General features: G+C 73.2%; 50 protein-coding genes and 3 pseudogenes. 29 read left to right on the forward strand and 24 right to left on the reverse strand.

Going from position 1 to position 56,458, the window contains the following annotated elements:
* Positions 1-135: 135 nt before the first annotated feature.
* Both ACIBBH_RS30595 and ACIBBH_RS30600 read right to left on the reverse strand, forming a co-directional pair.
* A complete protein-coding gene (locus ACIBBH_RS30595) occupies positions 136-1,125 on the reverse strand; it encodes an aldo/keto reductase (RefSeq protein WP_399410139.1) in 990 nt (329 codons plus the stop codon).
* A gap of 88 nt (positions 1,126-1,213) precedes the next feature.
* Positions 1,214-2,083, reverse strand: coding sequence for a LysR substrate-binding domain-containing protein (locus tag ACIBBH_RS30600; protein ID WP_399410141.1), 870 nt, complete (start codon positions 2,081-2,083; stop codon positions 1,214-1,216).
* Positions 2,084-2,217: 134 nt separating this feature from the next.
* On the opposite strand from ACIBBH_RS30600, the gene ACIBBH_RS30605 reads away from it, so the two are divergent.
* Positions 2,218-3,132, forward strand: coding sequence for an MBL fold metallo-hydrolase (locus ACIBBH_RS30605; protein WP_399410142.1), 915 nt, complete (start codon positions 2,218-2,220; stop codon positions 3,130-3,132).
* A gap of 129 nt (positions 3,133-3,261) precedes the next feature.
* Complete coding sequence (locus ACIBBH_RS30610) at positions 3,262-3,534, forward strand: hypothetical protein (protein WP_399410144.1); 273 nt, start codon at positions 3,262-3,264, stop codon at positions 3,532-3,534.
* A 57-nt stretch (positions 3,535-3,591) separates the two neighbouring features.
* Here the strand turns inward: ACIBBH_RS30610 and ACIBBH_RS30615 are convergent, their stop codons facing one another.
* Positions 3,592-3,780: a hypothetical protein gene (locus ACIBBH_RS30615; RefSeq protein WP_399410146.1), complete on the reverse strand. Its 189-nt coding sequence runs from the start codon at positions 3,778-3,780 to the stop codon at positions 3,592-3,594.
* Between the two features lie 213 nt (positions 3,781-3,993).
* On the opposite strand from ACIBBH_RS30615, the gene ACIBBH_RS30620 reads away from it, so the two are divergent.
* Positions 3,994-5,133, forward strand: a complete 1,140-nt coding sequence (locus ACIBBH_RS30620) for a glutathione-independent formaldehyde dehydrogenase (RefSeq protein ID WP_399410148.1) — start codon at positions 3,994-3,996, stop codon at positions 5,131-5,133.
* Between the two features lie 97 nt (positions 5,134-5,230).
* On the opposite strand, the gene ACIBBH_RS30625 is transcribed toward ACIBBH_RS30620, so the two are convergent.
* Positions 5,231-5,362, reverse strand: a complete 132-nt coding sequence (locus ACIBBH_RS30625; protein WP_399410150.1) for a hypothetical protein — start codon at positions 5,360-5,362, stop codon at positions 5,231-5,233.
* A 43-nt stretch (positions 5,363-5,405) separates the two neighbouring features.
* A complete protein-coding gene (locus tag ACIBBH_RS30630) occupies positions 5,406-5,876 on the reverse strand; it encodes a hypothetical protein (protein ID WP_399410152.1) in 471 nt (156 codons plus the stop codon).
* 210 nt (positions 5,877-6,086) lie between these two features.
* Between ACIBBH_RS30630 and ACIBBH_RS30635 the strand changes: the two genes are divergently transcribed.
* The gene (locus tag ACIBBH_RS30635; RefSeq protein ID WP_399410154.1) at positions 6,087-6,923 is read left to right on the forward strand and encodes a chitosanase; all 837 of its coding nucleotides are present in this window, start codon (positions 6,087-6,089) and stop codon (positions 6,921-6,923) included.
* Positions 6,924-7,241: 318 nt separating this feature from the next.
* On the opposite strand, the gene ACIBBH_RS30640 is transcribed toward ACIBBH_RS30635, so the two are convergent.
* Entirely contained in the window at positions 7,242-8,126 is an 885-nt protein-coding gene (locus ACIBBH_RS30640; RefSeq protein WP_399410156.1) for an NmrA/HSCARG family protein, read from the reverse strand.
* Between the two features lie 210 nt (positions 8,127-8,336).
* Complete coding sequence (locus ACIBBH_RS30645) at positions 8,337-8,513, reverse strand: hypothetical protein (protein ID WP_399410158.1); 177 nt, start codon at positions 8,511-8,513, stop codon at positions 8,337-8,339.
* A gap of 317 nt (positions 8,514-8,830) precedes the next feature.
* Between ACIBBH_RS30645 and ACIBBH_RS30650 the strand changes: the two genes are divergently transcribed.
* Entirely contained in the window at positions 8,831-12,205 is a 3,375-nt protein-coding gene (locus ACIBBH_RS30650) for a pyruvate carboxylase (protein ID WP_399410359.1), read from the forward strand.
* A gap of 92 nt (positions 12,206-12,297) precedes the next feature.
* Here ACIBBH_RS30650 and ACIBBH_RS30655 read toward each other — a convergent pair whose 3' ends face one another.
* The 4 genes from ACIBBH_RS30655 to ACIBBH_RS30670 all read right to left on the reverse strand — a co-directional run bounded on the left by ACIBBH_RS30655 (position 12,298) and on the right by ACIBBH_RS30670 (position 15,065).
* Complete coding sequence (locus tag ACIBBH_RS30655) at positions 12,298-12,429, reverse strand: hypothetical protein (protein ID WP_399410160.1); 132 nt, start codon at positions 12,427-12,429, stop codon at positions 12,298-12,300.
* 181 nt (positions 12,430-12,610) lie between these two features.
* On the reverse strand, positions 12,611-13,483 hold the full coding sequence (locus ACIBBH_RS30660; protein WP_399410162.1) for a patatin-like phospholipase family protein: 873 nt from the start codon (positions 13,481-13,483) through the stop codon (positions 12,611-12,613).
* 42 nt (positions 13,484-13,525) lie between these two features.
* Positions 13,526-14,746: an alpha/beta hydrolase family protein gene (locus ACIBBH_RS30665; protein WP_399410164.1), complete on the reverse strand. Its 1,221-nt coding sequence runs from the start codon at positions 14,744-14,746 to the stop codon at positions 13,526-13,528.
* Between the two features lie 124 nt (positions 14,747-14,870).
* Positions 14,871-15,065: an antitoxin gene (locus ACIBBH_RS30670; RefSeq protein ID WP_399410166.1), complete on the reverse strand. Its 195-nt coding sequence runs from the start codon at positions 15,063-15,065 to the stop codon at positions 14,871-14,873.
* Between the two features lie 129 nt (positions 15,066-15,194).
* Here ACIBBH_RS30670 and ACIBBH_RS30675 point away from each other — a divergent pair.
* Positions 15,195-15,551: pseudogene (locus tag ACIBBH_RS30675) on the forward strand (MgtC/SapB family protein); the annotation flags it as partial.
* A gap of 119 nt (positions 15,552-15,670) precedes the next feature.
* Here the strand turns inward: ACIBBH_RS30675 and ACIBBH_RS30680 are convergent.
* The 3 genes from ACIBBH_RS30680 to ACIBBH_RS30690 form a co-directional block, all read right to left on the reverse strand.
* Positions 15,671-17,785 carry a SpoIIE family protein phosphatase gene (locus tag ACIBBH_RS30680; RefSeq protein ID WP_399410167.1) on the reverse strand — a complete coding sequence of 705 codons (2,115 nt, stop codon included), beginning with the start codon at positions 17,783-17,785 and terminating at the stop codon, positions 15,671-15,673.
* 129 nt (positions 17,786-17,914) lie between these two features.
* Complete coding sequence (locus tag ACIBBH_RS30685) at positions 17,915-19,129, reverse strand: serine/threonine-protein kinase (protein WP_399410361.1); 1,215 nt, start codon at positions 19,127-19,129, stop codon at positions 17,915-17,917.
* 271 nt (positions 19,130-19,400) lie between these two features.
* Positions 19,401-20,585, reverse strand: coding sequence for a permease (locus ACIBBH_RS30690; protein WP_399410363.1), 1,185 nt, complete (start codon positions 20,583-20,585; stop codon positions 19,401-19,403).
* Between the two features lie 961 nt (positions 20,586-21,546).
* On the opposite strand from ACIBBH_RS30690, the gene ACIBBH_RS30695 reads away from it, so the two are divergent.
* From ACIBBH_RS30695 to ACIBBH_RS30710, 4 genes are all read left to right on the forward strand, one after another.
* Positions 21,547-22,212: an SDR family NAD(P)-dependent oxidoreductase gene (locus ACIBBH_RS30695; protein ID WP_399410169.1), complete on the forward strand. Its 666-nt coding sequence runs from the start codon at positions 21,547-21,549 to the stop codon at positions 22,210-22,212.
* 286 nt (positions 22,213-22,498) lie between these two features.
* A complete protein-coding gene (locus tag ACIBBH_RS30700; protein WP_399410171.1) occupies positions 22,499-23,275 on the forward strand; it encodes a restriction endonuclease in 777 nt (258 codons plus the stop codon).
* A 120-nt stretch (positions 23,276-23,395) separates the two neighbouring features.
* Positions 23,396-24,880, forward strand: coding sequence for a PP2C family protein-serine/threonine phosphatase (locus tag ACIBBH_RS30705; protein ID WP_399410173.1), 1,485 nt, complete (start codon positions 23,396-23,398; stop codon positions 24,878-24,880).
* 7 nt (positions 24,881-24,887) lie between these two features.
* Positions 24,888-25,253, forward strand: coding sequence for an STAS domain-containing protein (locus tag ACIBBH_RS30710; RefSeq protein ID WP_399410175.1), 366 nt, complete (start codon positions 24,888-24,890; stop codon positions 25,251-25,253).
* Between the two features lie 142 nt (positions 25,254-25,395).
* On the opposite strand, the gene ACIBBH_RS30715 is transcribed toward ACIBBH_RS30710, so the two are convergent.
* Positions 25,396-25,569, reverse strand: a complete 174-nt coding sequence (locus ACIBBH_RS30715; RefSeq protein WP_399410177.1) for a CsbD family protein — start codon at positions 25,567-25,569, stop codon at positions 25,396-25,398.
* 215 nt (positions 25,570-25,784) lie between these two features.
* On the opposite strand from ACIBBH_RS30715, the gene ACIBBH_RS30720 reads away from it, so the two are divergent.
* The 5 genes from ACIBBH_RS30720 to ACIBBH_RS30740 all read left to right on the forward strand — a co-directional run bounded on the left by ACIBBH_RS30720 (position 25,785) and on the right by ACIBBH_RS30740 (position 31,548).
* Positions 25,785-26,171, forward strand: a complete 387-nt coding sequence (locus ACIBBH_RS30720; RefSeq protein WP_399410179.1) for a hypothetical protein — start codon at positions 25,785-25,787, stop codon at positions 26,169-26,171.
* Positions 26,172-26,194: 23 nt separating this feature from the next.
* Positions 26,195-30,661 (forward strand): HAD-IC family P-type ATPase, encoded by a 4,467-nt coding sequence (locus ACIBBH_RS30725; RefSeq protein ID WP_399410181.1) that lies wholly within the window; start codon positions 26,195-26,197, stop codon positions 30,659-30,661.
* A gap of 47 nt (positions 30,662-30,708) precedes the next feature.
* Positions 30,709-30,975: a hypothetical protein gene (locus ACIBBH_RS30730; protein ID WP_399410183.1), complete on the forward strand. Its 267-nt coding sequence runs from the start codon at positions 30,709-30,711 to the stop codon at positions 30,973-30,975.
* 101 nt (positions 30,976-31,076) lie between these two features.
* Positions 31,077-31,271 (forward strand): DUF3553 domain-containing protein, encoded by a 195-nt coding sequence (locus ACIBBH_RS30735; RefSeq protein WP_399410185.1) that lies wholly within the window; start codon positions 31,077-31,079, stop codon positions 31,269-31,271.
* Between the two features lie 64 nt (positions 31,272-31,335).
* Positions 31,336-31,548 (forward strand): hypothetical protein, encoded by a 213-nt coding sequence (locus ACIBBH_RS30740; RefSeq protein WP_399410186.1) that lies wholly within the window; start codon positions 31,336-31,338, stop codon positions 31,546-31,548.
* A 50-nt stretch (positions 31,549-31,598) separates the two neighbouring features.
* Here ACIBBH_RS30740 and ACIBBH_RS30745 read toward each other — a convergent pair whose 3' ends face one another.
* Positions 31,599-32,783 carry an amidohydrolase gene (locus tag ACIBBH_RS30745; protein ID WP_399410188.1) on the reverse strand — a complete coding sequence of 395 codons (1,185 nt, stop codon included), beginning with the start codon at positions 32,781-32,783 and terminating at the stop codon, positions 31,599-31,601.
* A gap of 170 nt (positions 32,784-32,953) precedes the next feature.
* Between ACIBBH_RS30745 and ACIBBH_RS30750 the strand changes: the two genes are divergently transcribed.
* Together ACIBBH_RS30750 and ACIBBH_RS30755 are read left to right on the forward strand one after the other, a co-directional pair.
* The gene (locus tag ACIBBH_RS30750; protein WP_399410190.1) at positions 32,954-34,417 is read left to right on the forward strand and encodes an aminotransferase class I/II-fold pyridoxal phosphate-dependent enzyme; all 1,464 of its coding nucleotides are present in this window, start codon (positions 32,954-32,956) and stop codon (positions 34,415-34,417) included.
* 168 nt (positions 34,418-34,585) lie between these two features.
* The gene (locus ACIBBH_RS30755) at positions 34,586-35,506 is read left to right on the forward strand and encodes an SGNH/GDSL hydrolase family protein (RefSeq protein WP_399410192.1); all 921 of its coding nucleotides are present in this window, start codon (positions 34,586-34,588) and stop codon (positions 35,504-35,506) included.
* Positions 35,507-35,551: 45 nt separating this feature from the next.
* Here ACIBBH_RS30755 and ACIBBH_RS30760 read toward each other — a convergent pair whose 3' ends face one another.
* Positions 35,552-36,751, reverse strand: a complete 1,200-nt coding sequence (locus ACIBBH_RS30760; RefSeq protein WP_399410194.1) for an acyltransferase family protein — start codon at positions 36,749-36,751, stop codon at positions 35,552-35,554.
* A 201-nt stretch (positions 36,752-36,952) separates the two neighbouring features.
* Here ACIBBH_RS30760 and rpmG point away from each other — a divergent pair, with 201 nt between their 5' ends.
* Entirely contained in the window at positions 36,953-37,117 is a 165-nt protein-coding gene (rpmG, locus tag ACIBBH_RS30765) for a 50S ribosomal protein L33 (protein WP_399410196.1), read from the forward strand.
* Positions 37,118-37,179: 62 nt separating this feature from the next.
* The gene (locus ACIBBH_RS30770; protein ID WP_399410198.1) at positions 37,180-37,302 is read left to right on the forward strand and encodes a 50S ribosomal protein L36; all 123 of its coding nucleotides are present in this window, start codon (positions 37,180-37,182) and stop codon (positions 37,300-37,302) included.
* A gap of 98 nt (positions 37,303-37,400) precedes the next feature.
* Here ACIBBH_RS30770 and ACIBBH_RS30775 read toward each other — a convergent pair whose 3' ends face one another.
* Positions 37,401-37,976: a hypothetical protein gene (locus ACIBBH_RS30775; protein ID WP_399410200.1), complete on the reverse strand. Its 576-nt coding sequence runs from the start codon at positions 37,974-37,976 to the stop codon at positions 37,401-37,403.
* Between the two features lie 226 nt (positions 37,977-38,202).
* Between ACIBBH_RS30775 and ACIBBH_RS30780 the strand changes: the two genes are divergently transcribed.
* The 5 genes from ACIBBH_RS30780 (at position 38,203) to ACIBBH_RS30800 (ending at position 45,524) form a co-directional block, all read left to right on the forward strand.
* The gene (locus tag ACIBBH_RS30780) at positions 38,203-38,643 is read left to right on the forward strand and encodes a pyridoxamine 5'-phosphate oxidase family protein (protein ID WP_399410202.1); all 441 of its coding nucleotides are present in this window, start codon (positions 38,203-38,205) and stop codon (positions 38,641-38,643) included.
* Positions 38,644-38,780: 137 nt separating this feature from the next.
* Positions 38,781-41,165, forward strand: a complete 2,385-nt coding sequence (locus ACIBBH_RS30785; protein ID WP_399410204.1) for a phosphoketolase — start codon at positions 38,781-38,783, stop codon at positions 41,163-41,165.
* 499 nt (positions 41,166-41,664) lie between these two features.
* A complete protein-coding gene (locus ACIBBH_RS30790; RefSeq protein ID WP_399410206.1) occupies positions 41,665-42,354 on the forward strand; it encodes a response regulator in 690 nt (229 codons plus the stop codon).
* A gap of 411 nt (positions 42,355-42,765) precedes the next feature.
* Entirely contained in the window at positions 42,766-44,508 is a 1,743-nt protein-coding gene (locus ACIBBH_RS30795) for a GAF domain-containing protein (RefSeq protein ID WP_399410207.1), read from the forward strand.
* A 107-nt stretch (positions 44,509-44,615) separates the two neighbouring features.
* Positions 44,616-45,524, forward strand: coding sequence for a universal stress protein (locus tag ACIBBH_RS30800; RefSeq protein ID WP_399410209.1), 909 nt, complete (start codon positions 44,616-44,618; stop codon positions 45,522-45,524).
* A gap of 29 nt (positions 45,525-45,553) precedes the next feature.
* On the opposite strand, the gene ACIBBH_RS30805 is transcribed toward ACIBBH_RS30800, so the two are convergent.
* The 4 genes and pseudogenes from ACIBBH_RS30805 to ACIBBH_RS30820 form a co-directional block, all read right to left on the reverse strand.
* Positions 45,554-45,805, reverse strand: coding sequence for a hypothetical protein (locus tag ACIBBH_RS30805; RefSeq protein WP_399410211.1), 252 nt, complete (start codon positions 45,803-45,805; stop codon positions 45,554-45,556).
* Positions 45,806-46,263: 458 nt separating this feature from the next.
* Positions 46,264-46,605: an HPP family protein gene (locus ACIBBH_RS30810; protein WP_399410213.1), complete on the reverse strand. Its 342-nt coding sequence runs from the start codon at positions 46,603-46,605 to the stop codon at positions 46,264-46,266.
* A gap of 55 nt (positions 46,606-46,660) precedes the next feature.
* Positions 46,661-46,750, reverse strand: a pseudogene (locus ACIBBH_RS30815) (hypothetical protein); the annotation flags it as partial.
* Positions 46,751-46,845: 95 nt separating this feature from the next.
* Complete coding sequence (locus tag ACIBBH_RS30820) at positions 46,846-47,235, reverse strand: hypothetical protein (protein WP_399410215.1); 390 nt, start codon at positions 47,233-47,235, stop codon at positions 46,846-46,848.
* Between the two features lie 103 nt (positions 47,236-47,338).
* Here ACIBBH_RS30820 and ACIBBH_RS30825 point away from each other — a divergent pair, with 103 nt between their 5' ends.
* The 5 genes and pseudogenes from ACIBBH_RS30825 (at position 47,339) to ACIBBH_RS30845 (ending at position 54,639) form a co-directional block, all read left to right on the forward strand.
* Complete coding sequence (locus ACIBBH_RS30825) at positions 47,339-48,517, forward strand: universal stress protein (RefSeq protein ID WP_399410217.1); 1,179 nt, start codon at positions 47,339-47,341, stop codon at positions 48,515-48,517.
* A 51-nt stretch (positions 48,518-48,568) separates the two neighbouring features.
* Positions 48,569-49,408 (forward strand): carbamate kinase, encoded by an 840-nt coding sequence (locus ACIBBH_RS30830; RefSeq protein ID WP_399410218.1) that lies wholly within the window; start codon positions 48,569-48,571, stop codon positions 49,406-49,408.
* A gap of 229 nt (positions 49,409-49,637) precedes the next feature.
* Positions 49,638-49,977 (forward strand): annotated as a pseudogene (locus tag ACIBBH_RS30835) (pyruvate formate lyase family protein); the annotation flags it as partial.
* A gap of 117 nt (positions 49,978-50,094) precedes the next feature.
* Positions 50,095-52,533, forward strand: coding sequence for a SpoIIE family protein phosphatase (locus tag ACIBBH_RS30840; RefSeq protein ID WP_399410219.1), 2,439 nt, complete (start codon positions 50,095-50,097; stop codon positions 52,531-52,533).
* Positions 52,534-52,572: 39 nt separating this feature from the next.
* Entirely contained in the window at positions 52,573-54,639 is a 2,067-nt protein-coding gene (locus ACIBBH_RS30845) for a SpoIIE family protein phosphatase (protein ID WP_399410220.1), read from the forward strand.
* Here the strand turns inward: ACIBBH_RS30845 and ACIBBH_RS30850 are convergent.
* Positions 54,636-55,049 carry an SRPBCC family protein gene (locus tag ACIBBH_RS30850; RefSeq protein ID WP_399410222.1) on the reverse strand — a complete coding sequence of 138 codons (414 nt, stop codon included), beginning with the start codon at positions 55,047-55,049 and terminating at the stop codon, positions 54,636-54,638. The two genes, ACIBBH_RS30845 and ACIBBH_RS30850, sit on opposite strands and share 4 nt — an antisense overlap.
* 76 nt (positions 55,050-55,125) lie before the next feature.
* Positions 55,126-56,301 (reverse strand): AI-2E family transporter, encoded by a 1,176-nt coding sequence (locus tag ACIBBH_RS30855; protein WP_399410224.1) that lies wholly within the window; start codon positions 56,299-56,301, stop codon positions 55,126-55,128.
* Positions 56,302-56,458 lie beyond the last annotated feature (157 nt).

Below are 56,458 nucleotides of genomic sequence, written 5' to 3' on the forward strand. Positions count from 1 at the left end.
CAAGGGCAGCGTCGGGCACAAGGCAGCCGTGATCACCACCATCACCCTGACCAGCCACCGGACCACGACCGAACCGCCCTAACTTCCCGGTCTTGCCCTAAAGGGGCCGACCCGGTCGGCCCCCTCGGACGGGTCCTACAGGTTCACCGCCCGCATGCCGGCCTCGTCGTAGCGCTCCCCGGCGGGCTCGGGCAGTTCGGCGTCGATGCGCGCCAGGTCGTCCTTGGTCAGCTCGACGTCGATCGCGGCGGCGTTCTGCTCGAGGTAGCTGCGGCGCTTGGTGCCCGGGATCGGTACCAGGTCCTCGCCCTGCGCCAGCACCCAGGCGATCGCCAGCTGCGCCGGTGTGACGCCCTTCTCGGCGGCGATCTCCTTCACCTTCTCCGCGAGCCTGCGGTTCACCTCCAGGTTCTCGCCGGTGAGGCGGGGGACGGTGCGGCGCCAGTCGTTCTTGTCGAGGTCGTCCGGCGAGGAGAACCGGCCCGCCAGGAAGCCGCGGCCCAGGGGCGAGTACGGGACGAAACCGATGCCGAGCTCCCGGCATGTCGGCAGGACCTCCGCCTCCGGGTCGCGCGTCCACAGCGAGTACTCGGTCTGGACGGCGGTGATCGGGTGCACGGCGTTCGCGCGGCGCAGCGTCTCCGGCCCCGCCTCGCTCAGGCCGAGGTGCCGCACCTTGCCCTCCGCGACCAGCTCCGCCATGGCGCCGACGGTCTCCTCGATGGGCACGTTCGGGTCGACGCGGTGCTGGTAGTACAGGTCGATGTAGTCGGTGCCGAGCCGCTTGAGCGAGCCGTGGACCGAGCTGCGGACGTGCTCGGCGGAGCCGTCCTGCCGCCCCACCGTGCTCATGTCGCCCGGGACGGCGTCGTCCATGCGGTAGTTGAACTTGGTGGCGATCACGTATTCGTCGCGATGGCCCTTGATCGCCTGGCCCACGAGCGTCTCGTTCGTGAGCGGGCCGTAGACCTGCGCGGTGTCGAGGAAGTTGATGCCCAGCTCGAGGGCGCGTCGGATGGTCTGGACGCCCTCGTCCTGGTCGGCGGAGCCGTAGAAGGCGGACATGCCCATGCAGCCGAGGCCGATGGCAGACACCTCAAGGTCCCGCAGCCTGCGCTGCTTCATGTGAATCCCAGCCTTTCCTGCGGATGGATCGTTGCTCTGCCAAGGACGCTAGAACTTGGAGCGCACTCGAAGTCAAGCGCCGCAGCCGTCACTGGCCGAGGAGGGCCGTGGTGATCCGTACGAAGGAGCGGACGAGCGGGGTCGTCCGGTCGCTGTTCCAGGCGATGACCAGGTCGCTGGGCGGCGCCCCGGTCACGGGCACCGCGGTGAGACCGGCGGGCAGATGAGCGGGGAGCGGCGTGAGCCCCACGGTGCCGTCCCACAGCACGGACTGGACGCACTCGTGGACGGTGCGGATGACGGGGCCGTCCCCGACGCCGGTCTCCGGTACCCCGAGCCCGCAGGGGTCGGTCCAAAAAGCCCGCCACACGGGATCGGTGCCGTCGGGGAACCGGAACCACCGGCGGCCGGCCAGGTCGTCCCCGCGCAACCGCTCGCGTGCGGCCAGGGGATCGTCGGTGCGCAGGATCACGCCGACCGGGTCCGAGCGCAGTACGCGCGTGGTGATGCCCGCGTCGTCGAAGGGCGCCCGGGTCAGGGCCACGTCCACCAGGCCGGCCCGCAGCCCGGCGGCCGGGTCGGTCAGGTCGGCCTCGCGGATGCGGACCCGCACGGTGGGGTGGCGCTCCCGGTAGGCGGCCGACAGCCGCGCGCCCATCTGCTGCGCGCTGTCGGCCAGCGTGCCGACGGTCAGGGTGGGCGTGGCGGAGGCGACGCGGAGGCGTGCCTGGTCGGCCTGCGCCAGCAGGGTGCGCGCCTCGTCGTAGAGCTGTTCCCCGGACGGGGTGAGGGTCACTCCGGTCGGCGACCGCCGCAGCAGTTCGCAGCCGAGGTCGGTCTCCAGCTGCCTGATGGCCCGGCTCAGCGGCGGCTGTGTCATGTGCAGCCGCGCGGCGGCCCTGCCGAAGTGGAGTTCCTCGGCGACGGCCACGAAGTAGCGCAGGGTGCGTAGCTCCATCGGCCGCCACGATACCCGCCGGGTATCGGGGGTGCGGGATCGGACTTGGACGCCCCGGGGCGTGGGGCGGTGCACTGGGCCGAGCGGCAGTTCGCCGACCAAGCCCGTACCGAAGCCCGTACCGAGGAGTCGCAGTGACCCACCCAGCGATACCGGACCCCGTCGTCGACGTGACCGGCGCCGAGGAACTCGCCGAGGACGTCCTGGTGCTTCCCAACCGGGGAGGCGAACTGGTGCCGAACATAGGCGTCATCGGCGGACGGCACTCCGTCCTGGTCGTCGACACCGGCCTGGGCACCGCCAACGCGGAGGCGGTGCTCACCTTCGCCGCCGAGCACGCCAGGGGGCGGCAGTTGTACCTGACGACCACTCACTTCCACCCTGAGCACGCGTTCGGGGCGCAGGTCTTCAGCGGGCGGGCGACCTACCTGGTCAACCGGGCCCAGGCCGAGGACCTGAAGGTGAAGGGGCCGGGCTACCTGGAGATGTTCCGGGGCCTCGGCGAGTCCGTCGCCCGTCGGCTCAAGGGGGTGGAGCTGGTCGAGCCCGACGTCGTCTACGACCGGTCGTACGTCCTCGACCTCGGCGACCGGGTGGTCCGGCTGGAGGCCACCGGCCGCGCGCACAGCAGGGGCGACCAGGTGGTGCGGGTGCCGGACGCGGACGTGCTGTTCACCGGAGACCTCGTGGAGGCCGGACAGTTCGCCATCTTCCCCTGGTTCCCGCCGCACGACACCGACGTGTCGGGCCTGCGCTGGCTCGCGGTGATGGAGCACCTGGCCGCCCGGCCGACCCGGGTGGTGGTACCCGGGCACGGGGAGGTCGGCGGACCGCGGCTGCTGGCCGGCGCACGCGACTATCTGCGGCTGCTGCGGGACGAGACCTGGCTGCGCCGGGACGCCGCGATGAGCGAGCGCACGATCGCCGAGGAGGTCTCGGCTCTGATGGCCGAACGGTACCCGCAGTGGGCCGGCCGGGAATGGATCGAGAAGGGCGTCGGGTGCCTGTGCGCGGAGCACGGCGGACCCGCGCCGACGGCCGTGGCCTGACCATCCCTCTTCGGAAGCCGCACGCTCCCCTTCGAGGAGGCCGGTGGCCATCTGGCCCGGGTCTTCACGGCCGGCCTCGGCTGGTCCGCCGAACGGCGCGACCGGGCGGCCGAGATCATCCTGGTCCACATGCGGGACGACGTGCCGCCCGAGGTGGACCTGGAGAGCCGCCTGTTGCAGCAGGTGGGCACGACCGCGTACGTGTCCGGCGGAGGAGTGGACGCGTTCGGCCCAGCGCTCACCGAAGCCCTGGTCGCCGCGTATCCCCGCCGGAGGTTCGCCGCATCCTTCGTCTCCCTCTTCCGCGACCAGGCGGAGCGGAAGCACGGATGCGCGGCGGCGGAGCTGGTGGCGGGGGACTGGGCGGAGCGCACTCCGGCTCATCCGCCGGAGCGGATCTGACAGGGTTCACGGCAGGTCGCGCGGTACGGCGGTCGCCGCCGGGTGTCACGCCCCGGATCAGGTGTCGGAGGCTTCCTCCGGGTTGGTGTCCGCGAATTCCCACCAGGCGAGCGGCAGCCAGTCCCCGTCGACGAAGCCGTCGACGGAGCCTCCGGTACCGCGTATGGCCACCCGGGTCCCTTCCGGATAGGTCTTGCCGGACAGGCCGGATACCGGGACGAGGAGCGTGCCGAGACGTCGCGACAAGGTTCTGGGTCCTTCCGAAGTGGCGCGAACTGGACTTTGCAGTCTCTAGATGCAAATCGTCTCATCATGTACCAGCCTGGAGTATGAGCCAAGACACAGAAGACCGGTAGAGCTGCAGGGTTGGGCCCTTGATCCCGACGGATGCAGCGGGTCCCCCGGCGCCGCCGTTTCCCTCTGTGAGCGAACAACCACACCTAGTGGAGGTGCTCGACAATGAGGGCCGTTGTGTACAAGGGACCGTTCGAAGTAGCCATCGAGCAAGTGGAGGATCCCAGGATCCAGCACCCGAACGACGTGATCGTCCGCGTCACGTCCACCGCGATCTGCGGGTCGGACCTGCACATGTACGAGGGCCGCACGGCCGCCGAGCCGGGGATCGTCTTCGGGCACGAGAACCTCGGTGTCATCGAGGAGGCCGGGGAAGGTGTGACGTCACTCAGCCGTGGCGACCGGGTCGTCATGCCCTTCAATGTGGCCTGCGGTTTCTGCAAGAACTGCACGGCGGGGTTCACGGGCTTCTGCCTGACGGTGAACCCGGGCTTCGCCGGCGGTGCGTACGGCTATGTGGCCATGGGTCCCTACGTCGGGGGCCAGGCCGAGTACGTACGCGTGCCGTACGCCGACTTCAACTGCCTGAAGCTCCCGGAGGGCACCGAGCAGGAAACCGACTTCGTCCTTCTCGCGGACATCTTCCCCACCGGCTACCACGGCAACGAGCTCGCCGACGTACGCCCCGGTGAGAGCGTCGCCGTGTACGGCGGTGGTCCGGTCGGTCTGATGGCCGCCTATTCCGCGATGCTGCGCGGCGCGAGCAAGGTGTTCGTGGTCGACCGGGTGGCGGAGCGGTTGCAGAAGGCCGAGGAGATCGGCGCCGTACCGATCAACTTCACCGAGGGCAACCCGGTGGAGCAGATCCGGGAGCAGACCGATGGCCAGGGCACGGACAAGGGCATCGACGCCGTGGGCTACCAGGCCCAGGCCCGCGGCGAGGATCGCGAGGAGCCGGCGACCGTACTGAACTCGCTCGTCGAGACGGTGCGGCCGACAGGTGCCCTGGGTGTGCCGGGCCTGTATGTCCCGCGCGACCCCGGCGGACCGGACGAGCAGGCCAAGCAGGGCATGCTGGTGGTCGGCATCGGGCGTCTCTTCGAGAAGGGACTGCGCATGGGCACCGGTCAGTGCAACGTCAAGCGCTACAACCGTCAGCTGCGTGATCTGATCATCGAGGGCCGTGCCAAGCCCAGCTTCGTCGTCTCCCACGAGCTGCCGCTCGACCAGGCGCCGTCGGCGTACGAGAAGTTCGACAAGCGGACCGAGGGCTACACCAAGGTCGTCCTCCACCCCCACGCGTGAGGAAGCCGCCTGTCCCGATTCACACGGCGGGTGTCCGCGCCGGCTGCGGCCGGCCGGCACCCGCCGTCGCCATCGCGACGCCGCGCGCGCAGGACTGTCACACGCCGAGAGCCGGCTGTCCGCCGGCAGCGTCTTCGTCCGCGTCCGTGACCGGCCCGAGCAGGCCGTCGACGACATCGCGGAGCGGCCGGCAGCTGATCACCACCTCCGAGGAGCTGTACGTCGTCACGCGGGCGCACGCCGGGCAGCGCTGACCCGCGCCGGCCGCGCGGTCAGTCCCACAGGGGGTACGTCACGACGCGCGTGAACCCCTCCGGCCTGGCGCCGGCGTACGTGAGGCGCATCCGGGTGTAGTGCTGCAGACGCGGATTCTTCTTCCAGGGCCGCGCGCGGTCGAGTCGCACGGTGACCGCGTAGGAGTGGAAGGTGCCCGCCGCGCAGTACGGCTTGCAGTCGTTCACCGAGTTCAGGCCCTTGGCCGTCGCCGACGTCGGACCCCACTGTGTCCAACGCAGCGCGGTGAGGCGGCTGTTGCCGTCGCCGCAGGCCAGGATGAAGTCTGCCGGGTGTACGTCCGGATGCCACAGGCAGTCGACGAGCACCGGCTCGGGCCGCTGTGCCGCCGCCCGCTGGGCGGAGGCGGGAGCCGGCGCGGGGGCGGTGGCGGAGGCCGGAGTCATCGCGGCCCCGAGCAGCGCGCCCGCCCAGAGGGTGATGGCTGTCCACACAACTGGTCCGCGCATCGTGACTCCGCCCGCTCGAGATCGGCTCTGTATCGACGCTACGACCGTCCCCGGGGATGCACCACTCGCGCCCTGTACTACCGTCTTCGTGTCATCCTACGAACTTCGTGCACAACGGGTTACCGCACCCACCGCTGATTGATAGGAAACTTTCCTATCAAGAGGCGGGCACCGACCGACTCGCCACCCCCCACCCTCACTGGAGCCTCCGTGTCGCACCCCGACCGTGAAACAGCCCCCGCACCCCTCTCCCGCCGGACCGTCGTCGGCCTGATCGGCGCAGTGGCGTCCGGGGCGCTGGTCAGTGCCCCGCGCGCCGCGGCCACGTCGGCTGCCGCCCCGGGTCTCGACGATCCGGCGAAGAAGGAAATCGCCATGAAGCTGGTGTCGAGCGCGGAGAACTCCTCGCTCGACTGGAAGGCCCAGTACAAGTACATAGAGGACATCGGCGACGGCCGCGGTTACACCGCCGGCATCATCGGCTTCTGCTCCGGCACCGGCGACATGCTCGACCTCGTACAGCTCTACACCGACCGCAAGCCCGGCAACGTCCTCGCCCACTACCTCCCGGCGCTGCGCAGCGTCGACGGCACCGACTCGCACGACGGCCTCGACCCGAATTTCCCCCGGGACTGGCGCAGGGCCGCCCAGGACACGGCGTTCCAGCAGGCGCAGAACGACGAACGCGACCGCGTCTACTTCAACCCCGCGGCCAAGCAGGGCAAGGCGGACGGGCTGCGCGCGCTCGGCCAGTTCACGTACTACGACGCCATCGTCATGCACGGCGACGGCGACGACCCCACCAGCTTCCGCAACATCCGCAAGCGGGCCCTGCGCAGCGCCAAGCCGCCGGCCCAGGGCGGCGACGAGACGACGTACCTCAACGCCTTCCTGGACGCCCGGGTGTGGGCCATGAAGCAGGAGGAGGCCCACAGTGACACCAGCCGCGTCGACACCGAACAGCGTGTCTTCCTGCGCAAGGGAAACCTCGACCTGCACCCGCCGCTGGACTGGAAGGTGTACGGCGACAGCTACCACATCGGCTGACGCCGTCGGCTGCCGGGGAATTCCGGGGCGGTAACCACGAACCGGTCCCCGTCGTCCGGCCGGGGTTGGCGCCGCCCCTGGCTGGACGACGTGTCCGGCCCCCGGGAACATCCCGGTGAACTCCAGAACACCAGGGCATGCGACGGCCGCCGGCCGGGTCATGTATGCTCGGTCTCGAGCCGGCCGCCACAACTCGCGGCGACTGGTTGTGCGTTGGTGGTCCAAGGAAAGACGTCCCGCTTCCTGCGGGGAGATGCAGGTGCAAGGCCTGCCCGGCGCTCGGATGTGAGCCCCATTCCGCTTCGTGCGGGGTGGGGCTCACTCGTGCGTGCCGGACGGCGAGGACAGGAGCGCGGACCAGTCCTGGCCGGCGGCCCATTCGGCGAAGGTGTGCCAGCCGACTTCCGGGTAGTCGCGGCGCAGACCGGCGACGTCGACATCGAGGCCGACGGTGGTGAAGTACTCGAACATGGCGGCCAGGTCGGCGGAGTGGGCCCGGACGTAGGACAGCGGCACCTCCTCGGCCACGACCGGACGGCCGGTCGCGCCCGCGAGGATGTCGGCCATCTGGCCGGGAGTGCGCTCATCGGAGGCGATGTCGATACGCCGCCCGGCGAACTCGTCGCGCCGCTGGAGGACGAGCGCGGCGAAGGCGCCGATGTCGGCGGCGGGGATGAGAGTGAGCGAGCGGTCGGCGGGCATCGGCCAGGCGAAGGCGCCGCCGCGCAGCCCGTCGAGGGTCCAGCCCGTGGCGTAGTTGTCCATGAACGCCGCCGGGGCGATGACGGTCCACGGGACGTCGGTGGCCCGCAGGCGCTTCTCGATCAGGTGCTTGCTGTCGTAGTGCGGGATGCCCGTGCCGCGGTCGGCGTGCGCGGCGGAGGTGAACACGAGGTGGCCGACGCGGGCGGCCACCGCGGCGTCGACGAGGGCCTCGCCCTGACGGGTCTCCGTGGCGGTGTCGGTGCCGAACGGGGTGGTGACGGCGAAGAGGGAGTCGACGCCGGCCAGCGCGGCGTCGAGGGAGGCGCGGTCGTCGAAGTCGGCGCGGAGCACCTCGGCGCCGAGGCCGCGCAGTGCCTCGGCGGCGGGGGAGCCGGGGTGACGGGTAAGGGCGTGCACCCGGTGACCGGCGGCCAGCAGGGCGCGGGCGGTGGCTCCGCCCTGGGCGCCGGTGGCTCCGGTGACGGCGATGGTGAGCATGGACACTCCTTGAAAAGTTACTGCGTGACGCAGTTGATGTGCTGCGCAGGAGAATAACAAGATTTCGCTGCGTCGCGCAGTAATTCTCGTGGCCGGTGATGTGCCGGGCGCCGGGCGAGGCCAGGAAGTGTGCCGTCGCGGCGATGTCCTCCACCGTGCCCGGGCGCTTGTCGTGCGTCTCCTCCACAAGCGCGCTGTGGCGCTCCTCGGTCATCCGCCGCGGAAGAAGTCGGTGCCGGCGATGCAGCCCGCCGAGATGACGTCGCACGTGATGCCGAGCGGGCCGAGTTCGCCGGACAGCGAGGCGTTCCAGGCGGCCAGTGCCGCCCGGGCCGCGCCGCAGAGCCGCCCGGCGCTCGGCGCCGATCGAGCCGATGCCGGTGACACTGCAGCGGCCGTCGTTGTTCTCCGGCGGCAGCCGGGACGCCTTCACCACCTGGCTGGCCGACGCGGTCGACGCATATCCCACCACCCTGCCCGGCCTCGTCGCCTCGCACCTCCTCGGCGGCTGCGGCCACTGTTATCCAGCAGGAGCGGCCCGAGGAGACCAACCGGCTCCTGACCACCTGGCCGGCGTCGGTGATGTCAATGTGACGTATCCCGCCCCTCAGCGGGCCGCCGACCCCCTAACGTTCATCGCGTGGCACGGCAGGGGAGTGGCCGACACCATGGTGTTCGTCACCGGCAGGCTGAAGGGATCGACAATGTTCCGCAAGGTGCTGGTCGCCAACCGTGGGGAGATCGCGATTCGCGCGTTCCGCGCCGGCTACGAGCTGGGCGCGCGCACGGTCGCCGTCTTCCCGTACGAGGACCGCAATTCGCTGCACCGGCTGAAGGCCGACGAGGCCTACGAGATCGGTGAGCCCGGGCATCCGGTGCGCGCGTACCTGTCGGTCGAGGAGATCGTCGCCGCCGCGACCCGCGCCGGCGCGGACGCCGTGTACCCCGGGTACGGCTTCCTGTCCGAGAACCCCGAGCTGGCCCGCGCCTGCGAGGATGCGGGCATCACGTTCGTCGGCCCGAGCGCCCACGTCCTGGAGCTGACCGGCAACAAGGCCCGCGCGGTGGCCGCCGCCCGCGAGGCCGGCGTGCCGGTGCTCGGGTCCTCCGCCCCCTCCACCGACGTGGACGAGCTGGTCGGAGCGGCCGAGGAGATCGGCTTCCCCGTGTTCGTGAAGGCGGTCGCGGGCGGCGGCGGGCGCGGCATGCGGCGCGTGGAGGACCCCGCGCAGCTGCGCGAGTCCATCGAGGCGGCGGCCCGCGAGGCGGCGTCCGCGTTCGGCGACCCCACCGTCTTCCTGGAGAAGGCCGTCGTCGAACCGCGCCACATCGAGGTGCAGATCCTCGCAGACGGCCAGGGCAACGTCATCCACCTCTTCGAGCGTGACTGCTCGCTGCAGCGCCGCCACCAGAAGGTCATCGAGCTGGCGCCCGCCCCGAACCTGGACCCGGAGCTGCGGGACCGGATCTGCGCCGACGCGGTGCGCTTCGCCCGGCAGATCGGTTACCGCAACGCGGGCACGGTGGAGTTCCTGCTCGACCGCGACGGCAACCACGTCTTCATCGAGATGAACCCGCGCATCCAGGTCGAGCACACGGTGACCGAGGAGGTCACCGACGTCGACCTGGTGCAGTCCCAGCTGCGCATCGCCGCCGGCGAGACGCTGGCCGACCTCGGCCTGTCCCAGGAGACGGTCACCCTGCGCGGGGCCGCTCTCCAGTGCCGTATCACCACCGAGGACCCGGCCAACGGCTTCCGCCCCGACACCGGCCGCATCAGCGCCTACCGGTCGCCGGGCGGCTCGGGCATCCGCCTGGACGGCGGCACCACCCACGCCGGCACGGAGATCAGCGCGCACTTCGACTCGATGCTGGTCAAGCTCACCTGCCGGGGCCGTGACTTCAAGGCCGCGATCGGCCGGGCCCGGCGTGCCGTGGCCGAGTTCCGCATCCGCGGCGTGGCGACCAACATCCCGTTCCTGCAGGCCGTGCTGGACGACCCGGACTTCCAGGCCGGGCGGATCACCACGTCGTTCATCGAACAGCGGCCGCACCTGCTCACCGCCCGCTCCTCCGCCGACCGCGGCACCAAGCTGCTCACCTACCTCGCCGACGTCACCGTGAACAAGCCCCACGGCGAGCGGCCCGAGCTGATCGAACCGGTCACCAAGCTGCCCCCGCTGCCCGCGGGCGAGCCCCCCGCGGGTTCCCGGCAGCGGCTCGTCCAGCTGGGCCCGGAGGGCTTCGCCCGCTGGCTGCGCGAGTCGCCGACCATCGGTGTCACCGACACCACCTTCCGCGACGCCCACCAGTCCCTGCTGGCAACGCGCGTGCGCACCAAGGACCTCCTCGCCGTCGCCCCGGTCGTGGCCCGCACCCTGCCCGAGCTGCTGTCCCTGGAGTGCTGGGGCGGCGCCACCTACGACGTCGCCCTGCGTTTCCTCGCCGAGGACCCCTGGGAACGGCTCGCCGCCCTGCGCGAGGCCGTGCCCAACATCTGCCTGCAGATGCTGCTGCGCGGCCGCAACACCGTCGGTTACACCCCGTACCCGACCGAGGTGACCGACGCCTTCGTGCAGGAGGCCGCCGCCACCGGCATCGACGTCTTCCGCATCTTCGACGCGCTCAACGACGTCGGCCAGATGCGGCCCGCCATCGACGCCGTACGCGAGACCGGGACGGCGATCGCCGAGGTGGCCCTCTGCTACACCTCCGACCTGTCCGACCCCAACGAGCGCCTGTACACCCTCGACTACTACCTCCGTCTGGCCGAGCAGATCGTCGAGGCGGGCGCCCATGTCCTGGCCGTGAAGGACATGGCCGGGCTGCTGCGCGCCCCGGCCGCCGCCAAGCTCGTGTCCGCGCTGCGCCGCGAGTTCGACCTGCCGGTGCACCTGCACACCCACGACACGGCGGGCGGCCAGCTCGCCACCTACCTCGCCGCGATCCAGGCCGGCGCCGACGCGGTGGACGGCGCCGTGGCCTCGATGGCCGGTACGACCTCCCAGCCGTCGCTGTCGGCGATCGTGGCCGCGACCGACCACTCCGAGCGGCCCACCGGCCTCGACCTCCAGGCCGTCGGCGACCTGGAGCCGTACTGGGAGAGCGTCCGCCGCATCTACGCGCCGTTCGAGGCGGGCCTGGCCTCGCCCACCGGACGCGTCTACCACCACGAGATCCCCGGCGGCCAGCTGTCCAACCTGCGCACCCAGGCGGTCGCGCTCGGCCTCGGCGACCGCTTCGAGGACATCGAGGCGATGTACGCCGCCGCCGACCGCATCCTGGGACGCCTGGTCAAGGTCACCCCGTCCTCCAAGGTGGTCGGCGACCTCGCCCTGCACCTGGTCGGCGCCGGGGTGAGCCCGGAGGACTTCGAGGCCGAGCCGAACCGGTACGACATCCCCGACTCCGTCATCGGCTTCCTGCGCGGCGAGCTGGGCACCCCGCCCGGGGGCTGGCCGGAGCCGTTCCGCAGCAAGGCGCTGCAGGGCCGCGCCGAGGCCAAGCCCGTGCAGGAGCTCACCGCCGAGGACCGTACCGGCCTGGAGAAGTCCCGGCGGGCCACGCTCAACCGGCTGCTGTTCCCCGGCCCGACGCGCGACTTCGACACCCACCGCCAGACCTTCGGCGACACCAGCGTGCTGGACAGCAAGGACTTCTTCTACGGGCTGCGTCCCGCGAAGGAGTACGCCGTCGACCTCGAGCCGGGCGTACGGCTGCTGATCGAGCTCCAGGCCGTCGGCGACGCCGACGAACGCGGCATGCGCACCGTGATGGCCACGCTGAACGGCCAGCTCCGGCCGATCCAGGTGCGCGACAAGGCAGCCGCCTCCGACATCCCGGTCACCGAGAAGGCCGACCGGGCCAACCCCGGTCACGTCGCGGCACCGTTCGCCGGAGTGGTGACGCTCGCGGTCACCGACGGCGCGGAGGTGGAGGCCGGGGCGACGGTGGCGACCATCGAGGCGATGAAGATGGAGGCCACCATCACCGCGCCGAAGGCGGGCCGGGTGTCCCGGCTGGCCATCAACCGGATCCAGCAGGTGGAGGGCGGCGACCTGCTCGTCGAGATCGCCTGAGCCGCGAGCGGCCGACGCCAGGCGGTCGGGGCGGTACGGCTCAGGGCGCTTCGTCGCCGGGGCCGAACCGCCCACCCGCCGTCACGGCGAGGTCAGGGCCGAAGCGCGCGCCCGTTCACCGAGGCCGGCGAGGTCTTCCCGTCCCGCGCGACGGCGGTGCTGCGCTCCTCCGCCCAGGCCTCGGCACGCGCCCGGGCCGCCGCCCTGCCCAGCCGCATCACCATCGGTGGAGCACCGCGAGGACGCGGCGGTGACCCGGTTGCCGTTCCCCACCGACGGACTGGGCGTGACCGTCCTCCGCGACGAGTCTCGCGTCCTGCTGATCCCGGTCGGCCACCGCCCGGCCGGCAAGGAAGTCGGCGGCCGCCGCCGACTGGTGGCGGACCTCCTCAGCAGGGCCTGCCCTCAGACACCACCCCACTCGATCGTCAGCGCCCGCCCCTGCGCGCGCCCCGCCTCGGCGGCCGGCCCGCGCGTGGCCGGGTCGAGCGGGTTGGCGCCGATCGCGGCCCGCGACGCCTCGTCGGGCTCGACGACCACCACCCGGGCGCCCTGGGCGCGCAGTCCCTCGACGGCCTGCTCCAGCGGCGCGTCACTGGGAAAGGGCTCGGTGCCGCCCATCGGCACGACCACCAGGACGCGCGAAGCTCCGGACGCGTAGTCGGCGTTGGCGATGGAGCGGACGCCGCCGTCGACGTACCGGCGCCCTTCGATCGTCACGGGCGGCCACACACCCGGCACCGCGCAGCTCGCCGCGACGGCATCCACCAGGCTCACCGCCGAGGAGTTGTCGAACACCCGCGGCTCTCCACTCTCGGCGTCCACCGCGACGATCTTCAACGTTCGCGCGGGCCACCGGTGCACCGGAAGCCGCGACTCGATCACCGCACGGCGCTCGGGCTCCGGCACGGTCGCGGCATCGAGCGCGACCTTCCCGACCGCGCGCCGCAGGTCCGCGAGGGTCGCGGCACCGCCCACCGCGGCGGCGATGTCCGCGGCGAACCCCTCCAGATCTACCTCCGCCATGATCTCGGCGGCCTGCAACGCGGGATCGGCCTGCCGGGCGTACAGCTCCTCCAACGCCAGTCCACTGCCCAGCTGCGCCGCGACGGACGACCCGGCCGAGGTCCCCACGATCACGTCGGCCCCCGTCACGTCCTGCCCCGCGTCGGCCAGCCCGGCCAGCAGCCCGGTCATCCAGGCGATCCCAGTGACCCCGCCGCCGCCCAGCACCAACGCCTCGGTCATGCCCACCCTCTTGTTCGCCGACGTGTCCATGAGAAGCCAAGTATGGCCCCAGGCGGGGGTTGTTGGCGCGTGTCAGTCCTCCCGGGGTCCGGCGCAGGCCAGACGCGTGTCCAGCCAGTCGAAGACGCGCTGCTCGAACAGGGCCCGCCCCAGCGGCTCGCAGTGCAGCTGCGCCCCTTCCGCCGCGGTGAACCGGACCAGTTCCTTCGGCCCCGGCAGCGCGTCGTACAGGCGTTGCGAGGCACCGGGCCAGAACTGCTCGCCCTCGGGGTCCGTGATCAGCAGGGGTGTGGTGATCCGACCGGCCACCGCGGTCACGTCGTACGTGCCGACCTCGGTGAGCAGGTCGAACGGTGACGGGATGCCGTACGGCTTGGCCCGCCAGCGCCAGACCGCGGCGAGTGCGGGATCCGAGCCCAGGCCCTCCACGATGACGCGGTCGAACATCGCACGGTCACCGGAGTCGAACAGCGCGCGCAGTTCCGGGCCGAGCATGCGCCACCAGCTCTCGGCGACGGACACGACGCCGGGATCGGCGACGGCGGCGGCGATCCGGTGCTCGAACGCGAGCGCGCGCGGCACCCAGTAACCGGCCTGGCTGATCCCGGCCAGCACCACGCGCCGCGCGTCGACGTCCGGCCGGGCGGTGAGGAAGTCCACGACCGGCGTGACGACCTTCTCCCAGTCCGGGCGGAAGGTGACACCGTGGTCGAACAGCATGGTCTGCTGTCCCGGCCCGTCGAAGAGCAGTGCACGGCAGCCCCGGGCCACCGCCGGTGCGCCGAGCAGGGTCCAGGCCCCACTGATCGGTCCGTCGCTGCCGTTGTTGACGATCACGGTCGGCAGCGGTTCCGTGCGGCCGGGCGGACTGATGAGGTAGCCGGGAAGCGACATGCCCTCGTACGGGATCGAGACACGCTCGGCGGGCGGGTCCCAGGCTTCCGCGAACCGGTCGAAGCAGGCCCGGTGCTCCCCGAACACCTCGCGCAGCCGCGCCCGAGGACCGGCGCAGGCGTCCACGGCGACCATGGCCGTACCGAAGTATCCGGCGGCCCGCAGGAACCCGTCCCGGGCGCTGACCCGGTGGCCCCCGGCCGCCGACTTCCCGGCCTGCTCGTGGACGCGGCGGGCGAGCGCCGTCCAGGACGCGAACCACTGCTCGGCGCCGCCGTCCGCCGCGTCGGACGCCGCGGTCAGCACTTCGCCGGCATCCGCGCCGTGCTGCCAGACCGCACCGAGCGCCAGCCGGGCCTCGTAGTCGAACTGGTCGTTCTCGCCGAACCGGTACCTCATGGCGCCTCCGGGCGTGCGCGGACATCCGTCGTCGCCCCCGGGCGCGTGACACACGGCGCCCGGGCGACGACGGCTCGCGGCCGGTGGTGGCGGGTGGTGGGTGGTGGCGGGTGGTGGGTGGTGGTCAGGCCCGGGGCGGGTTGTCCCGGCCCTGCTCGCGGCCCAACTCGTCCTTCAGCCGCTCCTGCGCCGTGTCGACCTGGGAGGTGTACTTGCTCTGGGTCCGGTCGTCGACGTAGTCACCGCCCTTGTCGATGCCCTTGCCGGCCTGGCTCTCGTGGCCCTTCAGCATGCTCTTGAGCTTGTCCATCATGGACATGGCGTCCTCCTCGGCGGTACGGGCCCCGTTACCAGGGTCGGCACAGGCCCGGTGATCCGCATCTCGGGCGGCCTGGAAGCGAGACAGGGCCGCTGACGCGCGGGTACCTCAGGGCCCAGGGAGGTGCGCATGGCGGGGACGGCGGTCCTACTGTGGGGCGTGGGCAATGGACAGAGGCCCCGGCAACCGGCCGAGCCGGGACTCGCGCTGCTGTTGCCGAGCCTGATCGGCTGGCAGCGGGCGGCGCAGCAGAAGAGCGCCGGTCTGCGCACCCACACCCTGGCGGGGCATCGCCGGCTCGCTGATGACGGACCCGTCCCGGGTGGCCGGCCAGATCGTCTCCGGGATGGGTTCATCGATCTGGCTGACCTGCGCGGTCGGCATGGCCTGCGGCGGCGGCCTGCCGTCCTCGCCCTGGCCGTCACCGCGGTGCACTTCCTCGTCGTACGCGGCCACCCCCTGCTCACCGGCCGGCACACCCCCATCGCGTCGGCTCCCTCCTCCGCCTTGCCTCCGCGCGCACCACACCCCGCCCAGCCGCGCTGATGACCGCGCCGCTGCTCTCCTCCGCCGTGATCGGCCGGACAGGTCCTGGCCGCGGCCGGTCAGCCCTCCGCCGTGGAGGGGCAGGCGCGGGCGATGAGCAGGGCGACGTCGTCGTGGTTCGCGGGGTGCCGCAGGTCGTGCAGGAGCCGGTCGCAGGTCTCCTCCAGAGGTGAGTCCGGCGTGTCCAGGAGCTGCAGGAGGGTCTTCAGGCGCTCGTCGATGGAGTGCTCCCGGGTCTCGACCAGCCCGTCGGTGTAGAGGACCAGCTGGTCGCCGGGGGCGAAAGCGACAGTGGTGGTCTCGAAGGGGATGCCGCCGACGCCGAGCGGTGGACCGGGCGGCAGGTCCAGCAGGCGGGGCCGCTCCCCCCGACGGACGAGGACGGGGGGCAGGTGACCGGCGTTGGCGAGGTGGCACTCGGCGTGCCGCGGGTCGTAGACGGCGTACACGCAGGTGGCGATGTACTGCTCCAGCCGTGAGGTGATGGTGTCGAGGTGGTGGAGCACCTGGGCGGGGTCGAGATCGAGGTCGGCGAAGGCGGTGGTGGCGGTGCGCAGCCGGCCCATGGTGGCGGCGGCGTCGATACCGCTGCCCATCACGTCACCCACGACGAGTGCCGTCCTCTGGCCGTCCAGCGGGAGGACGTCGTACCAGTCGCCGCCGACCTCGTAGGCGGCCTGCGCCGGCTGGTACCGGGAGGCGAGCCGCAGCCCCGGCAGGCGGGGCGGGGGGTCGGGCAGCAAGCTGCGCTGGAGGGCCTCTGCCGCGTTGCGCACGCTCTGGTGCGCCCGGGCGTTGTCGATGCACACCGCGGCCCGGGAGGCCAGCTCCACCGCGATGGCCATGTCGTCCTCGTCGAAGGGCCGCGGATCGCGGGCGCGGGTCAGACCGAGGAAACCGAGGATGGTGCCGCGGGCGGCGAGCGGGACGGCGAGGTAGGAGTGGACCCCGGCCCGGGCCAGGAGGGTGGCCGCCTGGTCGTCCCGGGCGATGCAGGACAGGTCGTTGCCGTCGGCGTGGCGGACGAGGATGGGGCGACCGGTGCGCACGCAGCGGGTGGCCAGGCGGTCGGCGTCGTACGTGGTGAGCCGGCCGGGCGGGTCGGCGGCCCGGACGGCGTCGGTGGGGTAGGCGGCCTTCACGGCGAGGGCGCGGAAGAGGGCGGGAGCGCCCTCACGGGAGGCGGGGCGGTGTTCGTCGAGTACGGAGTCGAGCACGTCGACAGCGGCCACGTCGGCGAAGGCGGGGACCGTGACGTCGGTCAGCTCCCGGGCCGTCTGATCGACCTCCAGGCTGGTACCGATGCGGGCGGAGCCGTCGGCGATCAGGGTCAGCCGGCGCCGCGTCTCGCTGGCCTCCTTGGCCGCCTTGTACCGCTCGGTCACGTCCACCACCAGCTCGGCCACCCCGAGGACCCGGCCCTGGGTGTCCTCCAGCCGGAAGAGCGAGATCGTCCAGGCGTGCTGGTGGTCCGGGTCGGCCTGGGTGCGGCCGACGAGGGGGGACTCCTCCACCAGCGGGATCCCGGTCCGCAGGACCTTGCGCATCCTGGCCTCGGCGGCCTCGGCCGCCTCGAACTCCGCGTCGCTCATGACCTCGCGGTAGTGGCGGCCGATGTGCTCCTTCGCGGGAATGCCGTGGATCCGTTCCAGGGCGGGGTTGACCGCCACGTACCGCAGTTCGGTGTCGAGGGTCGCGATGCCGATGGGGGACTGGGAGATCAGCCGGGTGGACAGGGCGACGTCGCGCTCCAGCTCGCGCAGCGTCGGTGAGTCGGTGCCCAGGCCGAGGGCGTAGAAGTCGCCGTGGTCGTCCAGCAGCCGCATGTTGCGCAGCTCCACCAGCCGCGTGCTGCCGTCCTTGCGGCGGATCGGGAAGGTGCCGGCCCAGCTCTGGCCGGTGTCCATGACATCGGTGAACGTCTTGACGACCCAGTCCCAGTGCTCCTCGTGCACCAGCAGCTGCGCGGCGTACTCCCCGAGCGCCTCCTCGGCGGTGTAGCCGTACAGCTGCTCCGCCTGCGGGCTCCACAGGGTGACCCGGCCCTCCGCGTCCAGCAGCACCGCAGCGACACCGAGCAGTTCCATCAGTCCGCTGGGTTGTGACGACTCGTCCTCCGGCCGCTCGGTGCCGGTCCGGCCGAGATGCGCCGGAGCCCACTCGGCTTGGCTCATCGCGGGCCCTCCTTTCGCCGGCCGACGCGGTCGTCCGCCGGCCCGGAGCGCGGCGCGCCTGCGCCGGCAGACGCCTCGCCTTCCATGGTCCCCCCGATGCGCCGGTCGACACACCCTGTGGGCCCGTGGTCAGCGTTTGCCCTTGCCTCCGTGTCCGCCCGCCTTCTCGGGGCTCGGCCGGACGCCGTCGGCCGGCTTTGCGGTCTGCTCGCCGGTGGCCTGAACGGGGGAGGGCGAGGAGGCCGTGACGTCCGACGCCGGGGACGGCGAGACGGACGGCCGTGCCCTCGTGGACGGCTCGGCCTCCCGGCCGTGCGTCGAGGCCCCGGGGGAGAACCAGGCCATGCCGGCGAGCAGCGCCGCGACGAACAGGGTGGTGCCGCTCAGCAGCACGACCACGCGGGAGCGGCGCGGGAGGGAGGGGCTGCGGCGCTGGGCCGCGGCCCGGTGCACGGTTGTCGTCCAGCCCGTGTCCGCCGCCGGGGCGGGGAAGCCGGCGGCGGGGGCGGCGGGTATACGGGCGCCGGGCGCGGGTGCGGCCGGTACCGGGGCGTCCGGCCGTGCCTGCGGCAGGGGCTGCGGCGTCCCGCGCCAGGCGCCGCGCCCGAACCAGTCGGCCGCCTCCTCGGCCGAGGGCCGGTCCTCGGGCCGCTTGGCCAGGAGTCCGAGCAGGTAGTTCTCGAAGGCGGGCGGCAGTTGGACGCCGAGCCCGCGCGGCGGCAGGGGAGAGGCGTCGAGGTGCTGGTGGAGGATCGCGAGGGCGGTGTCCCCCTGGAACGGCGGCCGGCCGGTGAGCAGCTGGTAGAGCACGCAGCCCAGGGAGTACACGTCCGAGGCCGGGCCGGCGGGCCGGCCCAGGGCGCGCTCCGGAGCGAGATAGAGGCTGGTGCCGACGATCTGCCCGGTGGCGGTGAGGGCGGCACCCGGGTCGTCGAAGAAGCGGGCGATGCCGAAGTCACCGATCTTCAGCGTGCCGTCGGCGTCCAGCAGGAGGTTGGCGGGCTTGATGTCGCGGTGCACGATGCCCTGCCGGTGGGCGGCGGCGAGCCCGGCGGCCGCCTCGGCGGCGATACGGGCCACCCGTGCGGCGGGCAGGGGGCCGGAGGCGGCGAGCAGCCGGGCGAGGCTGTCGCCCTCGACCAGCTCCATCACGAGGAACAGGTGGTGCTCGTGCTCGCCGAAGTCGAGTACGCCGACCACGTTCGGGTGGCTGAGCGAGCCGGCGGTCTGTGCCTCCAGGTGGAAGCGGGAGGTGGCGGTGGGGTCGGAGCCCTGGGGCAGCAGGAGCTTCACCGCCACCGGTCTGCCGAGTGTCTCGTCGAAGGCCCGCCAGACCTCCCCCATGGCGCCCCGCCCGATCGCGTCCTGCAACCGGTATCGGCCCGCTGCCAGCACCTGTCGTCCCACCCTCTTGCCGTACGACGTCTCGACCGCCGCGCGCGGCAACTCCCCACGTGGACGGGGTGGAGGCGCCGCGGCGACCCAAGCGTAGCGGCTCCAGGGGGGCCGCTTTCCCGGTCCGCCCAGGTGGCGGCCCGCGCGCCGGCGAGGGGACCGGCGCAGCCTTGCAGGGCGGGTCGGCGTGCCGAAGCGGGCCTCGGGGAGGCTTCCGGGGTCAGTGCTGATGCCCGTGCTGCGTACGGGTGTCCTGGTGCTCGTGCCCGCTCCGCTCGGGCGATCCGCCCATCATCCGCAGCATCGCCGGCCCGCCGGTCCGCAGGAACCGCACGACCAGCGCCGCGGCGAGCAGCAGGAAGGCGATGTTGAGCCACGTCGTGTAGTTCCAGGTGACGCCTTCCTCGGGAATCGTGGCGTCGGCCTGGTCGGGGACCAGCCCCAGTCCACCGAAGGCGAACTCGACGAGATATCCGGCCACAGCCGTCGCGGCGAAGAAGGTGACCAGCAGGAAGCCGGCCATCCGGGCGCCGTAGTACTTCCGGTAGATGTTCAGGATCGGGATGATCAGCAGGTCCGCGTAGATGAAGGCGATCACGCCGCCGAAGCTGATGCCGCCCTTCCACAGCACCACCGCCAGCGGCACGTTGCCGATGGAGCAGACGAACGTGGCGACCGCCACCAGCGGTCCGACGAGCGGCCCGGTCAGTTTGGCGGCGAGCGGACGGTCCGCGAGGAAGAAGGTGTGCCAGAAGTCGTCCGGCACCCAGGCGGCTATCGCGCCCGCGATCAGCAGCCCGGCCACCAGGTCCCGCAGGATCGCCGCCCACTCCATGACGAAGATGTGCGCCACGGACGTGAAACCGTCCCGCGACAGAAGCCGGCGGGCGAAGCCGCCCTCGCCCCGCACGGACATGTCCATGGCCGCATGCCCCTCCATGGATCCGGCCAGCCCCCGCTCGGCCTGCTCGCGCGCCCGGCGCAGCAGCCGCTCGCGCAGGAAGAGCCGGAACAGCAGGGCGAGTACGACGATCATGACCGGCCCGCCGACGAACTCCGCCGCGGTGAACTGCCAGCCCATCAGCAGGGCCAGAATCACACCGAGTTCGATCACCAGGTTGGTGGAGGCGATCTCGAAGGCCATGGCCGCGGTGAAGTCGGCGCCCTTGCGGAACAGCGACCGCGCGAGTGCCACGGCCGCGTAGGAACAGGACGACGAGGCCGCGCCGAGCCCCGCGGACAGGGCGAGCGTGCGCGGCCGGTCGTCACCGAGCAGCCGTACCACCGTCGACCTGCGCACCACGGCCTGCACGACGGCGGACAGCGTGAAGCCGAGGATCAGCGCCCAGGTGACCTCCCAGGTCATCGTCCCGGCGATGGACAGCGCGTGCCCGATGGCATCCACGGGGTGCACCCTTCCGCGACGGTCGGCCGACGTCACCGAGTATTCCCCCAGGGGGTATGCCACGCACCTGCACGGCCGCCGCGTCCGGCCCCGCTTCGGAGGCGCGCTCGGGGCAGACCCCGGTGTCGACGACGATCCGGTCCACGGCGATCGCCGGATCGACCAGGTCGCGCTGCCGGGCCAGTCCTCGAGACCGGCCATGAGCCGCAGCCCGCCGGGGTTGGAGGCCGGTACGTCCATGGTGCGGCTGACGGTGTGGGCGGAGCTGGGGCGCAGGCCCTCCAGCGGCGGTTCCGCGCCGGGGCCCACGGTCCGGGCGAGCGCCGCAGCCCCGCAGTCGGCGAGGTCGCGCAGGTGCTCGCGCTCGGGCCCCAGCAGCAGCGCGGCGCGCGTCGACGACGGACGGCTGGGATCGGTCTCCCGGGCGCGTCCAGGCGGGTGCAGCAGTCGATGCCGACCCCGGCCAGGGTGGCCGCCTCCTCGCGGCGCGGGCCGGAGTCCGGCGCAGCCCGGGCCCTTCGGGGAGGCCGGCATCCGCGGGGGCCATCCGGGCGCGGCGGCGCGCGGGAAACGCCCCGGCTCGCTGCCGCCGCCGTTGCCGTGCTGCTGCTCACGCGCCACGCGCTCCAGGCTGGGCAGCCCTGTGACCAGCGGGACAGCGAGGTGGGGGCCCTGTCACACCTGGAACGCCGCTCCCCGGCACGGTCGCGGCCGGATCCGGGGGCGGTGTCCGGCCGCTGATCACACCGCGGCGGCCTCCCGCACGGCATGCCGGTGAGAGCGATGATCTCCACGACGGCGCGGTCATGGTTACCGTGGCCGCGGCGGCTCCGCGCGGGCCGGCCCCGGCGAAGCAGCCGTTCGCAGCCGCCCGCAGCCGCGCGAAGACGAGGAGGCAACCAGTGACCACCCCCGCCAGCCGTGCCCGCCGACGGCAGCCGCACGCGGCCACGGCCCCGTCATGACCGCCCTCGCCATCGTCGGAGCGGGCCCCGGCCTGGGAGCCGCCGTCGCGCGCCGGTTCGGCCGCGAGGGGTACGACGTCGCCCTCGTCGCCCGTGACCAGGGCCGCCTGGACACCCTGGCCGGGGAACTGGCCGCCGGGGGAGTCACCGCGCGCGGCTTCGCCGCCGACGTACGCGACCCGCAGTCCCTCGCGGCGGCCCTGAACGCGGCGGGCCAGGCCGTCGGACCGATCGAGATCCTGCAGTACAGCCCGGTACCGCACCAGGAGTTCATGCGTCCGGTCCTGTCGACGACGCACACCGATCTACTGGGGCCGGTCGAGTTCTCCGTCTACGGCCCGGTGGCCGCCGTACAACAGGTGCTGCCCGGCATGCGGGCCCTGGGCCGCGGCACGATCCTGTTCGTCAACGGCGGCACCGCCGTCGTCCCGCACCCCGACCGCGCGGGCACGTCGATCGCCTTCGCCGCGGAAAGTGCGTACGGCCGCCTCCTGCACGACAGGCTCGCCGCCGAGGGCATCCACGTCGCGCAGCTGATCATCCCCGGCGAGATCATCCCGGGCCACCCTCGCAAGGACCCGGCCGTGCTCGCGGAGACCCTGTGGTCGGTGCACCGGGACCGGCACGGCTTCCGGCACTTCGCCGACGACCTGGACTCCTGAGCCCGCCGCGCCCGGGCCCTGCGAGCCGGACCGTACCGGCGACCGCTGCCGCTGCCTGCGAGGCGCCTGCCGCCGGCAACAGGGCCGCGGCACCCAGGTGGTCGAAGGCTCCGGCGCCGGCCGCTCCGGCGGCGGCTGCGGTGCCCTTCAGGCCGGTGCCGGGCGGGCCGCTCGCAGCACCGGGCGGCACCACCGGCCGATCCGGCGCGGAACCGATGAACGGTGCGATCTTGGGCAGACGGCATAGGTGATCTTCACGCCCACCAGAGGGGGGAGCCTCACTGCCGTGTCCACGCCCGCGCGCGACCTCAGCCGGGCCCGCCGCCGACGCCCGTTCGACCTGCGCGCGACGGCCCTGTACTTCGCCCTGCTCGCCCTGCTCCTGTGCGCTCTGGGTCTCACCGCCCGTGCGGCGGCCGCCGCCTTCGAGCGCCGTCCGGCCTGGATCGCCGTCCTCTGCCTCGTCGGTACGGCTGCCGCCCTGGCACAGCGGCGCCGCCGGCACCGGCGTTGCGCACAGCGGGCCGCACACCGAGCCGCCGCCGCGCTCGACGCGGCGACCCGGACGGCCGTCGAGGCGTTGGAGGCGCCGCACCCTCCCGGCCACTCGCCGGTCCTACCGCCGGAGACCGTTACGGACGGTCCGCCGGCCGCGTACGACGCAGGCGGCGCCGTCGACCATGACGCCCTGGACCCCGACGAGTTCGAGCAGACGATAGCCGCGCTGTGCGAACGGGACGGGTGCTCGCCGGTGGAAGTCGTCGGCGGAGCCGGGGACCTCGGTGCCGACATCCTGGCCGTCACCCCGGACGGGCGGCGCGTCGTCATCCAGTGCAAGCGGTACGGGGCCACCAACCGGGTGGGTTCCGAGGACCTCCAGCGCTTCGGCGGCACTTGCTACACCGTCCACGAGGCTGACGTCGCGGTCGTCGTCACCACCAGCGGCTTCACCGCGCCGGCCGCCGAGTACGCCGAACTGTGCGGCATCGTCTGCGTGGACCGCCGGGCCCTGCGGGCGTGGAGCGACAACACGGGGCCGGCGCCCTGGATCTGCCAGGGCTGACCGCGGCCGGGCGGGCACGTCAGCGGTGTGTCACCGATTTGGCGCCCGCGCCGGTGATCCGTTTAGGCTGCCTCGGTCTGTGCCGCACCCGTCGGCCCCGGCGACGGAGGTGGAAGGCCGATGACCCAGCACGCCCCGGTGACCGAACCCGCCCCGGAACGGCGCCCCGAGCTGGTCCCGGACCCCGTGGTGGAGGCGCACCGCATCTCGGCGGTACGCCGCTACGACATTCTCGACACCCCGCCCGACGGGGCGTTCGACCGGGTGGCGGCGATGGCCGCCCGCCTCTTCGACGTCCCCGTGGCCACGGTCACGATCGTCGACACCGACCGCATCTGGTTCAAGGCGGCCCACGGCCTGGAGGGCGTGAAGGAGATCGGCCGGGACCCGGGCCTGTGCGGCTCGGCCGTGCTGCGCGACGACGCGCTGGTGATCCCGGACACCCTGCTCGATCCCGTCGCGATGGACAACCCACTGGTGGCCGGGGAGATGGGCGTGCGCTTCTACGCCGCCGCCCCCATCGTCACCGGCGACGGACACCGGCTCGGCACCGTCAACGTCCTCGACACCAAACCCCGCGCGATCACCGCGGAGGACACCGCCACCCTCACCGATCTCGCCGCGATCGTGATGGACGAACTGGAGCTGCGGCTGTCCGCGCTGCGCGCGCTGCGGCACGAGCAGGAGAAGCGGGAGGCCGAGAGCCGGCACGCCAAGGCCCAGCGGGAACGGGCGGAGGCCGAACGCGCGGCGCGGGAGCAGGCGGAGAGGGACAGGGCCGCCATTGCCGCGTTCGCGTCCACCCTCCAGCGCACGCTGCTGCCCCCGGCGCTCCCGGCCGTGCCCGGACTCGAACTGGCCTGCCACTACAGCACCGCCTCCGCCTACGACGTCGGCGGTGACTTCTACGACATCTTCCCCCTGGGCGGCGGACGGTGGGCGTTCTTCCTGGGTGACGTGTGCGGCAAGGGCGCCGAGGCGGCAACCGTCACCGCGCTGGCCCGGCACACGCTGCGTGCCGCGGCGCAGATCGACCCGGACCCGGTCGCCGTGCTCACCGCGCTGAACACGGTGCTGCTGACGGACGTCACCGCCGGGAGCCGCTTCTGCACCGCCGTCTTCGGCGTGCTCACCCCGCGAGAGACGGGCGCCTTCACCGTGACCGTGGCCACCGGTGGGCATCCGCCGGCCTACCACCTGCGTCCCGACGGCAGCGGCGCGGTGTGGGTGAAGGCGGTGCGCCCCAAGGGGGGCATGCTCGTAGGGGCGTTCCCGGAGGCGCAGTTCACCGAGGTCACGTTCGACCTGACGCCCGGTGAGGCCCTCCTTCTCTACACCGACGGACTGATCGAGGCCCGCGACGGCCAGGGCGCCATGCTCGGCGACGAGGGTCTGACCGGCTTCCTCCACCGGCGCACCGGCGGCATCAGCGCCGACAGTCTGGTGGAGGACACCGTCACCCTGCTCACCTCGCTGCCCGACAAGGCCGGTGACGACGTCGCCCTGCTGGCCCTGTCCGTCCCGGCCCCCGGGGCAGCCCCCGAGACGGGCACGGCCGCCACCGCCCGCACCACCGCCGCACCCGAGCACCTCGGCAAGGAGTGATGACCACGTGTCCGACGACCTTCGCCTGACCGTCCGGCACCCCCGACCAGGGCTGGCCGTCGCCGCCGTCACGGGAGCACTGGACCTGCATGCCGCCCCCATCCTGCGCGCCCATGTGCTGGACCTCATCCGGCAGGGGCGCCCGCACCTGATCCTGGACCTGGACCAGGTGGGCTTCTGCGACTCCACCGGCCTGAGCGTCATCATCGGGGTCTGGCACGCGGCCCAGGAGGCCGGCGGCTCTCTGGCACTCGCCCACGTCCCCGACCGCATGATGCGCATGCTCACGCTCACAGGCGTCGACACGCTGCTTCCCCTGCACCCGACGACCGCCGACGCGGTGTCGGCCCGGCCGACGGCGGACGCCGGCTGACCGGGGTCCGACCAGCTCTCGGCCTCGCCGACCCCCGGGATCCCGGTCAGGCCGGGGGAATGGCACCCGTACGGCAAGGTCCCCGCTCTGCGAGCGGGGACCTTGCGGGGCGTGTCTCGCTTCTCAGCGCTGGAGAGCTCGCTCAGCGCTTGAAGGCGTCCTTGATCTTCTCCTTCGCCTGACGCACGTCGCCCTTCGACTTCTTGGCCTGGCCCTCGGCCGCCAGCCCCTCGTCGTCCGTGGTGCGGCCGACGGCTTCCTTGGCCTTGCCCTTGGCCTGCTCCATCTTGGCCTTGGCCTTCTGCTCCCGGGCCATCTTCCTCACTCCAAGTCGCATTCGACGTCGGGGTCACTACACCGGGTGACCGCTGCTGGGGGACGTAAACCCCCCGTGGAGGCCGAGCACGGCAGAGTACCTTTTCATCCGATTTCCCACATCATTTCTCATTTGATGTGGTTTCTCCGATGTGATGACCCGGCATCGCGGGAACCCGGTAGCCACGGACGTGATGTACGGAGGCGAGAAGAACCATGCCTGAGCAGAAGTCGCCGGACCTTCCCCGGCCGCTGCGCACCGCGGCCTCCGCGCTGCGCAGGGTGCCCGGCGCCGGGGCGGTCGGCAAGGTCACGGAGGATGCGCTGAACAAGGTCGGCTCCGTGTCCCCGCGGGGGCGGCGTCTGGCGGTGTACACCGGCGCCGGAATCCTCGGTGTCACCGGTGCCGTGGAGTGGCCCGTAGCCCTGACCGGAGCCGCCGTGGCCTGGCTCACCCAGCCGCGGCCCCAGCACTCGGAGCCCGTGCCCGCGTCGAGCGGCAGCGGCCCCGCGAGCGGGAAACACCCGACCACGTCCGCCGGGCGGCCGGCCGCCTCGGACTGGACCACCACGGCCGTCCGACGCCGCCACGGCAGCGACTGAGGTACGAGATGGGGCTTGCGGGAATGATGCGTCCCTCGACCGCGGTCGGGCTCGTCCTGGCCGGTCCCCGGCTGCTGGCCCGGGGGGCCGCGCCCGCGGTGGGCCTGGCCGCCGGGGCGGCCGCGGCGACGGCACGGGCGGGTGTACGCGGCGCCGACAGCACGGCACGGGTCGCACGGGTCCTGCGGAACGCGCTGCCGGGCGACACCGGTCAGTGGCGGTCGGGCAAGCGGGCCCACCTCGCGCTGCGGCCGGCCGGGACCGGGCACGCCCGGCTGGAGGACGAGGCCCGGCAGGCGGCACGGGCGGCCCGGAAGGTGGCCGCCGCGCTGGCCGAACACCCCGACGTGGCGCTCGCCTACTGGGACGGCGGGCTGGCGCGGCTGGTGGTGGCCGCGACCGACGAGGCCTTCACCGACGGGGTGGTGGAGCGGGCCACCGCGCTTGCCGAACGGCACGGCCTGGTGCCCATGGAGGACCCGGCGGAGGATTTCGCCCATCCCGGCGACCCGGCCGCCGTACGGACCGCGGCGGCGGCCCTGGCGGCCGACGCGCTGGGCACCGCCGCCGCGCTCACCGGGTCCATGCTGCCGCTGCCGCCCCCGCCCAAGGCGGTGACCGCGACGGTGACGCTGCTGCGCGAGAACCCGCGCTTCCGGTCCTGGCTCGCCGGTCGCCTCGGCCGGTCCGGGATGGACCTGGTGCTCGCCGCGACCAACGCGGTCACCCACGCCGTCGACCGCACGCCGACCGCCCTCGTACTCGACGGGGTGCTGCGCGCCTGCGAGCTGGCGGAACGGGTGGCGCGCGCGGCCGCGTTCGACGCCGAGCACGACCGGCTGTGCGGGCCCGAACGCGTCAGTGTGGCCGCCGACCACTTCCCGCGCCCGTCGCTGCGGACCGTGCCGTACCAGCAGTACGCCGCCCACGCCTCCGTCGGCAGCGTACTCGGCGCCGCGGTGACGGAACTGGTCAAGCACGACATCAACGAGGCGGCGGAGGCGGTGCTCGCCGGCTCGCCCAAGGCCGCCCGCTACGGCCCCGCCGCCTTCCACTCCGTCCTGAGCGGCGCCCTGGCCCGTCAGGGCGTGCTGGTGCGGGAGCCCCGGCGACTGCGGGAACTGGAGACGGCGGACACCCTCGTCCTGCACCACAGCGCACTGCGCACACCCGGCTCCGACGCGGACCCGTGGTGCGAGGCCGTTCTCGACGCAGCCCGGCACGCGGGGCTGCGCGTGGTCATGACCGACGACCCGGCCCTGGCCGACCTCAGCGGCCTCGCCGACCAGGTCCTCGACGGCGACCGGCCCTGGGGCGAGGTGGTGGCCGACCTGCGTGACGGAAGCGAACACCGCACCGTCGTCACGGTCGCCCGGCCCGCCTCGGCCGACGACACCGACGTGCTCGCCGGACTGCTCGGCGGAGACGTGGCCGTCGCCCTCACCGACCACGACGGCGCCGTCGTCTGGGGCGCGGACGTGCTGGCCGCGCACGGGCTGACCGACGTGTGGCGCTTGCTGACCGCGATCCCGGCCGCGCGCGGGGTCGGCCGCAGGTCGCAGATCCTGGCCCGCTCCGGCGCCGTCCTGTCCGGTCTGCTCGTGGCCGTCGGCGAGTCCCGGCGTTCCGCCTCCTCGCCGCTGCCCGGCCTGCGGCACGCCCCGGTCGACGCGGCTGCGGCCACGTCCCTGCTGAGCGGCACGCGGGCGGCCCTCCGGGTGGCCGCGGCCCGCCCGCCGCATCCCCGCCCCCGTGTCGCCTGGCACGCCCTGGAGCCCGAGGAGGTCCAGGAGCGGCTGGCACGCGAGACGCCACCCCAGCCCGCCGTCGCCGAGCGGACGGCCGGCCGGGGGCGCACCGTGGCGCGGGCCGCCCGCCGGCACCCCGTGTTCGGACCCCTGCTCGCCCCGACGCACGGATCGGTGCAGCTCGCCCGCGCCGTACGCAGGGAACTCGACGATCCGCTCACGCCGGTGCTCGCCGTCGGCTCGGCCGCCTCGGCGATCCTCGGCTCCGCCGTGGACGCCCTGCTGGTCGTCGGGGCGCTCGATCTGAACGCCCTGATCGGCGGCGTCCAACGGCTGCGGGCGGAGCGTGCGCTGTCCGGACTGCTGGCCGAACAGAAGCAGAAGGCGCGCCTCAGCCGCCCCGACCGGCAGCCCGGGGAACCCGACGAGGCCGCGCCGGACGAGGCACGGACCGTGGACGCCGCCGAACTGCGCCCGGGCGACGTCATCGAACTCGCCGCCGACTACGTCGTACCCGCCGACGCCCGCCTGCTGTGGGAGGACGGCCTGGAGGTCGACGAGTCCGCGCTGACCGGCGAGTCCCTGCCCGTGGACAAACACATCGATCCCACCCCGCGGGCCGCCGTCGCCGACCGCCGCTGCATGGTCTTCGAGGGGACGACCGTGGTGGCCGGTCATGCCCGGGCCGTCGTGGTGCACACCGGCGACCGCACCGAGGCCGCCCGCGCCGTCCACCTCGCCGCACGCAAGCCCCCGGCCGCCGGGGTGCAGGCCAGGCTCCAGGAACTCACCCGCAAGGCGCTGCCGTTGACGCTCGCGGGCGGCGCCGCGGTGACCGGGCTGTCCCTGCTGCGCGGCGCCCCCATCCGCCGGGCGGTCAGCGGCGGGGTCTCGGTGGCCGTCGCCGCGGTTCCCGAGGGGCTGCCGCTGGTGGCCACGGTTGCCCAGCTCGCCGCCGCCCGTCGGCTCAGCCGCCGCGGTGTCCTGGTCCGCACCCCGCGCACGCTGGAGGCGCTGGGCCGGATGGACACGCTCTGCTTCGACAAGACCGGCACGCTCACCGAGAACCGGCTGCGCCTGGTACAGGTGGCCGACGCCGGCGGTACGGTCCGTCCGGCCGACCACCCGGAGTCCGCCGACACCCTGCGGATCGCCGCCCGGGCCTGTCCCCGCCTGAACGGCGACGGGGAGGCCAGGCCCGCCCATGCCACCGACGAGGCGGTGCTGGACGCGGCCGGACCCGACCCGGACTGGGTGCAGACCGAGGGCCGCCCGTTCGAGCCCGGACGCGGCTACGCCGCCGCCATCGGCTTCGCCGCGGACGGAACCCGCGTGCTCGTGGTCAAGGGCGCCCCGGAAACCGTGCTGCCCGCCTGCGCCGACCTGCCGTCCAAGGCCTCCGACGCGGCCCACGCGCTGACCGGCGACGCGCTGCGCGTCCTGGCGGTGGCGCACCGCCCGCTGGGCGCGGACGAGGCGGCCGCGGACGCCCTCGACCAGGCCCTCGAAGGGCTCCGCTTCACCGGCCTGCTGGCGCTGTCCGACGTGCCGAGGGAGAATTCCAGCGCCCTCGTCCAGGAGCTGCGGCAGACGGGCGTACGACCCGTCATGCTCACCGGCGACCACCCGCAGACCGCCCGGGCGATCGCCCTCGAACTGGGCTGGCCCGAGGACACGGCCGTCGTCACCGGCGACGAGCTGGCCGCCGCCGACCGTTCGGAACGCGCCCGGATCCTGCGGGACGCGGACGTCGTCGCCCGGGTCGCGCCCGAGCAGAAGCTCCTGGTCGTCGAGGCGTTGCGGGACGCGGGCCGGGTGGTCGGCATGGTCGGTGACGGCGCCAACGACGCCGCGGCCATCCGGGCCGCCGACATCGGGGTGGGCATCAAGGCCCGCGGCTCGGCAGCCGCCCGCAACGCCGCCGACATCGTCCTCACCTACGGCGACCTGTCCGTGCTGACCGAAGCGGTGGCCGAGGGCCGCGCCCTGTGGCGCTGCGTCGCCGACGCCATCGCCATCCTCATCGGCGGCAACGCGGGCGAGGTCGGCTTCGGCATCCTCGGCACCCTGCTGTCCGGGTCGGCCCCGCTCTCCACCCGCCAGATGCTCCTGGTGAACCTTTTCACGGACCTGTTCCCGGCGATGGCGGTGGCGGTCACCCCGCACGAGGAGGGCCAGGACGAGGCTTCCGCGACGGGTGGCGCGCCCGACGGACAGCTGGTCACCTCTCTCCTCGGCAAACCCCTGCTCCGCCAGATCCGCCACCGTGCCCTGACCACCTGCCTGGGCGCGACCACCGCCTGGCTGATCGGCCGTTTCACCCCGGGCACGGCCCGCCGCTCCACCACCATGGCCCTGTGCGCCGTGGTCGGCACGCAGCTGGCCCAGACCCTCGCCGACCGACGGGACAGCCCGCTGGTCCGGGTGACGGCGCTCGGCTCCGCGGCGGCCCTGGTCGCCCTGGTCCAGACCCCGGGCGTCAGCCACTTCTTCGGCTGCACCCCCCTCGGCCCGCTCGGCTGGGCGGGCGTGGCCGCGGCCATCACGCTCGCGGTGTTCGGACAGCGGGCGCTGCCGCAGGTGGAACGCGCCGTGCTGCGCTGGTGGCGGTCGTCCGCCGCCCGGCCCGAGTCACCGGCCGCGGGCACGCCCCAGCGGATCGCTGACACGGCACGGCGGGCCTGGGAGACACTCGACCACGCCCTCTCCGGCACGGCTGCCGCGGCGGCCGGAGCGAGGTAGTACCGCCGTCCACCGGGTTGTCAGTGGCGGATGCGAGGCTGCCCCGCATGGATGAGCAGGAGTTCATGCGGGGCCGGGTGTACGGTGCCGACCACGACGACGCCGGCCCCCGCCCCCACCACACCTACGTGCAACTCGTCGGCGGCCCGCTGGACGGGTTGCTGCTGGACGTCACCGACCGCTCCGGCCACACACCGGGCGAGCCGGTGGCCCTGGTGACGGAGATGGGCCGCTACGGCCCCGGCGGCCGCGCCCTGTACGCTCCCCGGCCCGGCGACGGCTCCCGTTACGACTGGCACGGCGACGCACCCTAGGTCGACATGGCCCGGGCGTATACCGAGACGACCCGCTGCCGACGCCGGTCCTCCTCGGCTACTTCGGCGAGGAGTACGAGGGTCCGTGCGGCAACTGCGACGTGTGCGAGGCGGTCGGCGCCCGCATGCGGCACGCCGAGTGGGGTGAGGGGACGGTACCGGGCGAGGACTCCGACCGCATCACCGTGCTCTTCGACCAGGCCGGCTACCGCACGCTGTCCCTGGAGGCGCTGGACGGCCGCGACGACCTGCTCACCGTGGTGCGTGGTCGGGGCGGGGACCCGTCGGCCGGCTGATCCCGTTTCCCGGCCCGTGCCGGAGGGAACTCGCACAGGCCCCACAGCGAGCGGAGGTACGGAGATGAGCGGCGAGAAACCCCGGAAAGACAGGTATACGCGGGCCCGCGACCAGGACGAACCGGGTGCGCACTCCGGCGCCGAGAGCCAGGCCCGGGAGCGCACGATACCGGGCACGGCGAGCGCCAAGGAGGGCTACCAGACGGAGCGTGGTACCACCGCGGGCAAGCCGCTGGAAGGCGTCGAGACAGAGGTCGAGACAGAGGAGGACGGGTAAGGACGGGAGCCGGAGGCCGGCGCCGACCGGGCCACGGCCCCCGGCCCGGCTCACCGCTCCGCCGCGGCACGGTGCCGCGCCCACGCCTCCTCCCGCAGTCCCGGGCACAGCAGTACGTCCGCCGCGGTGCACGCCAGTGCCTCCGTCGAGGCGAGAAGCACCTCGCGCGCCCGCTCGGAGGCGGCGGCCTCGGCGAACTCGACGGTGTGGTCCGATCCGTCCTCCTCCATGATCGCGACGAACGGGTGGATCGCGGGCACCCGCGTACTGACGTTGCCGATGTCCGACGACCCCAGATACACGCCGGGCACGGGCGGCGTCAGCGCGATACCGGCCCGGGACAGGTGCCCGGCGAACCGGTCGGACAGTACGTCGCTGTCGCGGAAGTGGTCGTAGCGGACCGTGGCCCGCTCCACCTCGGCCCGGGTGCCGGTGGCACGGGCGACGCCCTCCGCGCACTCCCGCAGCCGCCCGGTCAGCTCGTCCAGGGCCCGGCTGGTGGCCGCCCGCAGCCCGAACCGCCCCTCCGCGTACTCGGGGACGATGTTGGTGGCCGTGCCGCCGTGGGTGACGATGCCCTGCACGTGCGAGGCCTCCGGCAGGCGCCGGCCCAGCACGGCGAGGACGTTGAACAGCTCGATCAGGGCGGCCAGCGCGTCGATGCCCTCGGTGGGGCTGCCCGTGGGATGGGCGGCGCGGCCGTGGAAGGCCACCCGGTACTGCACCTGCGCGGTCAGCGGCGCCCGCCGCCAGTTGTACACCCCCGGGTGGAACATCAGAGCCGCGTCGACGCCGTCGAACACCCCGGCGTCCACCTCGGTCGCCTTCCCGCCGCCGCCTTCCTCGGCGGGCGTACCCACGGCCAGCACGCAACCGGCGGAGCCGCCCAGCACGGCGTGCACCGCGAGCGCCGCGCCCAGCCCTGCGGCAGCGATGAGATTGTGGCCGCAGGCGTGGCCGAGCCCGGGCAGGGCGTCGTACTCGAGCAGCAGCGCCACTGCGGGACGGCCGTGCCCCGAGCGGGCGCTGAACGCGGTCGGCATCCCCGCCACGCCGCGATCGACCGCGAAGCCGGCGCGCTCCAGTTCGCCGGTCAGCAGGGCCGCCGCCCGGTGCTCGGCGAAGGCGTACTCGGGATCGGCGTGCAGCCGCAGGGCCACGTCCCACAGCGCCCCGGCCCGGCCGGCCACCTCCTTGCGGATGTCCTCGTGGACGTCGTCCAGCGCGCGGGCCACGCGGCCTCCTCGGTGTCGGTGCTGTCGGGCGTACCGCGACGGGTTCCACCGTCCGGGTGCCGCGACACCCACCGGGTTTCGACCCCCGGGCCCGGTGCTACACGGTCGGTGTGCCCGGACGGCCGGGCACCGCTCGTGCCGTGGACCGGGGGACCGACGTGGGAGGAACGATGGATCATTCGCGGGTGCCCGTGCTGGAGGCGCTGCAGGAGTTCCGGCGCCGGGGCGATGTGGCCTACGGCCCGCCCGGACACAAGCAGGGCCGCGGCGTGGATCCGCGGGTGGCGGAGATCGTCGGGATCGACGTGTTCCGCTCCGACGTCCTCTCCCTCAACGGTCTTGACGACCGCCGCCAGTCCCAGGGCGTCCTCAGCCAGGCGCAGGAGCTGATGGCGGACGCGGTCGGCGCCGAACATGCGTTCTTCTCCACCTGTGGCAGCTCCCTGTCGGTCAAGACCGCCATGCTGGCCGTGGCCGGCCCGGGCGAGAAGCTGCTGCTGTCCCGCAACGCGCACAAGTCCGTGGTCGCGGCCGTCGTCGTCAACGGGGTCGAGCCGATCTGGGTGCACCCCGAGTTCGACACCGAGCGCCACATCGCCCACCCGCCGGAGCCCGACGACGTACGCCGCCGCCTCCAGGAACACCCCGACGCCAAGGGCATGTTGCTGATCACGCCCACCGACTGGGGGACCTGCGCCGACATCGGGGGCGTGGCCCGGGTGTGCCACGAGTTCGACGTCCCCCTCATCGTCGACGAGGCCTGGGGCGCCCACCTTCCCTTCCACCCCGGGTTGCCGGCGTGGGGCATGGACGCCGAGGCCGACCTGGTCGTCACCAGCGTGCACAAGATGGGCGGCGCCATCGAGCAGAGCTCCGTCTTCCACCTTCAGTACGACCGGGTGTCGCCGGAGGCCCTCAAGCAGCGGGAGGATCTGCTCGGCACCACCAGCGCCTCCTCCCTGGTGTACGCCACCCTCGACGGCTGGCGCCGCCACATGGTCGAGCACGGGCACGAGCTCCTGGACGCCGCGCTGCACCGCGCGGAACGGATCCGCATGGCGGCCGGCGACCTGCCGGGCCTGCGGCCGATGGGCCAGGAGGTCGTCGAGGAAGGCCTCGCCGCCTCCTTCGACCCGCTGAAGATCGTGATCGACGTACGACAGCTCGGCATCAGCGGCATGCAGGCCGCCGAGTGGCTGCGGGCCCACCGGCACGTCGACGTCGGCGGCTCCGACACCTGTCGCATCAGCGCCTCCATCACCCACGCCGACGACGACGAGACCGAGAAGATCCTGCTGGACGCCCTGCGCGCCCTCGTCGACGGCGCCGACTCCATCGAACGGCAGCCGTCGGTCCACCTGCCCGAGCCCTCGGCCCTCGAACTGGAACAGGCCATGCTGCCGCGCGAGGCCTTCTTCGCCGAGGCGGAACACGTGCCCGCCGAGCGCGCCGCGGGCCGGATCGCCGCCGAGATGATCAGCCCCTACCCTCCGGGTGTGCCCGTGGTGGCCCCCGGCGAGGTGATCACCGACGAAGTCCTCGACTACCTGCGCAGCGGCGTGGAACACGGGGTGCTGATCCCGGACGCGGCCGATCCCTCGGTACGGACGGTGCGCGTGGTGGCGCGGCACTGAGGATTCTTTCCAAGCCGTCGCGTCAACTCTCCGCCAAGACCTGCCACTTGGCTCCTGCCTCTGGATCCGGAGGCATACCGAACGGTATACAGGCCCCCGTTGAACGTGCGAGGGCCGCAGTCTCGGTTCGGCTCCGCGCGACCTTCGGGTCCCAGGGGGAGGAGTTCCATGGCGGACGACAGGCAAGCGGGTGGGGCGGCGAGACGCGGTCGGCGTGCGGTGGCGATAGGGGCGGCGTTCGGCGGTTGCCTCCTCGTCGCCGCTTCCACAACGCCCGCCGCGGCCGGCCAAGTCGGCGGACACGGCCGCGACACGCGGTACGTGTCCCTGGGCGACTCCTACACGTCGGGGCCTGTCATCCCGCGGCAGGTGGACGCGAACTGCGCTCGCTCGGACCACAATTACCCCTCGATCCTGGCGGCGGACCGAGAGGTGACGGCCTTCAAGGACGTGAGCTGCGGCGGAGCGACGACCGAGCACATGTGGAAGTCCCAGGGCACCAACGCCCCCCAGCTGGACGCGCTGCAACGGGACACCGATCTGGTGACGGTCCAGATCGGCGGCAACGACATCGGCTTCGGCTCCATCATCGGCACCTGCGCCCGCCTCAGTTCCCAGGACCCGGCGGGAAACCCGTGCGAGCGCTACTACGCCTCCTCCGGGGTCGACCAGTTGGCGGTGAACATCGTGCGGACCGCCCCGAAGGTCGACCGTGTGCTGCGGACCGTGCACGCCAGGGCGCCGCACGCACGGGTGCTCGTCGTCGGCTACCCGGATCTCCTCCCCGACGACGGCAGCGGCTGTTACCCCTCCGTCCCGTTCGCGGCGGAGGACTTCCCCTACCTGCGGGACACCGGCAAACGGCTGAACCTGATGCTGCGTCTGGTGGCCGCGTGGAACCACGCCGAGTACGCCGACACCTACGGCCCCACGCGCGGCCACGACATGTGCACAGCACCCGCGGACCGCTGGATCGAACCACTGCAGCCGGCCTCGCCCGCTGCCCCCGCCCACCCGAACGCCACGGGCGAGGAAGCCATGGCGCGTGCCGTGCTCGCCCGCCTGGGCCAGGGGCGCGGACGCGGTTGAGCGACGGCGGGGTCCGCAGCCGCGCCGCACGCCTTCGCGCCTGCTTCAGTCGGTCCCCGCGGCCGCAGTGTCGCGGGCGGGGCGAGCAGGCTGCGGCTGGGGGGACGGTGACGGCTGCCGGGGACGGGAGAGACGGCAGGTGCGCAGGAGCAGCCGTCTCGCGGGAACCTCCACCGCCTCGTACAGCACCCAGGACAGTCCGAGGGACACGGTGAACACCAGGACGGTGACGGCCAGGCCCCCTGCTACGCCGAAGTGGGGGGACTTGCCGAGCAGGCTGGTGCCGGCTCGCAGCACCAGGAGATGGACCATGTAGAAGGCGAACGACAGTTCCCCCAGCCGTACCAGCCGTCGGTGCCGCCACAGCGAGGGCAGGCCGTGCAGGTCCGCGACGGCCGCCGCGGGGATGAGCAGGGCGAAGCCGACGATGGTGCAGGGCGTGGCCGGGTACCCCGCGGTGACCTGGGGAACGAGGAAGTAGCCGATGATCGCCAGGCCGAGCGAGGCCTCCAGGCCGGGACCTCGCCACCGTCCGAGGACCACCAGCCGGGCGACGGCGGTTCCGAGGACGAACTCGGGCAGGCGGGCGGCGGGGAGGGAATTGATCGGCTGGCCCAGCCAGTGGTGTGCGTCCGCCCGGGCCAGGACCAGTGTCGTCAGCACCGACACCCCGGCCAGCACCGCCGAGCCGCGGGCGCCGAGACGGCGCAGCAGGAGGGCCAGCAGCGGGAAGGTGGCGTAGAAGAAGGCCTCGCAGGCGAGCGACCAGCTGACCGGGTTCAGCGTCTGCCACCACGGGTGCCACCAGGAGTGCACCAGCAGGAGATCGGCCAGTCCCTGGCGCAGCGTCGGCCGCGCCTGGTGGGCCAGTGTGTATGCCATGAGCAGGGCGATCGCGATGGTGACCAGGTGCACCGGGTAGATGCGGGCGACGCGCCGCCACCAGAAGCCGAGCGCACGGTCGTTCGGGCGTGCGGACCACGTCAGTACGAATCCGGACAGCACGAAGAAGAACGACACTCCGCTGGCTCCGGCCCCGAAGGCCCAGTCCACGATGCGGCCGCCGTCGCCTCCGAAATAGCCGAAGTTGCGGACGTGCAGTCCGAAGACCAGCAATGCGGCCACCCAGCGCAGCCCGGTCAGGGAAGGGAGCGAGGGCACCGAGGCGGGCGGTGGGATCCTGGTGGTGGATCTGGTGGCCGGGGTGGCGGGCGGCGTGCGGGGCGCTTCGGTCGCCGTCGTCATCGAGTCACCTGTCGGGGAATGTTCACGCGGGGCATGAAAGGGAAGGTTGCCCATTCATCACCTTTCATTCCGTTCTCATGCGAAACATCACACCGCTGCCGACAAAGAGGCCGGGAATGCGACGCGCGGCCCCGTGGTTGGGGCCTGTAGCTGACATGCGCGGGACAAGATCGAGTGTGCGGTGGAAGTGAGGAGGACCTCATGGCACGCAACACCGCGCGCCCTGTCGTCAGGCTGAAGTCGACGGCCGGAACCGGCGTCACCTACGTGACGCGCAAGAACCGTCTCAACGACCCCGACCGGCTCGTCCTGCGCAAGTACGACCCGGCCGCGGGAAAGCACGTCCTGTTCCGCGAGGAACGCTGAACCACACCGGTGCCTCGCGCCTCGAGGACACCGCCGGCACGGAGCAACGGGAGAAGATCGTCATGAAGGTGCGCGCATCGCTGCGTTCGCTGAAGTCGAAGCCCGGCTCACAGGTGGTTCGCCGCCGGGGAGTGACCTTCGTCGTCAACAGGAAGAACCCGCGCCGCAAGGCACGCCAGGGCTGAGCGGCGTCCACCGGCAAGACGGGCCGGCCCGGCCCCGCGCATCGCGGGGCCGGCCGAGCCACTGAAAGACCGTCGTTCGCTGATCGTTCCGTGTCGCCTCAGCCGGTCTTGTGCCCCCACTGGGGGCCGACCCGGTCCCACTCCCTGCCCCAGGCGTCGATACGCCGCCGGTCGAGCCAGTGGCGTCCCGCGGCGCCGAGCCCGAAGGCCGCGCCGGCCAGGGCCAGGGCCGCCGCGCCGCCGTAGATGCTCGCCTCGGCCGTCGCCTCCGTACCGCTGCGCGGCTGCGACCTCAGGTGACCCCGCGTGTCCGTCCACACCGTGACGCGGGTTCCGGCGTCCTGGCCGGACCGCACCGGGGTGCGGCCGATGTGGGAGGAGCCGTCGGGTGCTGTCCAGCGGACCTCGCCGGTGATCCGGTCACCGCTGCCTGCGCCTTGCCCGACGGTCTGCGGCACGTCCACGAGGAGCACGGCACGCACCGGCCGGCGTTCGGCACGCTCTCGGGCGAACTCGTCGGCGGCGGCCCGCGCGGTCACCAGGCCCACTACCGCGCCGCCCACCGCGACGATCAGCCAGACCGCGAGCAGGACCCACGCCTCGACCACGTCGTCGCGCCGGCGCAGGGGATTGCCGCGCCACCGCCACAGCATGCTCCTCGTCGTCCCCGGCATCGGTCCCGGCCTCCTCCTCGATCGCGTGTGCAACACACTGCCGGATCGGGGCATGGGCCGGCTTGGGCCGAGCAGGCGCCATCGCGGGGCCGGTCGGCCCCCTCTCGTGGCGGGCCCGGGAGAGGGCCTCTCTCCGGGCGCGCGGGGACCGATGGGCCCTCACCCGGTGCCGGACATGGCCGAACAATGGAGCGATACCGCTCCATAGGCGAAAGACGGACTGGCCATGTATCCCAACGACGGTTTCCGCGAACTCGACCGGCAGGAATGTCTGCGCCGGCTCACGAGGGTGCCGGTCGGCCGCGTCGTCCACACGCGCCACGCCCTGCCCGCGGTGCTGCCGGTCAACTTCTGCCTGGACGGCGACGGCGCGGTGCTGCTGCGCACTTCGGCGGAGTCCGAGCTGGCCCGCGCGGTCCACGACGCGGTGGTCGCCTTCGAGGTGGACGAGGTCGACGCGGCCAGGAGTTCGGGGTGGAGCGTCGTCGTCACCGGCCGGGCGACGGTGGTGACCGACCCCGCCGAGCAGGAGCGGCTGGCGCGGATCGGTCCGCGCTCCTGGGCGCCGTCTCCCCGGGAGGTGTTCGTGCGCATTCACCCGGAGCTGGTCACCGGGCGGGAGCTCGTCGGCGGGCAGACCCTGTACGGGGTGCACCTCGCGCCGTGAGCCCGGGCCGCGCAGGGCGGCTCGGCCCGGGACGTGGACCGAACGGCCCTGTCGGCCCCCGGCCGTCCCCCGGAGGGTGGTGCTGTGCCCCGGCACGCGTCACGCCCCCGATCGCCGTCCGATCCGGAAGGAACCCCATGTCCGTCGACACGCAGCAGGCCTCCGCCGGGCTCACGGACGAGGAGCTCGCCACCCTGGACGCCCACTGGCGCGCCGCGAACTACCTCTCCGTGGGCCAGATCTACCTCATGGCCAACCCCCTGCTGACCGAACCGCTGCGCCCGGAGCACGTCAAGCCGCGCCTGCTCGGCCACTGGGGCACCTCACCCGGCCTCAACCTGGTCCACACCCACCTCAACCGCGTCATCAAGGCGCGCGACCTGAACGCGCTGTGCGTCTGGGGCCCCGGCCACGGCGGCCCGGCCGTCCTGGCGAACTCCTGGCTGGAGGGCAGCTACGGCGAGACCTACCCGGACGTCACACGGGACGCGGCCGGCATGGCACGGCTGTTCAAGCAGTTCTCCTTCCCCGGCGGGGTGCCCAGCCACGTCGCCCCCGAGACCCCGGGCTCGATCCACGAAGGCGGTGAGCTCGGCTACTCCCTCTCGCACGCCTACGGCGCGGCGCTGGACAACCCCGGTCTCCTGGTCACCTGCGTGATCGGCGACGGCGAGGCGGAGACCGGGCCGCTGGCCGCCTCCTGGCACTCGAACAAGTTCCTCGACCCGGTCCACGACGGCGCCGTCCTGCCGATCCTCCACCTCAACGGCTACAAGATCGCCAACCCGGCGGTGCTGTCCCGGCTGCCCGCCACCGAACTCGACGATCTCCTCAAGGGCTACGGACACGAACCCGTCCACGTCACCGGCGACGACCCGGCCGCCGTCCACCGCGCGATGGCCGACGCCATGGACACCGCCGTCGACCGCATCACCGCCCTCCAGCGCGCCGCCCGCGAGGACGGCGTCACCGGCCGGCCCCGCTGGCCGGTGATCGTGCTGCGCACCCCGAAGGGCTGGACCGGCCCGAAAGAGGTCGACGGCCTGCCCGTGGAGGGCACCTGGCGCTCCCACCAGGTGCCGCTGGCCGCCGTACGGGACAACCCGGAGCACCTGCGGCAGCTGGAGCGGTGGCTGCGCTCGTACCGGCCCGAGGAACTGTTCGACGAGCGCGGCGCCCCGCGCCCCGACGTCCTGGCCTGCGTCCCGCAGGGCACCCGCCGGCTCGGCGCGCCCCCGCACGCCAACGGCGGACTGCTGCTGCGCGCACTGCCGCTGCCCCCGCTGCAGCGCCACGCCGTCGAGGTCGACAAGCCGGGCGCCACCCTGCACGAGCCGACCCGCGTCCTCGGTGAGATGCTCCAGGACGTCATGGCGGCCACCGCCGACCGCCGCGACTTCCGCCTCGTCGGCCCCGACGAGACCGCCTCCAACCGCCTCCAGGCCGTTTACGAGGCCAGCGGCAAGGCCTGGCAGGCCGAAACGCTGCCGGTGGACGAACACCTCGACCCGCACGGCCGGGTGATGGAGATCCTGTCCGAACACACCTGCCAGGGCTGGCTGGAGGGCTACCTCCTCACCGGACGGCACGGGCTGTTCTCCTGCTACGAGGCCTTCGTCCACATCGTCGACTCCATGGCCAACCAGCACATCAAGTGGCTGCGCACCACCCGCCGTCTGCCCTGGCGCGCGCCCATCGCCTCCCTGAACTACCTGCTGACCTCGCATGTGTGGCGGCAGGATCACAACGGCTTCTCCCACCAGGACCCCGGCTTCGTCGACCACATCCTCAACAAGAGCCCCGAGGCGGTCCGGGTCTACCTGCCGCCGGACGCCAACACCCTGCTGTCGGTGGCCGACCACGCGCTGCGCAGCCGCGACTACGTGAACGTGGTCGTCGCGGGCAAGCAGCCCTGCTTCGACTGGCTCTCGATCGAGCAGGCGAAGGCCCACTGCGCGCGCGGCGCCGGGATCTGGGAGTGGGCCGGCACCGAGGACGGCTCCCGCCAGCCGGACGTGGTGCTCGGCTGCGCGGGCGACGTGCCCACCCTGGAGGTGCTGGCCGCCGCCCAGTTGCTGCGCCGGCACCTGCCCGAGCTGGCCGTGCGGGTGGTGAACGTCGTCGACATCGCCCGGCTGCTGCCGAGCGAGGAACATCCGCACGGGATGAGCGACTTCGAGTACGACGGGCTGTTCACCGCCGACAAGCCGGTGATCTTCGCCTACCACGGCTATCCGTGGCTTATCCACCGCCTGGCCTACCGCCGCACCGGCCACCGCAACCTGCACGTACGCGGCTACAAGGAGATCGGCACCACGACCACGCCGTTCGACATGGTCGTCCGCAACGATCTCGACCGCTACCGCCTGGTCATGGACGTCATCGACCGAGTCCCCGGCCTGGCGGTGCGCGCCGCGGCCGTACGCCAGCGCATGGCGGACGCGCGGCAGCGCCACGACGCCTGGATCCGCGAGCACGGCACGGACCTGCCCGAGGTGGCCGACTGGTCCTGGGACGGCTGAACGGGCCTGCGACAAGGACGTTCGGCCCCGCGAGCCGGGCCCGCCGGCCCCTCGGAGCGCGGCTGTCGCTGCGGGAGATTGAGAGCGCAACGAGCGGTCGGAGGCGGGTACGACGTAGTCGGCGGCCACCTGGGGGCTGGGCCGCCTGTGGGCGCGGCTGCCGTTAGTGAGCCGCAACCGCTGGCTCCGGTGACGGTCCCTCGTCCCAGCCCGGGGCATCACCGCACCCGCGGTGGTGCCCCGGGCCGTGGTGTGCCGGTCGGCCGTCCGCCGGTCCACGACCCGCCAGGCCCCGGACGGGATCGTCCGCGTCACCAGCATCGGCCCCGCACGAGGCCGACCGCGAGCACGCCGGTCGGCCCGGGACCGGACCCGGCTGATCGCGGAGGTGGGTCCAGTGCGGGGGGAGTGCCCGAAGAAGGGCCGACCGGCCCTGTCCGTGCGTCCGGTGACGGGGAAGGATCCCGATGAGAACCGAACACGTGACAAGGAGCTACCAATGGCGGACCGCGAGCAGGCCGGCCCCGACACCTCGATCCGGGTCTTCCTTCTCGACGACCACGAGGTGGTACGGCGCGGGGTGCACGACCTGCTGAACGACGAACCGGACATCACGGTGGTCGGTGAGGCCGCCACCGTCGAGCAGGCCCTGGTCCGCGTGCCCGCCCTGCGCCCGGACGTGGCCGTCCTCGACGTCCGCCTGCCGGACGGCGACGGCGTGACCGTCTGCCGGGAGCTGCGCTCGCGCATGCCGGAGCTGGCCTGCCTGATGCTGACCTCGTTCGACGACGAGGAGGCGCTGCTGGACTCGATCATGGCGGGTGCGTCGGGGTACGTCCTGAAGCAGATCCAGGGCTCGGACCTGGTCTCGGCGGTGCGCACCGTGGCCCGCGGCCAGTCGCTGCTGGACCCGAGCGCCACCACCAGACTCATGGCCCGGCTGCGGGGCGGGGAGCAGCAGGAGGAGCCGGACGCCCTGCCCGGCCTGACCGAGCGGGAGCGGGAGATCCTCGCCCTGATCGGCGAGGGCCTGACCAACCGCCAGATCGGCCAGCGGCTGTACCTCGCCGAGAAGACGGTCAAGAACCACATCTCCCGCCTGCTCGCCAAGCTCGGCGTCGAACGCCGCATCCAGGCCGCTGTCATCGCCACCCAGGCCCAGGACCGGCTGCGCGCCGAAGGACGCTGACGGCGGCCCGCCGAGCGCGGCTGCGCCCCAGCGGGGCATGCCGGTGGGCGGTCCTCGGACGGGGGCGTCCGGCTCCTCAGGAGGAGGCAGCCGGATATCCGGGACCAGTTCCGCGTGCGCGGCGCCGCGCACGCGCAGTTTCCCCCGCCCGGACGGCCGCATTCCACCACCGTGGCCGACGACCCGGGCCCGGGGGACGCCGCCCTCGCCCACGAGCCCGAGGTCGTCCCGCCCACGAAGCAGACGCCGGCTGACCGAACGCACCGGTGTGCCGCCGCCCGAGGGGGCGCAGCGATGCGCTCGCGGTGGTGTCCACCGCCGTGATCCCGTATCGCCCCCTTGCCCGGCCCGCTACCGTGACAGATGAGTGGGGGCGGCGGCAGGCATGGCACGGGGGCTGGGAGGAGAGCGGTGGGAAGCTCCGAGGACGCGAGCGAGGCGCGCGTTCGGCTGCCGCAGCTGAGGCTGGACGAGCTGCTGGAGGAGTTGCAGGCCCGGCTGGACGCGGCGCGCGGCACCCGGGACCGGGTGCACAGCCTGCTGGAGGCGGTGCTCTCGGTCGGCCGGGAGCTGGACCTGGAGCAGGCGCTGCGCAGCATCGTGGAGGCCGCGGCGGCCCTGGTGGACGCCGAGTACGCGGCGCTCGGCGTGATCGGCTCGGACGGCAAGCGGCTGTCGGCGTTCATCACCGTCGGGGTCAGCGAGGAGGAGATCACCCGGATCGGCCCCTTCCCGGAGGGCCACGGCATCCTCGGCGAGCTGATCCGCCATCCCGAGCCCCTGCGGCTGCCGAAGCTCTCCGAGCACCCCTCCTCGTACGGCTTCCCGGCACACCACCCGCCGATGAACACCTTCCTCGGAGTCCCCATCCGGGTGCGGGACCAGGTCTTCGGCAACCTGTACCTGACCGAGAAGCGAGGCGGGCCGCAGTTCGACGAGGACGACGAGTCGGTGCTGGCGACGCTGGCCGTGGCGGCCGGCGTGGCGATCGACAACGCCCGCCTGTACGAGGAGTCCCGGCTGCGCGAGCGCTGGCTGGAGGCCAACGCGGAGATCACCAGCAGTCTGATGTCCGGCGCCGGACAGCAGGAGGTCCTCGGGCTGATCGCGGAACGGGCGCGGGAGATCACGGGTGCGGCCCTCGCGTCGGTGGCGATCCCGATGAAGAACACCGAGACCCTCGCGGTGGAGCTGGCCATCGGCCGGGAGGCGGAGGCGCACCGTGGCCTGGTGCTGCCCGTGCAGGGGACCCTCACCGGACAGGCCTTCGCCCTGGGCGCGCCGGTGAGCAGCCCTGACGTCTCGCACGACGAACGGATCTCGGCAGGACCACCCCGGTTCGCCGGTCTCGGCCCGGCCGTGGCCGTTCCGATCGGCCTGGCGGAGCGTGCCCGGGGAGTGGTCCTGCTGGCCCGGGAGACGGGCGCGAGTGACTTCACCGACAAGGAGACGGAGCAGCTGAAGGTGTTCGCCGCACACGCCGCCGTCGCCATGGAGCTCGCGGAGCGCCGCCGGGACGCCGAGCAGATCGCACTCCTGGAGGACCGCGACCGGATCGCCCGCGACCTGCACGACCTGGCCATCCAGCGGCTGTTCGCCACCGGTATGACCCTGCAGAGCGCGGGGCGTTTCATCCAGCACGCGGAGGCCTCGGAGCGGGTACTGCGGGCGGTGGACGACCTCGACGAGACCATCAAGATCATCAGGTCGACGATCTTCGGTCTGCGCACCCGCGACGACGAGGACGCCCCCGGGTTGCGGGCCCGCGCGGTGCGCGTGGCGGGCGAGGCCGCGCCGGTGCTGGGCTTCGCGCCCAGTGTGCGCATGGAGGGCCTGCTCGACACCCTGGTGCCACAGGAGACCGCCGACCACGTCGTGGCCGTACTCTCCGAGTCCCTCACCAACATCGCCCGGCACGCCCGCGCCGACCGCGCCGACGTGGTGCTGGAGACGGACGGGAACGAGGTCCGCCTCACGGTCACCGACAACGGCGTCGGCATTCCGCCGCGGGGCCGGCGCAGCGGCCTCACGAACATGACGGAGCGGGCACGGAAGCTGGGCGGGGACATGGAGATCACCAGCCCGGAGGGCGGCGGGGCCAGACTGGTGTGGCACGCGCCGCTGAGGGAGGCGACGGATTCCTCGCGGGAGTGAGGGCTCCGGCAGGGCCGGTCGGGCCCGGTGAGGGACCTGAGGGCCCTGCCCGTCGGCCGCCCCGGCCGGAAGGCTGGAGGCGATCCCGACAACAGGAGGTGGACGCCATGTCCCGCACCATCACCGTGGGCCTCGACGGCTCGTCCGAGAGCCGGGCCGCCGCCGAGTGGGCGGCCCGCGAGGCGCGGCTGCGGGGGCTGCCGCTGCGACTGGTGCACGTGTGGGAGCCTGCCCCGGCCCCCATGGCACAGGCCCCGCTGCTCGGTGCGGAGACGCAGCAGCAGTGGACCGAGAGGATCCCGCACGAGACGGCCGAGGGACTGCGGTTGCGCCACCCGGGTCTGGAGGTCGTCGCCGAGCAGCGCGACGGCAGTCCCGGCGAGATGCTGCTGGCGGCGGCCGCCGAGGAGGCCGAGCTGCTGGTGCTCGGCTCCCGGGGCCTGAGCGGCATCGGCGGCTTTCTGGTCGGCTCCGTCGGCCTGGCGGTCGTCGCACACGCCGAGCGGCCCGTCGTGCTGGTGCGGGCAGGGGAGCAGGCCGCCGACGAACACGAGACGGACCCCGCCGGGATCCCGTCCGCCGCGACGCCCTACCGGCCCGTCGTGCTCGGTGTGGACACCGCCGACCCGGACGAGGCGGTGTTCGCGTTCGCCTTCGAGGAGGCCGCCCGGCGCGAGACGGCCGTGCGGGCCGTGCACGCCTGGACCATGCCGCCCTACTACGTCTACGGGCTGGCCGCCGACCCCGCCTTCGGTGCGGAGATCGCCAAGCAGGAGAACGCCGCCCTGAGCGAGGTACTGCGGCCCTGGCGGCAGAAGTACCCCTCCGTCGAGGTCGTCGAGGACTGCGGGGGCGCGAGCGCGTCCGTGCACCTGGTCGCCGCCTCGCGGGAGGCGTCCCTGGTCGTCGTGGGCCGTCGCACGCGCCCGGCCCCGTTCGGCCCGCGCATCGGCCCTGTCACGCACGCCGTCCTGCACCACGCCACCGCGCCCGTCGCCGTGGTCCCGCACGACTGACCGCGCGTAAACACCTGCTGGTGCTCGGGTCACGGGGACTGGGCAGGGCCGCCGGATTCCTCCTCGCTTCCGTGGGCCGGGCGGCCGTGGCCCGGGCGGCGCGACCGGTGGTGCTGGTCCGCGCCGGCGCCGCCCGGGACGAGGAGACCTGCGTTTTCGCCCCGGTGGTGTCCTGCGATGACGTGGTGGTCGGGGTGGACCTCGACCGGCCCGACGACGCGGTTGTGGCGTTCGCCTTCGACGCCGCCTCGCGTCGCGCCGCCTCCCTGCGTGTCGTCCACGGCTGGAGGCCGGCGCGACCGGAAGGTGCCGAGTGGACCCACCAGGAGGCCCACTCGGCCCTCGCGCCGCCGGCCGGGCGGTGGTTCCATGGGACTGGCGGAAAGGACCCTCCACCAGACGCGGGGAAGCGGCTACGGGCCGCGCACCGCGCAATCCGGATCCGCGAGAAGCGGGTGGTCCTTTCCGCCTCGTCCGTTCCGGACGGCGCACGGAAGGGAGCGGCACCGCGGGGGATTCGGTACCGCTCCCGATTCCACTGTCGTCCCGGCCGCGCTCTCGCACCAGGCACCGATGGTCCCTCCGAGGGGGCCGACCGTCTGCCCTTTCAGGGTCGTACGGCCTGTGACACCGCCGGCGCCGCACAGTCGTCGACGTGGTGGGCCAGGAAGCTGACCACCCCGATGACGCCCTGCAGCCGCCAGGCCGACTGGACCGCCCGGGGAACGTCACCGCGCAGCTACACGCGTCCCTTGGGGGTGACGACACCGTCCCGGACGGAGACGGTGACGGTGTCCGGGGACAGCCCCAGCTCACCCACCACGATGTCGTCGATACCCTGGCGGAGGATCTCCTCGTCCGCGCGCAGGAACCCCCGGAGCAGGTCGCGGCGCGTGGCGATGCCGATGAGGCGGTCCTCCTCGTCCACCACGGGCAGCCGCCCGATGCGGCTGCGCTCCATCAGCCGTGCCGCGTCGGGGACGGACTGCTCCGGATGCACGGCGACCGCGGGGGCCGACATCAGGGCCCCGGCCGTACGGGCGGGCCCCGGGGACAAGGCCGGCCCGGGCCACCTGCTCACGCACCAGAGCGGTGCCCGAGACCACGCCGATCACCTTGTCATCGTGGTCGACGACCGGCAGCCCGCTGATCCCGTGGTGGTCCAGCAGCCGGACCACCTCCTTGAACGGCGCCGTCCGGCGGGCGTGTACGACCTCGCTGGTCATCACCTCGCCAACGGTCCGGCTTGGCACAGCAGTTCCTCCCTCACCGGTACGGGGGAAGGGGCGGGCCCTTCCCCGCTCCGCGGACCGGAGCGTGCTCAGCGCTCCGGTCCTCCGCGCCACGGCGGCGGCGTGGCCGTCCTGCGGGCCGTGTCCGCGCGGTGCGCGGTGCGTTCCGTACGGCTGCGCAGCCGGTTCTGGAGCCGGTCGGCGAGCTCCCGGGCGCTCGCCTCCTGGGCATGCACGACGACGAGGTCGCCGCCCACCCGGATCTCGGCGGCGGCGGACCAGGGCTGCTCCACGTGAGGGGCGGCCGCCCTGGTGATGCGGACCTCGCCGCTGACGGGCGGAAGCCCGGACCGGTCCAGAGCGGCGCCCACCTTCTCCCGGACGTAGGCGAGGTCCTCCTCGGCCACATCGCCCTCGGTCCGCACCCGTACGGCGGCGGTGACGTCGCGCCCGTGAGCGCCGGTGTCGCTGGCAGTCATCTGCTCCACTCCTTCTGACGGTTCGGGGCAGCGCCTCCATCGTGCTGCGCACGCCGCCCCGGTCCGAGGGCCGGCCGACCCCCGGGAGGGGGCCGGTGGTCCTGTGTCCCCCCCCGCCGCGGCAGCCGACGGCCGGGCCCGGCGCGCCCAGGCGTGGACGTTCTGCCAGGAGGCCCTCCGCGGCGACATCGCCGACCTCCAGGGCGGCACCACCGGCGAGGGCGTACACCTGGGCGCCATGGCCGGCACCCCGCCGCCCGCGCCCGGGCAGGTACCGGGCGTCCCGGCCGACGGGGCCGGTCGGCCCCTGGGCGTACGTCCGCCGAAGGCGCAGGCTCGGAGTACACGAGGGCTCACCGGCCCGGCACGGGAGGGACACGTCATGGTCCGGAACATCGCGGCGGGAATCGACGGATCCCCCGAAAGTCTCGCGGCGGCGCACTGGGCGGCCCAGGAGGCCCTGCGCCGGGGTGTCGCGCTGAGCCTCGTGCACGCCTGGCACCCTCACGTGCGGCCGGCGCCGTACGTCCCCCTGGACAGCACCGAACACGGCTGGGCCGAACACCTCCTCCAGGAGGCGGTCGACAGCGTCCGTGCCGCGCACCCCACGCTGGTGGTCGCCGGCCGTCTGATGTGCGACTCCCCGGTCTCGGCGCTGCTCGCGGCGGCGGGCGAGGCGGAACTGCTGGTGCTCGGCTCGCTGGGGCTCGGCAGGACGGCGGGGTTCGTCACCGGCTCGGTGTCCCAGCGCGTGGTGGGCCGCGCCCCCTGCCCGGTGGTGCTGGTGCGAGCCGGGCGGAGCGCCGCCGACGAGCACCTGCCCGCCGTGGACGGTGTGGCGCCGGACGAGATTCCGGAAACCCCCTACCGTGCCGTCGTCGTCGGCCTGGACGTCACACACCCCTGCGACGAACTGATCACCTTCGCCTTCGAGGCCGCCCGGCGGCGCCACACCGAGCTGCGTGTCGTCCACGCCTTCAAGGCGCCGTCCGCCGGTACGGCCTCGACTCCCGTCCCCGGCCCGCAGCGGCTCGCGGCCGCGGAACACGCCCTGGTGACGACCCTGCGTCCCTGGTGTGAGAAGTACCCCGAGGTCCCCGTGACCGAGACCGTCGTGGCGGGGCGGGCCGGCGCGGAACTGGTGCGGGCATCCGTCGGCGCCGGCCTCGTCGTGGTCGGTCGTCGCACCGGCGGAGGCCGGCTCGGCGCCCACACCGGGCCCGTCACCCACGCCGTCCTCCACCACGCCGGCTGCCCCGTTGCCGTCGTCCCGCACACCTGAGGCGACCGTCGTCCCCGCCCGGCGGGCACCGCACCCGAAGGAACGAGACCCATGCGCATCGTCATCGCCCTCGGCGGCAACGCCCTGCTCCTGAGGGGCGAGGGCCCCGACGCGGAGGTCCAGCGGGCGAACGTCGTGCGGGTGGCCACCGCGATCGCCCCGCTCGCCCACGACCACGACATCGTGCTCACCCACGGCAACGCCCCCCAGCTCGGCCTGCTCGCCGGGGAGAGCGCGGCGGACCCCGCCCTGACCGCCCCCTACCCGCTGGACCTGCTCGGTGCCCAGACACAGGGCCTGATCGGTTCCCTGCTGGCCCGTGCCCTGCGGGACGCGCTGCCCGGGCGCCGGATCGCCGCGCTGGTCACGCACACCCTCGTCCGCCCCGACGACCCGGCGTTCGACCGGCCCACCGCCGAGGACGCGGGCGGCCGGCGCCGCGCGGTCGCCTCGCCCGCTCCGGAGCGGATCCTGGAGGCGGAAACCGTCCGGGACCTGCTCGCGAGCGGCACCCTGGTCATCTGCTCGGGCGGCGGAGGCATCGCCGTGACCGCCGACCGCGGCCTCCTGCACAGCACCGAGGGGGTCGTCGACAAGGACCTGGCCGCCGCCCTGCTCGCCGAGGACCTCAAGGCCGACTTCCTGCTGATCCTCACCAACGTCCCCAACGTCTACGCCCACTACGGCACCCGCGGCCAGCGGCCCGTCCTCGACGCCACCCCCGCCGGACTGCGCGAGGGCCGCTACGCCGAGGGCTCGATGGGACCCAAGGCCGAGGCGGCCGCCCGCTTCGTGGAGCACACCGGGGGCCTGGCGGCCATCGGCTGCCTCGACGCGGCGTACGAGATCGTCCACGGCATGTCCGGCACGCTCGTCCGCCCGGACCTGTAGGCACGGTCCGGGCCGCGGCGGGCGGGGCCGAAGGTCCCGGCGCGGGCCGGGGCCGGACAGGACCGGCGGATGCCCTGTCCGGAGCTCCCGGAGCTCACCCGCCGCCACGAGCATCGACCGTGACAGCAGCGCTCGGGGAGAGGACCCCGTGATGACCGCGACGGTGACAACCGGCAGCCGGACCGCCGAAGCCTGGCGGGACTTCGCCGGGACGCAGTGACGGTCGCGCATCGACGTGCCCGACTTCATCCAGTCCACCACACGACGTACGAGGGGGAAGCGGCCTTTCCGACCGGGCCCACGGACCGTACCCGGGCCGTGTGGGAGAAGGTCAGCGCGCTGTTCCCGGACGACCGTCGCCGGTCGTCGACGTCGATGCCCCATCCCCTTGGCGATCACCTCGCATGCCCCCGGCTGGATCGACCGCGACCGCGAACTGATCGTCGGCCTGCAGACCTGCGCGCCGCTCAAGCGCGTGATCATGGCGAACGGCGGCCTGGGCGTGGTGGAGAACGGGCGTACGGCTACGAGCCCGACCCCTTCGCACCAAGGTCTTCGGCACCTACCGCTGGTTCCCGCGGTTGTCTCGCTCCCCGGCTCGGAGCGGCCCCGCACGGCTCGGCGCGGGCCGACCCTCAGTGCAACAATGGGCTCGTGGGGGCCCGGCCCTGCGAGGGGACGAAAATATGGGCGTCAGTGGCGCGCTCGGCAGTGCAGATCCGGCCGATCCGTTCGACATCGAGTCCGCGGCCGTAGTGATCATCGATGCCGGGCGGCTGATCGTCCATTGGAGCCCGGGAGCGGGGAGCCTGCTCGGCTACCCGGCCGGTGACGTGGTGGGACGCCCGGTGGAGTGCGTCGTGGAAGGCGGGGACCTGGCCGCCGCCGCGTCACGGCTGCGTCGGACGGGCCAGGGCTGGACGGGCGTGCTCGGCGTCCGGCACCGGGCCGGTCGCGTCGTCGACCTCGCGATCCGGGCGTGCCCTCTCCTCGGCGCCGACGGACACCACGGCTGGCTCGTCGTCGCGCGTGACGCCAAGGAACAGGCGGAGCACGAGTTCTTCGAGGCGGTCGCGCAAGGCCTGCTCGAGCGGTCGCCCATCGGAATCGCCATGCTGGACACGGACCTGCGCTGGAAGTGGTCGAACCGGGCACTGGCCGACATGGAGGAGCCGCGGCCGGACCAGGACGAGGCGTCCTGGACCCTCACCGACGCCGGTGAATCGGCGCCCGTCGTGAATCGTCATGCCAGGCGCGCGCTCATCACCGGGCAACCTCAGGTGACCTTGGAACACTCGCCGCCGCACCACGACATGTCCCGGCGGACAAGCCGGACAGGAGAGAGGTGCTTCAGGCTGCGTTCCTTCTTCCCGGTGCGCAACGCCGCAGGCGAGACGCTGGGCATCTGCCTCGTCGCGCTCCACGCCACCGGCCAGGACTCGGCCCGTGACCGGCTCACCCTGCTGAACGAGGCCAGCGAACACATCGGCACCACCCTGGATCTCGACCGGACGGTGCAGGAGCTGGCGGAGGTCGTGGTGCCGCGGGTCGCCGACTTCGTGGCGATCGATCTGCTGGACGCCGTACGGGCGGAGGCGGACCCGCCGCGAGGACCCACGCGCGACGAGAGGACCCTGCGCCGGGCCGCTCACCTGTCGATCCAGGAGGACCGGCCCGAAGTGGTCGTCGAGATCGGCGCCGCCACCCACTATCCGGCCCGCTCCCCCCAGGAACGCTGCCTGGCCACGGGCAAGCCGATTCGCGAAGTCGTCAGCGCCTCGACACCCTGGCTCGTCAACGACTCCCAGCGCTGGATGAAACTCGTCCGGCTGGGCGTGCACACGCACCTGGTCGTACCTCTCCGGGCACGCGGAATCACCATGGGCGTGGTGACCCTGCTGCGCTGGAAGAACCCCGAGCCGTTCGACGAGGACGACCTGCTCCTCGTCGAGGAACTGGTGGCGCGGGCCGCCGTGTGCGTCGACAACGCCCGGCGTTTCGCCCGGCAGCATCAGGCGGCGCTCACCCTGCAGACGAGCCTGCTGCCGCCCGACCTGCCCCAGCACAACGCGGTCGAGGTCGCCTACCGCTATCTGCCCGCCGACACCGAGGCGGGGGTGGGCGGTGACTGGTTCGACGTCATCCCGCTCTCCGGCGCCCGGGTCGCGCTCATCGTCGGCGACGTGGTCGGTCACGGGCTGCACGCCGCGGCGAGCATGGGGCGGCTGCGGGCCGCCGTCCAGACGCTGGCCGATCTCGATCTGCCCCCGGACGAACTGCTCACCCACGTCGACGACCTGGTCGTACGCCTGTCGGACGAAGCCGAAGCGTCCGCGGAGGGCCCGGTGGTGGTCGGAGCGACGTGTGTGTACGCCGTCTACGACCCGGTCGCCCGCACCATCGTGGTGGCGCGCGCGGGGCACCCCAGCCCGGCGATCGCACACCTGAGGGAGCCGGTCGAGTTCCCGGACATTCCCGCCGGTCCGCCCCTCGGACTCGGCGGCCTGCCGTTCGAGTCGGCCGAGATCGCGGTGGAGGAGGGGAGCATCATCGCGCTCTACACCGACGGGCTGATCGAGGCGTCGGACCGGGACGTCGACGTCGGGATGGAACGCCTGTGTTTCACCCTGGCCCATCCCGACCGGCCGCTCGAGGAACTGTGCGACATCATGGTCCGCACACTGCTGCCGGAACGCCCACGCGACGACGTCGCCTTCCTCATCGCACGCACCCACGCGCTGAGCCCCGACCGCGTCTTCTCCTGGGACATCCCCGCGGACCCTTCGGCGGTGCACGTGGCCCGGAACAACGCCGTCCGGCAGCTGTCCGTGTGGGGCCTCGACGAGGTGGCCTTCACCACGGAACTGATCGTGAGCGAACTCGTCACCAACGCCATCCGGCACGCGTACGGCCCGATCAGGCTCCGTCTCATCCATGAGCGCGCCCTGATCTGCGAGGTCTCGGACGCGAGCAACACCTCCCCGCACCTGCGACGGGCCCTCAGCACCGACGAGGGAGGGCGGGGCCTCTTCCTGGTGGCCCAGGTCGCCCAGCGCTGGGGCACCCGCCACACCTCGGGCGGCAAGACGATCTGGGCGGAGCAACAACTTCCGGACGGTGCGTGACCCTGCCGGACGCCGTCCTCGCGGAAGGGAGGGCCTGGAATGACAGCCGAGTCCTTCCAGCCAGGCGGTGACGCGTGCGGCCCCGAGTCGACCCGGCCGACCGGGCTGCTGGATGTGCTGAGCGTCGCCGCGGTGGTCCTGGACACCGGCGGGCGCATCGTGTTCTGGACCCCGCAGGCGGAAGAGCTCTTCGGCTACACCGCGGACGAGGCACTGGGCTCGTACGCCGCGCGGCTGCTGATCGGCCCGGAGCACGTGAAGTCCGTCCTGAGCCTGTTCGCGGACGTGCTGGAGACCGGTCGCAGCTGGGCGGGGGCCTTCCCCATCCGGCGCAAGGACGGCAGCAGCTGCCTGATGGAGTTCCGCACCATGCGGCTGCTGGACGACGTCGGGGGCGCCTACGCCCTCGGCATCGCGGCCGACCACACCCTGCTGCAGCGTGTCGAGACCGACCTGGCGCTGTGCGAGCGGCTCATCAGCCAGTCCCCGATCGGCTTGGGCCTGCTGGATCCCGAGCTGCGCTATCTCCTGGTCAACCCCGCGCTGGAGCGTATCGACGGCATACCCGCCGAGGACCACATCGGCCGCCACCTGAGGGACACCCTGCCCTTCTCCGACGTCGACACCATCGAGTCCGCCCTGCGCCAGGTGCTCACTACCGGCACACCGCTGCTCGACCAGTACCACGTGGGCCGCCCCCCGACCGACCCCGACCACGACCACGCCTGGTCCCTGTCCTTCTACCGCCTGGAGGACCCCGGCGGGCGGACCCTGGGGGCGGCCGCCTCGGTCGTCGACGTCACCGAGCGGCACCGCGCGGCCACCGCGGCCGACCGGGCCCGGCGCCGGCTGGCTCTCATCGCCGACGCCTCCAGCCGCGTCGGCACCACGCTGGAGGTCGAGGAGACCGCCCACGAACTGGCCGACATCGCCGTCCCCGAACTGGCCGACGTGGTCGCCGTGGACGTCCTCGACGCGGCCCTGGCCTGCCGCCGCACCAGTAAGCCGGACAACGGCCCGGAGCTCTTCCGCGCGCTCGCCCTCAGGGCGTCCCACCCCACCGTGGCCCTGCGCGCCGCCGACCCACCCGGCGACCTCGCCGCCTACGACGGCGACCGCCTGGTCACCCTCTGCGTCCACACCGGCCGGCCGGTCCTGGTGCGGCACGTGGGAGAACAGGATCTACGGCGCATCGCCCGCGATGCCGAGGGCACGACGCTCCTGGCACGCGCCGGCGTCCACTCCTATCTCGCCGTGCCGCTGATCGCCCACGGGGAGGTGCTCGGCGCGCTCGACCTCAAACGCACCCGCAACCCGCTGCCGTTCGACGAGGACGACGTCATCCTGGCCACCGAGCTCGCCGGCCGAGCCGCCGTGGCCATCGACAACGCCCGCTGGTTCCAGAGCGTGCGCAACACCGCCCTCACCCTCCAGCGCAGCCTGCTGCCCGACCACCCGCCCCACCAGACCGGGCTGGAACTCGCCTCCCGCTACCAGCCCGCGCAGGCCACCAGTGAGGTCGGCGGCGACTGGTACGACGTCATCGCCCTGGCCGACGACAAGACCGCGCTGGTCGTCGGCGACGTCATGGGCAACGGCATCGACGCGGCCGCCACCATGGGCCGGCTGCGTACGGCCACCTGCGCCTACGCCGACCTCGACCTCGCCCCGGCCGCGGTCCTCCAGCACCTGGACAAGATCACCTGCGATCTGGAGCACTACATCGTCACCTGCATCTACGCGGTCTACGACCCCCACACGAGGCTGTGCCACCTGGCCAACGCCGGACACATGCCCCCGGCGCTGGCCCGCGCCGGAAAGGCCCCGGAGCTGCTCGACCTGCCCGCCGGAGTCCCCCTCGGCGTCGGCGGTATCACCTTCGGGACCACGACGGTGCACCTCGGCCCCGGCGACCTGCTGGTCCTCTACACCGACGGCCTTGTCGAAACCCGCCACCACCCCATCGACGACCGCCTGAACGTGCTCCTCAGCTTCCTCCAAGAGCCCCAGCGGCCCCTGGAGGAGACCTGCGACCTGTTGCTGTACGGCCTGCGCCACCCCGACGACCACGACGACGTCGCCCTCCTGGTCGCCCGGACCCGCTAGCCGGACAGGTCCTGGGCGCCCCCGCGCACCTGCTCCTCCAACCGTTCCAGGCTGCTGTCGAGGGCGGCGCAGGCCGCCCGCTCGCCCGGGTCGTGGCTGTCCTCGAAGAACGACAGGTGCACGGTCACCTCACTGGCGCCGCTGCCGATGCCGGCGACCTGGAGCCAGCCTGCGTAGCTGCCCTGCTCGCGGGTGCCCCACTCGATGCGCATCTGGTCGCGCTCGGCGCGCAGCAGGGCCGAGGTGTCCTCGTCGGAGCGATCCTCGTGCACGGTGACGGCGGGTGGCTCCTGGGGCCGCACGTGCAGGGCGTCCGGCAGCCAGGCGTCGAGCCGGCCGACGTCGGCGGCCCGGTCGAAGACGCGCTCGGGCTGTGCGGGCATCGTGCGTGAACGTTCGTACTCGGCCATCGCGGCACCGTCCCTCCGCTCGGGTGCGTACCCCGGACGCGTGCCCCTTCCGGGGCAGCTGAAAAGTCGCTGTCTGCTATGGCGGCGCGGTCCGCTGCGCGCGCAGCACCGACCAGACGACGGAGATGAACGGGACGGCCACGACGGCGCCGATCACGCCGGCGACGATGCTGCCGGCGATCACGGACACGGCGACGACGAGCGGGTGGAGGCGGACCGCCCAGCTCAGCACCAGGGGGTGCAGCACGTGTCCCTCGAGCTGGCCGATGACGACGATGAGCACGAGTACCGCCAGGGCCGTGAGGGGGCCGCGCCCGGCGAGGGCGACCACCGTGGCCACACCGAGGGCGACCGGTGAGCCCACCAGCGGCACGAACGTGGCGAAGAACTCCAGCAGGGTCAGCGGCAGCGCGAGCGGCACCCGCAGGACGAGCAGGACGACACCCACGAGTACGGCGTTGGTGGCGGCCACGATGATGATGCCGCGGGTGTAACCGGCGAACGTCCGCCAGGCCGCGCGACCCGCCCGGTCCCACCCCGGCCGGGCCCCGCTGGGCAGCAGCTGGTCGCGGGCCCAGGCCCACAGGCGCTCGCCGGAGTGGATGAAGAAGACGGAGGAGAACAACGCGAGCACCGCTCCGGTGACCACTTCGACGACTCTGCCCAGACCGCTGACCGCGCTGCTGAGCAGTTTCGCCCGGTGCGTGTTGACGTAGTCCGTCGCCTGCCGCTGCAGATCGGAGAGTCTGCCGGGGCTGAGCCGGAACGGCGGGCGCCGGAGCCACAGTTCTATCCGGTGGACGCCGCCCCGGAACTCACCCGCCAGCTTCGCCGACTCGCCTGCCACCGCGTTGCCGACGAGGGCGAGCAGGCCGAACAGGAGCAGCAGGCTGCCGACGAGGGCGACGGCCACGCTCAGGGGCCTGGGGAGCACACGGTTCAGCAGGTCGGTGAGGGGACGCAGGACCGAGGTGACGACGAGGGCGAGGAAGAGGGCCACGGCGATGAGCTGGAAGCGGCCGAGGACGGTGAAGATCCCGTAGACGAGGATGCCGACGAGAATCAGGCGCCAGGCGTAGGCCGCGGCCACGCGCAGGGACGGCACCGTGCGCTCGGCCGCGGAGAGGGCCGACGGGCTGGAGCGGACACGCGGGGGGAGCCGCACGGAGTGCGCGGGCCGGCTGCCCAGCACCGCGCCGCCCGCCCGGCGCCCTCGGCCCCGCCCGGCCGCTCGACCGTCCGCATCCGTCACGGCGTCTCGCGCCTCCCCTCCGTTCCTTACTGCCGGTCATGTCTAGAGCACGGTAAGGGCAAGCCGGGCGGACGACGGCACGCAACGCGCGAGGGAACGCGGGCGCGGGGCCGGACAGACCGGGGTCGGTTCGCGGCGGCGGTCGACGAGAGCCGGG

The organism is Streptomyces sp. NPDC051636 (genome assembly GCF_044453765.1).
Classification (GTDB): Bacteria; Actinomycetota; Actinomycetes; order Streptomycetales; family Streptomycetaceae; genus Streptomyces.

What these genes read in the sequence shown, in the direction of transcription:
- ACIBBH_RS30670 (WP_399410166.1), bottom strand. Translation starts at nt 15,065, where the DNA reads ATGTCCATGATGGACAAGCTCAAGAGCATGCTGAAGGGCCACGAGAGC.
- ACIBBH_RS30685 (WP_399410361.1), bottom strand. Translation starts at nt 19,129, where the DNA reads ATGGGGGAGGTCTGGCGGGCCTTCGACGAGACACTCGGCAGACCGGTG.
- ACIBBH_RS30660 (WP_399410162.1), bottom strand. Translation starts at nt 13,483, where the DNA reads ATGGACACGTCGGCGAACAAGAGGGTGGGCATGACCGAGGCGTTGGTG.
- ACIBBH_RS30770 (WP_399410198.1), top strand. Translation starts at nt 37,180, where the DNA reads ATGAAGGTGCGCGCATCGCTGCGTTCGCTGAAGTCGAAGCCCGGCTCA.
- ACIBBH_RS30600 (WP_399410141.1), bottom strand. Translation starts at nt 2,083, where the DNA reads ATGGAGCTACGCACCCTGCGCTACTTCGTGGCCGTCGCCGAGGAACTC.
- ACIBBH_RS30655 (WP_399410160.1), bottom strand. Translation starts at nt 12,429, where the DNA reads ATGGTGATGCGGCTGGGCAGGGCGGCGGCCCGGGCGCGTGCCGAGGCC.
- ACIBBH_RS30755 (WP_399410192.1), top strand. Translation starts at nt 34,586, where the DNA reads ATGGCGGACGACAGGCAAGCGGGTGGGGCGGCGAGACGCGGTCGGCGT.
- ACIBBH_RS30720 (WP_399410179.1), top strand. Translation starts at nt 25,785, where the DNA reads ATGCCTGAGCAGAAGTCGCCGGACCTTCCCCGGCCGCTGCGCACCGCG.
- ACIBBH_RS30820 (WP_399410215.1), bottom strand. Translation starts at nt 47,235, where the DNA reads ATGACTGCCAGCGACACCGGCGCTCACGGGCGCGACGTCACCGCCGCC.
- ACIBBH_RS30665 (WP_399410164.1), bottom strand. Translation starts at nt 14,746, where the DNA reads ATGAGGTACCGGTTCGGCGAGAACGACCAGTTCGACTACGAGGCCCGG.
- ACIBBH_RS30705 (WP_399410173.1), top strand. Translation starts at nt 23,396, where the DNA reads ATGACCCAGCACGCCCCGGTGACCGAACCCGCCCCGGAACGGCGCCCC.
- ACIBBH_RS30780 (WP_399410202.1), top strand. Translation starts at nt 38,203, where the DNA reads ATGTATCCCAACGACGGTTTCCGCGAACTCGACCGGCAGGAATGTCTG.
- ACIBBH_RS30775 (WP_399410200.1), bottom strand. Translation starts at nt 37,976, where the DNA reads ATGCCGGGGACGACGAGGAGCATGCTGTGGCGGTGGCGCGGCAATCCC.
- ACIBBH_RS30610 (WP_399410144.1), top strand. Translation starts at nt 3,262, where the DNA reads ATGCGGGACGACGTGCCGCCCGAGGTGGACCTGGAGAGCCGCCTGTTG.
- ACIBBH_RS30785 (WP_399410204.1), top strand. Translation starts at nt 38,781, where the DNA reads ATGTCCGTCGACACGCAGCAGGCCTCCGCCGGGCTCACGGACGAGGAG.
- rpmG (WP_399410196.1), top strand. Translation starts at nt 36,953, where the DNA reads ATGGCACGCAACACCGCGCGCCCTGTCGTCAGGCTGAAGTCGACGGCC.
- ACIBBH_RS30725 (WP_399410181.1), top strand. Translation starts at nt 26,195, where the DNA reads ATGATGCGTCCCTCGACCGCGGTCGGGCTCGTCCTGGCCGGTCCCCGG.
- ACIBBH_RS30695 (WP_399410169.1), top strand. Translation starts at nt 21,547, where the DNA reads ATGACCGCCCTCGCCATCGTCGGAGCGGGCCCCGGCCTGGGAGCCGCC.
- ACIBBH_RS30595 (WP_399410139.1), bottom strand. Translation starts at nt 1,125, where the DNA reads ATGAAGCAGCGCAGGCTGCGGGACCTTGAGGTGTCTGCCATCGGCCTC.
- ACIBBH_RS30620 (WP_399410148.1), top strand. Translation starts at nt 3,994, where the DNA reads ATGAGGGCCGTTGTGTACAAGGGACCGTTCGAAGTAGCCATCGAGCAA.
- ACIBBH_RS30630 (WP_399410152.1), bottom strand. Translation starts at nt 5,876, where the DNA reads ATGCGCGGACCAGTTGTGTGGACAGCCATCACCCTCTGGGCGGGCGCG.
- ACIBBH_RS30760 (WP_399410194.1), bottom strand. Translation starts at nt 36,751, where the DNA reads ATGACGACGGCGACCGAAGCGCCCCGCACGCCGCCCGCCACCCCGGCC.
- ACIBBH_RS30845 (WP_399410220.1), top strand. Translation starts at nt 52,573, where the DNA reads ATGACAGCCGAGTCCTTCCAGCCAGGCGGTGACGCGTGCGGCCCCGAG.
- ACIBBH_RS30740 (WP_399410186.1), top strand. Translation starts at nt 31,336, where the DNA reads ATGAGCGGCGAGAAACCCCGGAAAGACAGGTATACGCGGGCCCGCGAC.
- ACIBBH_RS30830 (WP_399410218.1), top strand. Translation starts at nt 48,569, where the DNA reads ATGCGCATCGTCATCGCCCTCGGCGGCAACGCCCTGCTCCTGAGGGGC.
- ACIBBH_RS30790 (WP_399410206.1), top strand. Translation starts at nt 41,665, where the DNA reads ATGGCGGACCGCGAGCAGGCCGGCCCCGACACCTCGATCCGGGTCTTC.
- ACIBBH_RS30840 (WP_399410219.1), top strand. Translation starts at nt 50,095, where the DNA reads ATGGGCGTCAGTGGCGCGCTCGGCAGTGCAGATCCGGCCGATCCGTTC.
- ACIBBH_RS30800 (WP_399410209.1), top strand. Translation starts at nt 44,616, where the DNA reads ATGTCCCGCACCATCACCGTGGGCCTCGACGGCTCGTCCGAGAGCCGG.
- ACIBBH_RS30850 (WP_399410222.1), bottom strand. Translation starts at nt 55,049, where the DNA reads ATGGCCGAGTACGAACGTTCACGCACGATGCCCGCACAGCCCGAGCGC.
- ACIBBH_RS30640 (WP_399410156.1), bottom strand. Translation starts at nt 8,126, where the DNA reads ATGCTCACCATCGCCGTCACCGGAGCCACCGGCGCCCAGGGCGGAGCC.
- ACIBBH_RS30750 (WP_399410190.1), top strand. Translation starts at nt 32,954, where the DNA reads ATGGATCATTCGCGGGTGCCCGTGCTGGAGGCGCTGCAGGAGTTCCGG.
- ACIBBH_RS30680 (WP_399410167.1), bottom strand. Translation starts at nt 17,785, where the DNA reads ATGAGCCAAGCCGAGTGGGCTCCGGCGCATCTCGGCCGGACCGGCACC.
- ACIBBH_RS30730 (WP_399410183.1), top strand. Translation starts at nt 30,709, where the DNA reads ATGGATGAGCAGGAGTTCATGCGGGGCCGGGTGTACGGTGCCGACCAC.
- ACIBBH_RS30715 (WP_399410177.1), bottom strand. Translation starts at nt 25,569, where the DNA reads ATGGCCCGGGAGCAGAAGGCCAAGGCCAAGATGGAGCAGGCCAAGGGC.
- ACIBBH_RS30650 (WP_399410359.1), top strand. Translation starts at nt 8,831, where the DNA reads ATGTTCCGCAAGGTGCTGGTCGCCAACCGTGGGGAGATCGCGATTCGC.